50 protein-coding genes and 1 pseudogene (1 of these 51 only partly in view) are annotated in these 57,444 nt (G+C 62.4%); 22 read left to right on the forward strand and 29 right to left on the reverse strand.

From position 1 onward, the window contains the following. Positions 1–135: 135 nt before the first annotated feature. The 3 genes from NCR40_RS28440 to NCR40_RS28450 are packed head-to-tail and all read left to right on the forward strand — an operon-like array spanning position 136 to position 5,143. On the forward strand, positions 136–393 hold the full coding sequence (locus tag NCR40_RS28440; protein ID WP_284503508.1) for a PAAR domain-containing protein: 258 nt from the start codon (positions 136–138) through the stop codon (positions 391–393). A 2-nt stretch (positions 394–395) separates the two neighbouring features. Continuing rightward, positions 396–1,667, forward strand: coding sequence for a KPHS_23130 family T6SS system protein (locus tag NCR40_RS28445; RefSeq protein ID WP_250511423.1), 1,272 nt, complete (start codon positions 396–398; stop codon positions 1,665–1,667). Further along, entirely contained in the window at positions 1,664–5,143 is a 3,480-nt protein-coding gene (locus NCR40_RS28450) for an ImcF-related family protein (RefSeq protein WP_250511424.1), read from the forward strand. The genes NCR40_RS28445 and NCR40_RS28450 overlap by 4 nt, the downstream gene beginning before the upstream one ends. 64 nt (positions 5,144–5,207) lie before the next feature. Here NCR40_RS28450 and NCR40_RS28455 read toward each other — a convergent pair whose 3' ends face one another. From NCR40_RS28455 to NCR40_RS28465, 3 genes are all read right to left on the reverse strand, one after another. Beyond that, positions 5,208–5,660 (reverse strand): DUF4174 domain-containing protein, encoded by a 453-nt coding sequence (locus tag NCR40_RS28455; RefSeq protein WP_250511425.1) that lies wholly within the window; start codon positions 5,658–5,660, stop codon positions 5,208–5,210. Between the two features lie 94 nt (positions 5,661–5,754). Further along, on the reverse strand, positions 5,755–6,627 hold the full coding sequence (yghU, locus tag NCR40_RS28460) for a glutathione-dependent disulfide-bond oxidoreductase (RefSeq protein WP_250511426.1): 873 nt from the start codon (positions 6,625–6,627) through the stop codon (positions 5,755–5,757). A 90-nt stretch (positions 6,628–6,717) separates the two neighbouring features. Beyond that, the gene (locus tag NCR40_RS28465; RefSeq protein WP_244831823.1) at positions 6,718–7,227 is read right to left on the reverse strand and encodes a DUF6622 family protein; all 510 of its coding nucleotides are present in this window, start codon (positions 7,225–7,227) and stop codon (positions 6,718–6,720) included. Between the two features lie 150 nt (positions 7,228–7,377). On the opposite strand from NCR40_RS28465, the gene NCR40_RS28470 reads away from it, so the two are divergent. The 4 genes from NCR40_RS28470 to NCR40_RS28485 all read left to right on the forward strand — a co-directional run bounded on the left by NCR40_RS28470 (position 7,378) and on the right by NCR40_RS28485 (position 12,028). Continuing rightward, entirely contained in the window at positions 7,378–9,087 is a 1,710-nt protein-coding gene (locus tag NCR40_RS28470; RefSeq protein WP_250511427.1) for a dihydroxyacetone kinase family protein, read from the forward strand. 221 nt (positions 9,088–9,308) lie between these two features. Further along, positions 9,309–10,067: a flagellar brake protein gene (locus tag NCR40_RS28475; protein WP_250511428.1), complete on the forward strand. Its 759-nt coding sequence runs from the start codon at positions 9,309–9,311 to the stop codon at positions 10,065–10,067. 202 nt (positions 10,068–10,269) lie between these two features. Then, positions 10,270–10,713 (forward strand): DUF2231 domain-containing protein, encoded by a 444-nt coding sequence (locus NCR40_RS28480; protein WP_250511429.1) that lies wholly within the window; start codon positions 10,270–10,272, stop codon positions 10,711–10,713. Then, positions 10,709–12,028 (forward strand): PQQ-dependent sugar dehydrogenase, encoded by a 1,320-nt coding sequence (locus NCR40_RS28485; RefSeq protein ID WP_244831961.1) that lies wholly within the window; start codon positions 10,709–10,711, stop codon positions 12,026–12,028. The genes NCR40_RS28480 and NCR40_RS28485 overlap by 5 nt, the downstream gene beginning before the upstream one ends. On the opposite strand, the gene NCR40_RS28490 is transcribed toward NCR40_RS28485, so the two are convergent. Together NCR40_RS28490 and NCR40_RS31665 are read right to left on the reverse strand one after the other, a co-directional pair. Next, positions 12,025–13,353 carry a type II toxin-antitoxin system HipA family toxin gene (locus NCR40_RS28490; RefSeq protein WP_250511430.1) on the reverse strand — a complete coding sequence of 443 codons (1,329 nt, stop codon included), beginning with the start codon at positions 13,351–13,353 and terminating at the stop codon, positions 12,025–12,027. The two genes, NCR40_RS28485 and NCR40_RS28490, sit on opposite strands and share 4 nt — an antisense overlap. A gap of 121 nt (positions 13,354–13,474) precedes the next feature. Beyond that, a pseudogene (locus NCR40_RS31665) lies at positions 13,475–13,664 on the reverse strand (helix-turn-helix transcriptional regulator); the annotation flags it as partial. Positions 13,665–13,896: 232 nt separating this feature from the next. Here NCR40_RS31665 and panS point away from each other — a divergent pair. Then, positions 13,897–14,865 (forward strand): ketopantoate/pantoate/pantothenate transporter PanS, encoded by a 969-nt coding sequence (gene panS, locus NCR40_RS28500; RefSeq protein ID WP_250511431.1) that lies wholly within the window; start codon positions 13,897–13,899, stop codon positions 14,863–14,865. Between the two features lie 32 nt (positions 14,866–14,897). Here the strand turns inward: panS and NCR40_RS28505 are convergent, their stop codons facing one another. Continuing rightward, positions 14,898–15,830 (reverse strand): DMT family transporter, encoded by a 933-nt coding sequence (locus tag NCR40_RS28505; protein ID WP_250511432.1) that lies wholly within the window; start codon positions 15,828–15,830, stop codon positions 14,898–14,900. A 253-nt stretch (positions 15,831–16,083) separates the two neighbouring features. Between NCR40_RS28505 and NCR40_RS28510 the strand changes: the two genes are divergently transcribed. Beyond that, entirely contained in the window at positions 16,084–17,238 is a 1,155-nt protein-coding gene (locus NCR40_RS28510) for an alpha/beta hydrolase (RefSeq protein ID WP_250511433.1), read from the forward strand. Between the two features lie 75 nt (positions 17,239–17,313). Here the strand turns inward: NCR40_RS28510 and NCR40_RS28515 are convergent, their stop codons facing one another. Beyond that, positions 17,314–18,555: an MFS transporter gene (locus NCR40_RS28515; protein WP_250511434.1), complete on the reverse strand. Its 1,242-nt coding sequence runs from the start codon at positions 18,553–18,555 to the stop codon at positions 17,314–17,316. Between the two features lie 214 nt (positions 18,556–18,769). Between NCR40_RS28515 and NCR40_RS28520 the strand changes: the two genes are divergently transcribed. Next, positions 18,770–20,482, forward strand: coding sequence for an ABC transporter ATP-binding protein (locus NCR40_RS28520; RefSeq protein ID WP_250511465.1), 1,713 nt, complete (start codon positions 18,770–18,772; stop codon positions 20,480–20,482). 12 nt (positions 20,483–20,494) lie between these two features. Here NCR40_RS28520 and NCR40_RS28525 read toward each other — a convergent pair whose 3' ends face one another. From NCR40_RS28525 to NCR40_RS28535, 3 genes are read right to left on the reverse strand one after another with little or no spacing between them, the layout of a single operon-like run. Next, complete coding sequence (locus NCR40_RS28525) at positions 20,495–21,358, reverse strand: ABC transporter permease (protein ID WP_250511435.1); 864 nt, start codon at positions 21,356–21,358, stop codon at positions 20,495–20,497. Positions 21,359–21,368: 10 nt separating this feature from the next. Further along, a complete protein-coding gene (locus tag NCR40_RS28530) occupies positions 21,369–22,373 on the reverse strand; it encodes an ABC transporter permease (protein WP_250511436.1) in 1,005 nt (334 codons plus the stop codon). Beyond that, a complete protein-coding gene (locus NCR40_RS28535) occupies positions 22,366–23,988 on the reverse strand; it encodes an ABC transporter substrate-binding protein (RefSeq protein ID WP_250511437.1) in 1,623 nt (540 codons plus the stop codon). Before NCR40_RS28535 ends, NCR40_RS28530 begins: the two co-directional genes overlap by 8 nt. Before the next feature lie 262 nt (positions 23,989–24,250). Between NCR40_RS28535 and NCR40_RS28540 the strand changes: the two genes are divergently transcribed. Continuing rightward, on the forward strand, positions 24,251–24,847 hold the full coding sequence (locus tag NCR40_RS28540) for a carboxymuconolactone decarboxylase family protein (RefSeq protein WP_250494903.1): 597 nt from the start codon (positions 24,251–24,253) through the stop codon (positions 24,845–24,847). Positions 24,848–25,030: 183 nt separating this feature from the next. Then, positions 25,031–26,350, forward strand: a complete 1,320-nt coding sequence (locus NCR40_RS28545) for a chloride channel protein (RefSeq protein ID WP_244831808.1) — start codon at positions 25,031–25,033, stop codon at positions 26,348–26,350. Positions 26,351–26,407: 57 nt separating this feature from the next. On the opposite strand, the gene ilvD is transcribed toward NCR40_RS28545, so the two are convergent. The 4 genes from ilvD to NCR40_RS28565 form a co-directional block, all read right to left on the reverse strand. Further along, positions 26,408–28,267: a dihydroxy-acid dehydratase gene (gene ilvD / locus NCR40_RS28550; protein ID WP_250469867.1), complete on the reverse strand. Its 1,860-nt coding sequence runs from the start codon at positions 28,265–28,267 to the stop codon at positions 26,408–26,410. Between the two features lie 152 nt (positions 28,268–28,419). Further along, the gene (locus NCR40_RS28555) at positions 28,420–28,824 is read right to left on the reverse strand and encodes a hypothetical protein (protein WP_250511438.1); all 405 of its coding nucleotides are present in this window, start codon (positions 28,822–28,824) and stop codon (positions 28,420–28,422) included. An 11-nt stretch (positions 28,825–28,835) separates the two neighbouring features. Further along, positions 28,836–29,108 (reverse strand): RNA chaperone Hfq, encoded by a 273-nt coding sequence (gene hfq, locus NCR40_RS28560; RefSeq protein WP_244831805.1) that lies wholly within the window; start codon positions 29,106–29,108, stop codon positions 28,836–28,838. Positions 29,109–29,192: 84 nt separating this feature from the next. Continuing rightward, complete coding sequence (locus tag NCR40_RS28565; protein ID WP_250511439.1) at positions 29,193–31,370, reverse strand: hybrid sensor histidine kinase/response regulator family protein; 2,178 nt, start codon at positions 31,368–31,370, stop codon at positions 29,193–29,195. Between the two features lie 389 nt (positions 31,371–31,759). On the opposite strand from NCR40_RS28565, the gene NCR40_RS28570 reads away from it, so the two are divergent. Then, on the forward strand, positions 31,760–32,299 hold the full coding sequence (locus NCR40_RS28570) for a DUF429 domain-containing protein (RefSeq protein ID WP_250511440.1): 540 nt from the start codon (positions 31,760–31,762) through the stop codon (positions 32,297–32,299). Here NCR40_RS28570 and NCR40_RS28575 read toward each other — a convergent pair. Both NCR40_RS28575 and NCR40_RS28580 read right to left on the reverse strand, forming a co-directional pair. Continuing rightward, entirely contained in the window at positions 32,296–33,447 is a 1,152-nt protein-coding gene (locus NCR40_RS28575) for a Gfo/Idh/MocA family protein (RefSeq protein WP_250511441.1), read from the reverse strand. The two genes, NCR40_RS28570 and NCR40_RS28575, sit on opposite strands and share 4 nt — an antisense overlap. Positions 33,448–33,467: 20 nt before the next feature. After that, positions 33,468–34,646 (reverse strand): phytanoyl-CoA dioxygenase family protein, encoded by a 1,179-nt coding sequence (locus tag NCR40_RS28580; RefSeq protein ID WP_250511442.1) that lies wholly within the window; start codon positions 34,644–34,646, stop codon positions 33,468–33,470. Positions 34,647–34,745: 99 nt separating this feature from the next. On the opposite strand from NCR40_RS28580, the gene NCR40_RS28585 reads away from it, so the two are divergent. Then, the gene (locus NCR40_RS28585) at positions 34,746–35,813 is read left to right on the forward strand and encodes a LacI family DNA-binding transcriptional regulator (protein WP_250469861.1); all 1,068 of its coding nucleotides are present in this window, start codon (positions 34,746–34,748) and stop codon (positions 35,811–35,813) included. Here the strand turns inward: NCR40_RS28585 and NCR40_RS28590 are convergent. Then, positions 35,803–36,675: a cytochrome c oxidase assembly protein gene (locus NCR40_RS28590; protein WP_250511443.1), complete on the reverse strand. Its 873-nt coding sequence runs from the start codon at positions 36,673–36,675 to the stop codon at positions 35,803–35,805. The genes NCR40_RS28585 and NCR40_RS28590 overlap by 11 nt on opposite strands. Positions 36,676–36,968: 293 nt before the next feature. Here NCR40_RS28590 and NCR40_RS28595 point away from each other — a divergent pair, with 293 nt between their 5' ends. Then, a complete protein-coding gene (locus tag NCR40_RS28595) occupies positions 36,969–38,624 on the forward strand; it encodes a hybrid sensor histidine kinase/response regulator (RefSeq protein WP_250511444.1) in 1,656 nt (551 codons plus the stop codon). Beyond that, positions 38,625–38,939, forward strand: a complete 315-nt coding sequence (locus tag NCR40_RS28600) for a response regulator (protein WP_350029332.1) — start codon at positions 38,625–38,627, stop codon at positions 38,937–38,939. Between the two features lie 240 nt (positions 38,940–39,179). Here NCR40_RS28600 and NCR40_RS28605 read toward each other — a convergent pair whose 3' ends face one another. Further along, positions 39,180–40,154, reverse strand: a complete 975-nt coding sequence (locus tag NCR40_RS28605) for a ferritin-like domain-containing protein (RefSeq protein ID WP_250511446.1) — start codon at positions 40,152–40,154, stop codon at positions 39,180–39,182. A 442-nt stretch (positions 40,155–40,596) separates the two neighbouring features. On the opposite strand from NCR40_RS28605, the gene NCR40_RS28610 reads away from it, so the two are divergent. Next, positions 40,597–41,418 carry an alpha/beta hydrolase gene (locus NCR40_RS28610; protein WP_244831795.1) on the forward strand — a complete coding sequence of 274 codons (822 nt, stop codon included), beginning with the start codon at positions 40,597–40,599 and terminating at the stop codon, positions 41,416–41,418. A gap of 14 nt (positions 41,419–41,432) precedes the next feature. Here the strand turns inward: NCR40_RS28610 and NCR40_RS28615 are convergent, their stop codons facing one another. From NCR40_RS28615 to NCR40_RS28655, 9 genes are all read right to left on the reverse strand, one after another. After that, entirely contained in the window at positions 41,433–42,908 is a 1,476-nt protein-coding gene (locus NCR40_RS28615) for a PepSY-associated TM helix domain-containing protein (protein ID WP_250511447.1), read from the reverse strand. A gap of 110 nt (positions 42,909–43,018) precedes the next feature. Continuing rightward, complete coding sequence (locus tag NCR40_RS28620) at positions 43,019–43,420, reverse strand: DUF2946 domain-containing protein (RefSeq protein WP_250511448.1); 402 nt, start codon at positions 43,418–43,420, stop codon at positions 43,019–43,021. 10 nt (positions 43,421–43,430) lie between these two features. Further along, on the reverse strand, positions 43,431–45,527 hold the full coding sequence (locus NCR40_RS28625; RefSeq protein WP_244831792.1) for a TonB-dependent receptor family protein: 2,097 nt from the start codon (positions 45,525–45,527) through the stop codon (positions 43,431–43,433). A 204-nt stretch (positions 45,528–45,731) separates the two neighbouring features. Next, positions 45,732–46,115: a DUF2946 domain-containing protein gene (locus NCR40_RS28630; RefSeq protein WP_284507892.1), complete on the reverse strand. Its 384-nt coding sequence runs from the start codon at positions 46,113–46,115 to the stop codon at positions 45,732–45,734. A 128-nt stretch (positions 46,116–46,243) separates the two neighbouring features. Beyond that, the gene (locus NCR40_RS28635; protein ID WP_250511449.1) at positions 46,244–46,462 is read right to left on the reverse strand and encodes a hypothetical protein; all 219 of its coding nucleotides are present in this window, start codon (positions 46,460–46,462) and stop codon (positions 46,244–46,246) included. A 224-nt stretch (positions 46,463–46,686) separates the two neighbouring features. Further along, positions 46,687–46,890, reverse strand: coding sequence for a cold-shock protein (locus tag NCR40_RS28640; protein WP_244831789.1), 204 nt, complete (start codon positions 46,888–46,890; stop codon positions 46,687–46,689). A gap of 237 nt (positions 46,891–47,127) precedes the next feature. After that, complete coding sequence (locus tag NCR40_RS28645) at positions 47,128–48,339, reverse strand: DUF2252 domain-containing protein (protein WP_244831788.1); 1,212 nt, start codon at positions 48,337–48,339, stop codon at positions 47,128–47,130. Between the two features lie 131 nt (positions 48,340–48,470). Further along, complete coding sequence (locus NCR40_RS28650) at positions 48,471–48,758, reverse strand: DUF6723 family protein (RefSeq protein ID WP_250469853.1); 288 nt, start codon at positions 48,756–48,758, stop codon at positions 48,471–48,473. 329 nt (positions 48,759–49,087) lie between these two features. Continuing rightward, positions 49,088–50,482 (reverse strand): aminotransferase-like domain-containing protein, encoded by a 1,395-nt coding sequence (locus NCR40_RS28655; protein ID WP_250469852.1) that lies wholly within the window; start codon positions 50,480–50,482, stop codon positions 49,088–49,090. On the opposite strand from NCR40_RS28655, the gene NCR40_RS28660 reads away from it, so the two are divergent. Genes NCR40_RS28660 through NCR40_RS28680 form a run of 5 tightly spaced genes read left to right on the forward strand, consistent with a single transcriptional unit; the run spans position 50,474 to position 56,347 of the window. Beyond that, entirely contained in the window at positions 50,474–51,943 is a 1,470-nt protein-coding gene (locus NCR40_RS28660) for a hydroxymethylglutaryl-CoA reductase, degradative (protein ID WP_284507893.1), read from the forward strand. The two genes, NCR40_RS28655 and NCR40_RS28660, sit on opposite strands and share 9 nt — an antisense overlap. Then, on the forward strand, positions 51,936–52,877 hold the full coding sequence (locus NCR40_RS28665) for a hydroxymethylglutaryl-CoA lyase (RefSeq protein WP_250511451.1): 942 nt from the start codon (positions 51,936–51,938) through the stop codon (positions 52,875–52,877). The genes NCR40_RS28660 and NCR40_RS28665 overlap by 8 nt, the downstream gene beginning before the upstream one ends. Positions 52,878–52,920: 43 nt before the next feature. Beyond that, complete coding sequence (locus tag NCR40_RS28670) at positions 52,921–53,403, forward strand: hypothetical protein (protein WP_244831783.1); 483 nt, start codon at positions 52,921–52,923, stop codon at positions 53,401–53,403. After that, entirely contained in the window at positions 53,403–54,788 is a 1,386-nt protein-coding gene (locus NCR40_RS28675; protein ID WP_250511452.1) for a tripartite tricarboxylate transporter permease, read from the forward strand. Before NCR40_RS28670 ends, NCR40_RS28675 begins: the two co-directional genes overlap by 1 nt. A gap of 47 nt (positions 54,789–54,835) precedes the next feature. After that, positions 54,836–56,347, forward strand: a complete 1,512-nt coding sequence (locus NCR40_RS28680) for an MFS transporter (protein ID WP_502801041.1) — start codon at positions 54,836–54,838, stop codon at positions 56,345–56,347. On the opposite strand, the gene NCR40_RS28685 is transcribed toward NCR40_RS28680, so the two are convergent. Next, on the reverse strand, positions 56,344–57,261 hold the full coding sequence (locus tag NCR40_RS28685) for a LysR family transcriptional regulator (protein ID WP_250511453.1): 918 nt from the start codon (positions 57,259–57,261) through the stop codon (positions 56,344–56,346). The two genes, NCR40_RS28680 and NCR40_RS28685, sit on opposite strands and share 4 nt — an antisense overlap. Positions 57,262–57,349: 88 nt before the next feature. Next, positions 57,350–57,444: the 3' portion of an SDR family NAD(P)-dependent oxidoreductase gene (locus tag NCR40_RS28690; RefSeq protein WP_250511454.1), read on the reverse strand. 652 nt of this gene lie beyond the right edge of the window; 95 of the gene's 747 nt are visible here — the last part of the coding sequence; its start codon lies off the right edge, out of view; it ends in the stop codon at positions 57,350–57,352.

A 57,444-nucleotide genomic window follows, 5' to 3' on the forward strand; every position in this document is an offset into this window, starting at 1 on the left:
ACGCAAGCCGCGCGTCGCAGATCAACCGTGGCATGAACCCCGCGCCGCGACCTCCCGCCCGTGTTTGAACGTGGCGGTCATGGCCATGTGTTGCGTAAGCCATGACCGCTTGATTATTTCCTCCTCGGACCAGACATGCCAGGAATTATTCGCATAGGCGACCGCCATACCGGCGACGGCGCCGTCACGCAAGGTTCAGCAACCTGCGTTTTCATGGGACGCGCGGTTGCGCGCCTGCACGATCGTGTCACGTGTCCCCGCCACGGTGACAACCGTATTGCTTCGGCAACCTCAGGGGCTTTCGATAACGGTTTGGAGATCGCGCAACACAACGACCGCTGCGAATGCGGTTGTCGTCTGATCTCGTCACTTCCAAATAGCGGCAAAAGCTAAGCATGGCGCTGGACCTGGATAACCTTCCACCGGAACGCGCCGAACCTGACGAGCCGCCATCGAGGTTAGTCTGGACGGTGGTCTTCTTCGTCCTGGCTATCGCCGGAATCTTTGGCGTGATGGCGTTGTGGCCGCGCGCAGAACCAATGCAGACGCCCTTGTTCTGGACTTGCCTTGTGCTGTATCCAACGGGCCTCGCCGCGTTTGTCGTTTCACGTCGGTTCAGCATTCACGAGAGGCAGTGTCTCGATGCGCGGGACTGGAATGAGGCACGAAAGCGGTACAACGAGAAGTTGTTCGCACGCGAAAGCATTCCGATGGCCGTGCTCGCCACGGCCATCCGCGTAACGGATGACGAGACAGCGAAACTCGTGACAAAGATAGAAGAAAACGCGTTGACACTCGAGGCTCAGGCATCGGAGCTCATGGAGGACGCATCGGTAACGGCGCGGTGGCTCCAACCAGACGACGCGCTCTTTGCCGTCGACGACAAGGAGCGCCACGGCCTGCTGCTGTCCTGGCTCTTCGACCAACTTATCGGCGAACTTGCGGACCGTCTCGGGTCGCTTCCGGATGATTTTCCGCTGCGCGTCTTTCTCGATATCGGGGGCTATATCGGAGAGGCAGACGCAAAAACAACCTGGGAAGGCATATGGGCGCGTCATGAGTTGCGTCAGGCGGAAACGACGTACACGCCAGTGCCCGTTGATTTGATGACGGTCGATCAATGGCTCGACGATACGAGTGGCGCCTTGCATCTCTACGCGGTCCTGCTGATTTCGGTATCGCTTCAGAGCATGTTGGATGGAGCGCCCAACGCAGGCGAGGCCGAGGCGGGCGTCGCGCTTCTCGTGGCCTCGCATGGATTAGCGGCCGAGCATCGACTCATGCCCGTCGCGCACATGCATCGCCCGTTGAATTCGGCGCGGACCCATCTCGACAGCGCGCTCACACATGCGCTGCAATGGGCAAAAGCCGACGCGCCGTCGTTGGAGTCGGTCTGGATGACCGGATTCGACGGCGAATCGGTCGGGCCTTTGCACTCATCCCTGAGCCACGTTGGCGTGCGTGAGGCAGGCGAAGATCCGCTGACGGAATTCAATCTCGACGGCACGGTGGGACGAGCGGGGAGATCGGCCGACTGGCTCGCCGTAGCGTGCGGGGCGAACAGAGCGGACCGGTTGAGCGCGCCGCAACTCGTCGCCCGTAGCGCCGGCGAACACTTTCATATGGCTGTGGTGCAAAACAGCCGTAATAAGCAGAAAGACGAATGACTCGTAAATTCAAGCTAGACTTTTTAGCCACGCTATCCCTCGTGATCTTGCCCGGCATGCTGGTCTGGGTACGGCCTCAGTGGGTCGGGATCTCAGCTGACAGTCGTGGAGCTGTCATAGCAGCACTGTGCGCTATTTTCATCGTGCTATGGCTCGTGCTCAGTTATAGCGAAGCGTCGCGTGCGGCCGTGGCTTATCGCGCGGTGAAAGACTGGATGCTCAAACACGGCGGTGCGTCCGATGACGCCGCGCAGGGGACCACGAAGCCAGGCGTTGGTGATTTCAGCGATCTCAGGCAATGGCTAGTCGAGCAGCACGGCTGGCGCTGGCGTTGGCGCGAGCGTTGGATCCTGGTTGTCGGCGACGGGGAAGTAGTTCGGCGCGTGGCGCCTACGCTCTTCAAGTTCGGGTATGCCAGCGCGGGAGGCGCGGTTCTTCTTTACGCGAAGCAGACAGACAGTGCCCCGGATGTGCAGCATCTCGCCGCGTTGCGCCGATTGCGCCGCCGCCGTCCAGTGGACGCGGTCGTTGCACTGACCGTCGCCCGTGCGACGGGCCACGATATGTTCGATGTTCAAAGCGTCTCGCAAGCGCTGGCACGTGTCGCGCGCGTGCTTCGCTGGTCTGCTCCGGTGTATTTGCTGAATGCGGAGCCATTGCAGGCGAGTCCGTCTCATACAGATGAGCCGCCGGTCGGGCTTACCTGGTCGCACTCGCGTATGGTTTCCGATTTCGTCGGCTCGGCACTACATGACCTCACCGGCGAATTGGCAAACGCCGGGGTGATGCGTCTGTCGAAGAACCCTGCAGATCGATATCTGGCGGAATTGTCGCAGCACATAAGCACAGCACGGGAATCGCTGAAGCATCTCGTGACAGGCGCTTCACGGTCGCACGATGCTATTCGCGGGCTTTTCTTCACACCGCTGGACATACCCGCGGGACCGACAGAGTATCCGCGCGAGGCCGCGCGCCACCACGCCGGTGTGCCCGAAGCGTCGAATCGAACGCTATGGCAAACCATCGCGAACCACAGTCGCAAAGCTTACGGCAGGCGCGTGGGCCTCTCGTCGTCGAGTGTGGCCGCATATCTCGTCAGCGCTGTCGCCGTACTATGGTTTATCGGCTCGATAATTTCCGGCATGTCGAACCGCGCAACCATGCGGGACGTTGCGTCGACGTTGAGCAAGGTTTCTTCGCCGCGCGACCAGACGCAAGCCTTGCTCGCCCTGGATGCTCTTGACAAACAACTCGACACACTTGAAATACACCGCCAGCTGGGCGCTCCGTGGCTCGCTCGTTTTGGTCTGAACCGTGACGCCGCTCTTTATGAAGCGCTTTCCCCGGTTTATCAAAGCGTCGCCTCGCGCGTACTGATCGATCCGATCAAGGCAAGACTCGAATCTCGCCTTCAGCAACTCGCTTCCCTGTCCGATGCCGAAATCGCCAGCGGTGGCAACACACAGGTCCAGGCCGCGTACGACACGCTCAAGGCGTATTTGATGCTCGCCCATCCCGAGCATGCCGACGCGTCGTTTATCGCCACACAGTTGCTGACGACGAATGCGCCAGCGCGTCCGCAGAATGCGTCAGTGACGGCGGGCACTTGGGAAGACTTGCGCCAACAGGCCGTCTGGTTTTACGCGAGGCACCTTAAGCGCGGATCGGCGTCAGCCATCGCGCCTGACATCACGCTTGTCGCGGCGACGCGGCAGACGATCATCGGCGTGCGCGGCATCCAGAATTCGACAGACGCGATCTATCAGCAGATCATCGACGAGACGAAACCGAAATATCCGCCGATGACGTTGGCAACCTTGCTCGGCGATCACCCAAGCCGAGGCTTGTTCAACACGAGCGCGACTGTTCCGGGCGTTTTTACGCGTGCCGCGTGGGACGAACGCATCCCAAAGGCGATCGATGAGGCGAGCGAACAGCGCGCGGTGACGGGCGACTGGGTGCTGTCTGACGCGAAACTTGATAACACCGCGCCGTCAACGCTCAAAACCGAACTCCGTCAACGTTACTTCGATGACTACGCGCGCGCGTGGCAGCAGTTTTTGAACAGCATTCGCTGGCAAAACGCTTCGTCGTTATCTGGCACGGTCGATCAATTGACGCTGCTCGGCGACCCGCAACGCTCGCCGCTGGTCGCACTGATGAACGCTCTCGTTTTTCAGGCAAGTGCGGACGCATCGACGCAATCAATATCGGACGCTCTGATTTCGAAGGCGCAACATCTTGTAGGCAAGGACGAAAAGGACCCGTCCAAGCAGATGCAGCCATCACTTTTGCCGCTGGCAAGCGCGTTCGGTCCTATTCTGCGTCTGACTGGCAGCGAGTTCGCAAGCAACGCACCCGCCAATGCCAGAACCACGCTGCAACTCGTGAGCGATCTGAGCTTGGCTCGCTATCTTGAGCGTGTCACCGCAATGCGTCTGAAGACGCAACAAATGATGGCCAGTCCCGACCCCGACGGCATGTCGCGCGTCGCCGCTCAAGCCGTGCTACAGGGTAGAACGTCCGATATCGCCGATAGTCGCGATTATGCGAGCCGTCTCTCTGCGAGCTTGGGCGAACAATGGTCGGGTTTCGGCCGGCTTTTCGAAGCCCCGCTTGACCAGACGTGGCAAGTGGTCGTGCAACCGGCATCGTCCAGTCTGAACGAAGTCTGGCGCACATCCATCCTTGCTGACTGGAATCACAGCTTCGGCGGCCGCTATCCGTTTGCGGACTCCGACAACGATGCATCGCTGCCCGATATGGCGCACTTCATGCGCATGGACAACGGCGTGATAGCGCAGTTCGTCACGACGCAGCTTGCGGGCGTGATCGAACGTCAGGGCGACCACTGGGTCGCCACGCAAGGCGTGAATCAAGGCACGCTCATGCTTGATCCGGCGTTTCTCGTCGCGCTCAACAAGCTCTCGCGCGTAGCAAGGGTCGTGTTTCCCTCTGGCGATGCGCGGGCGCGGTATGAACTACGCGGCGTGCCGACGCCGGGCATCACTGATTTGACGCTGGTGACATCGGGTCAACAGTTGCACTACTTCAATCAGATGGAGCAATGGGAGCCGTTCGAATGGCCGGGGCAAGCCCTGGACAACACCGCACAACTTCAATGGCAAACCGAGGCAGGCGGTTTGCGCTCGACCATGTACGCACAAGGGCGTTTCGCGCTGATTCGTCTGCTCGAACGTGCGAAGGTCTCGCAACAAGATAACGCGCGTTATCTGCTCTCGTGGACGCCGGATCAGAGTCTTACGCCGCCGCTGTCGGTTCAACTTCGCGCGGAGACGGGCGCTGGACCGCTGGATGTGCTTGTGCTACGGCACTTCGCCCTGCCTGAGCGCATCTTCATGTCAGGCGCGGCGAAGCAAGCATCTGTATCGCCGGGGCGGACGCCACCACCGTTGCCGCCCGGCGCGCTTGCCGCCGCGCAGAAGATCGGCGTCGCGTTGCCGGACAAAGAATGACGACTTCGCTGGGATCAGGTCACGAAGCGTAAGAAGACTTCAGCATGCATGGATCACACGGCGATCACGACTTCGGCGCGTTACCCGCTGCCTCTTGCTTACGCATCGGCATGCCGTCGATGGTCGTGAATAATTCGCGCGATGCAATCGGCTCGCGCGATTCGAGCTTCACGCCGCCGTCCTTGCCAACGAGCACCGCGCGAAACGCGCCGGGTTTGACGCCGTATCGTCGACGCAATGCATCGGCGGAATCGCTTGCGCCTTGCACGTCGTTGCCGATTACTTCGATCACTTGCAGGTCGCGTTGCGTGTAGCCATCGCTCGCATCCTGAACCGATGCGCGTTGCTTCGCGAATGCGGCGGAACTGACGTCATCGGCGAAGACGACGAGCAGACGCTTATGCCATGTGTACTGTTCGATGGAAGATATTGCAGCGCTTCCGGCTGCTTGCGAGGTATTGATCACGCCCAAGAGCAGGCTTGCAGCTACGGTTGCGGGAATGAGATAGCGGTTCATTGGCGGCTTCCTGTGCGGTTTGTTTCCGTGCACGCAGGAAGCGCGCCAACGACGTTACAGCCTTTCAAGCGTGCGCAAGCACTTGACCAAAAATCTACTTAACCGCGAGCTTGTCTTGCGTCTTCGTTTCAAAGTCGCCAGCATCATGCCGCTCATGCAACTGGCTCGAAAGCTCGCCGAAGGTCCGGTTTACCATGCGGCCGCGTTGCACGGCGGGACGCGCGCCGATCGCATCGGCCCAACGTCGCACATGCTCGTATTCATGCACGGCGAGAAACTCGGCGGCACTGTAAATCCAGCCATTCACGAGACCGCCGTACCACGGAAAGATGGCGATATCAGCGATGGTGTATTCGTCGCCCGCAATGTACCGGCTCTCCGCAAGCCTCCGGTCGAGCACGTCGAGCTGACGCTTCACCTCCATGGCGAAGCGGTTGATCGGATACTCCATCTTGCTCGGAGCATAAGCATAGAAGTGACCGAAGCCGCCCCCAAGATACGGCGCGCTGCCCATCTGCCAGAAAAGCCACGAGAAACACTCGGCGCGTTCCGCCGCGCTGGTCGGCACGAATGCGCCAAACTTGTCCGCGAGATACAGGAGGATGGCGCCGGATTCGAACACGCGCACGGGCTTGGGGCCGCTGTGGTCGATCAGCGCGGGTATCTTCGAATTGGGATTGGCTTGGACGAAGCCGCTGCCGAACTGGTCGCCGTCGCCGATCTTGATGAGCCAGGCATCGTATTCCGCGCCACTGTGACCCGCGGCGAGCAGTTCTTCCAGCATCGCCGTGACCTTGACGCCGTTGGGCGTGGCAAGCGAATAAAGCTGCAGCGGATGCTTGCCGACCGGTAGATCCTTGTCATGCGTCGGCCCCGCGATTGGACGGTTGATGCTTGCAAACTGCCCGCCGCTTTCCTTGTCCCAGGTCCAGACCTTGGGCGGTACGTATTCGGGTGAATCGCTCATGCTGCAGCCTCCTTCGCGTCAGGTTTTCAATGTCGCCCGAGGTTAGCAGGTCGGGTAAAAACCTGCTCGACACGAAGGAGGCTCGGCCGTTCAAGCGTGCAAGAAGCGGTGCGCCTGCAGCGCTTTCCAGTACGTGATGAAGCGTCCCGCGAACATCCCGGCGACGACGCCAGACACGAGTGCGTCGATGGACGCATAGGTTCCGAGGAGCGCCGCATCCGTCACCGTTGCCATCTCGAAGCCGAGCCAGAACTTGGCGGCGAAGATGGCGAGGATCAGCAAGAGCGGCACGACCGAACCCGGCAGCGTGACGGTGCGCGCCACCATATCGACGGAAAAGCGCGTGCGCGTCGCGTTGAACACGCCCGCCGCGATGCCCGCAAAAATCCCGACGATCCATGCGCTCACCGCAAAGAGGCTCGCGTGCGGATTGTGAGCCAAATGCACGAGGCCGAAGCCCGCGAAGATCAGCGGGATGATCGCCAGCTTGGACAGCGGCGTGGTACCGCCTTTCATTGCCTTCACGCCGCGCGAAATCAGATAAGCCAGCAGCAGCCAGACCCAGACCGGCGTGCCATGAACGATCATTTGCAGTGTCATTTTCGTTTCTCCTTCAGTCGGATGATTCGTTGTCGAGCAGATGAAGGCATCGTAGAGCGGCTGAATTAGAGAAGAATGAGAGCGCGCGAGCGTTCGCGGCGCGGTCGTTTAACATGGTCGCCATCGCTCGAACGCGTCAAGGAGACTGCCATGAAGAAGCTCATCAACGATCCCGCCGATGTCGTGCGCGAGATGCTCGAAGGCGTCGCGCGGCAGTCGCCGCACTTAGCCATCCTCGGCAATGAAAACGTGATCGTGCAGCGTGCGCAGCACGAAGCGAAGGACCGGCAGGTCGCCGTCATCTCGGGCGGAGGCAGCGGTCACGAACCCGCACACGGCGGCTATGTCGGCGCGGGCATGCTGAGCGCGGCGGTATGCGGTGAAGTCTTCACCTCGCCGCCCACGGATGCCGTGCTCGCCGCGATCCGCGCTTGTGCCGGTCCGCGCGGCGCGGTGCTGATCGTGAAGAACTACACGGGCGACCGCCTTAACTTCGGTCTCGCGGCGGAACTGGCGCGCGCGGAAGGCATTCCGGTCGAAGTGGTCATCGTGGCCGACGACGTCTCGCTGCGCAAACAGGCCGCGCGCAATCAGCGGCGCGGTATCGCGGGAACCGTGCTCGTCCACAAGGTCACAGGCGCGGCCGCCTCGCGCGGATCGTCGCTCGAAGAGGTCGCGGCGATCGCGCGCCATGCGGCGGCCAATCTCGGCACCATGGGCGTCGCGCTCGATGGCTGCACGCTGCCGGGTGTCGAAAAGTCCAGCTTCACGCTCGCCGACGACGAGATCGAACTTGGTCTCGGCATCCACGGAGAAAAGGGCGTGGAGCGCACCGCGCCGCTGCCCGCCGACCAACTGACCGACGTTCTGCTCACGAATATCATCGACGATCTCGCGCTCGAAAGCGGCGAGCGCGTCGCACTGCTCGTGAACGGCCTTGGCGCGACGCCGCAAATGGAACTGGATGTCGTGTTGCGCGCCGCCTTCGACAATCTGTCGCGGCGCGAGATTCACGTCGAGCGCGCATGGTCGGGCACGCTGCTGTCGGCGCTCAATATGCCGGGCTGCTCCGTTTCGCTGTTGCGTGTCGATGACGCGACGCTCGGTCTGATCGATGCCGCGACCGAAGCGCGCGCGTGGCCGGGCGGCGGCGCGGTCGGACGGGAAATCCGTATCGCCATGGCAGCGGATACCGTCGCGGAGCGGCCCGGAATCGCGCAGGAAAGCGACGGCGGCTGGGCGCGGGTCATCGAGCCGGCGCTTCAGTCGGTGGCGCGTGCGCTGATCGACAACGAACCGCGCCTGACCGAACTCGATTCCCTCGCCGGCGACGGCGATCTCGGTGCGAGCATGAAACGCGCGGCGGACGCGATCCTCGGCGTGCCGGGATCGGCGCTCGGCACGCCGGACGGCGCGCTTGCCGCGCTCGGGGCGTCCTTGCGCCGGGCGATAGCGGGAAGCTCCGGCCCGTTCTACGCGACGGCGCTCTTGCGCGCGTCGCGCCATCTCGCGGGAGTCGCGCAACCGAAGCCGGCCGATTGGGCCGCCGCGTTCAGGGAAGCGGTGCAGGCCATCAGCGACCTGGGCGGCGCGAAGGCGGGCGACCGCACCATGCTCGACGCGCTGTTCCCCGCATCGGCGACATTCGAAGCGGTATTGAACGAAGGAAAGTCCGCGCGAGACGCCTGGGAAGCGGCTTTATCGGCCGCTGAAGAGGGCGCGCAGGCCACGGCGAGCATGACGCCTCGGGCGGGTCGCGCAAGCTATCTGGGCGAGCGCGCCGTGGGTTCGCCCGATGGCGGCGCGGTCGCGGTGACGTACTGGCTCCACGCGCTCGCGGCGCATATCGGCGTGCGGTGATCCGCCGCGCGCGGCCGTAACGCGAGGTCCGCGTAACGTAGCAAGCGCCCATCGCTTTGGTTTCCTCATGCCGCCCGAGCGTTGCCCGGCGCGGCTTGCAGGCGATCGGCGGCCCGTGCGCCGCAATTGGCATGGTCTCTGCATTGTCTGGTGTGCACCGTAGCGCTAGCAACCTGAGAGGCTTGGCGCTAATAAAAACCAGACAACGCACGGATAACAAGATGATTGCCGCCACCCTCCCGAGTCTCGACGCCGACCGTACCGCGACCCTTATCGACGAATGCTATGCGCAGCGCCATCCGTTGCAGATTGCGCTTTGCCTGCGCAGCCTTCTGTCGCGCGGCGACTTTCTCACCGTGGAATTCGAAGGCGGGCAGATCGTGACGCAGGTCCTTGACGTCGATTCGCGCAGCGCGCGCTTTGTCTTCGATCTCGGCTGCTCGGATTCCAGCAATGCCGCGCTTGCCCGCGCGGACGCCCTGACGTTGCGCAGCCAGCCATCGGGCATCCAGACGGAATTCACGACCGGGCCGGCCGTAAAAGTGCTTTTCGATGGCCGTCCCGCGTTCGAAGCGCCGATGCCCACGCTGCTGTATTACGTGCAGCGGCGGCAGTATTACCGGGTCGAGACGCCACTCGTTAATCCGTTCGTCGCGCACGGGCGTGACGAAGCCGGCGATGTCTTCCACTTCGACGTAAAGAACCTTTCGCTCGGCGGCGTGGCCTTGCGTGTCTCCGATGACCGCTTCGAAACCGCCGAACGTGGCGGAGTCTGGCGAGGCGTCACCCTGCGGATGGGCCCATTCGGCGAAGTGAGCGTCGACCTCGAGATCGCCGCGCCGCGTTACAAACTCATGCAGACCGGCGAGCGCCGCGCGATTCTCGGTTGCCGCTTCATCGACCTGAGCGGCTGCGCTGAACGCGCCTTGCAGCGAACCATTACGCAGCTCGAACTGAAGCATCTCGGGCGCGGCTTCTGAATCCGTGACACACCGATAGCCGACTGTCACCTGACGGCACGCTTGCAAAGTGGCGAGCGTGCACGTTGTCTAATCGATCATGTAAGCGTTCCCCAAAATCGGGCATGTGATGTGCTGTTCATACGGAGTCAGAAGGCAATGCACGCCGCCTTCCGCAACCGATGCACGGCCCACTGCCTAATCTTTTTTGGGGTACTCACTCATGAGCACGACCAGCCTGAGATATCGATCGCGGACGGCGACAGCCCTCTTCGATTTACTCAATCCCATTCCCTACGGACTCTTCGTCGGGACGCTGATTTTCGACATCATCTTCGTCATCACCGCCAACGTTTTTTGGGCGAAGGGCGCCGCGTGGCTCGTCACAACGGGGCTCATCCTCGCGATCATTCCGCGCTTCATCAATCTCGGGCATGTGTGGTTCGGCTCACGCCACGTCGTCACGCGCACCGAGAAGCTCGACTTCTGGCTCAACCTGCTCGGCATCATCGCGGCGGTCGTCAACGCGTTCGTGCATAGCCGCGACGGTTATGGAATCGTGCCGCTCGGCGTGGTTCTTTCGGTTATCACCGTGGTGCTGTTGAGCGTTGGACATATAGCGCTTGCCTTCGACAAATTCGGCTTCCAGGAGGCGGCTCGTGATTAAGCAAACCACTTTGACGAGCGTGATCGCGCTCTCTATTGCAGCACTCTTTGCGGGATGCAACGAGCACGCCGAATACGACAGCGCGCATCAGGCTGGCGCGAATCCGCCACTGCCTACCGCCAAGAGCTTCTTTACTCCGCCGATGCAAGTCCCGAAGTTCGCGGGCTGGAAAGACAACGAAACGCCCAAGGTCGCGGACGGACTGAAGATCGAGAAGATCGCGTCCGGCCTCGAGCATCCGCGGCAGGTGTATGCGCTTCCGAATGGCGACATTCTCGTGGCCGAATCGGGCAGCCCGAACGCGGAGCCGGTCACCACGCCGAAGCAGTTGATCGCGGGCATGGTCCAGAGCCGCTCAGGCAAGGAATCGAAGGGCGCGAACCGCATCACGTTGCTCAGAAAGCGTGGCGATGGCAGCGGGGAATGGGAAAAGCACGTGTTCATCGACCATCTGCATTCGCCCTTCGGCATGCAGTTGATAGGCGACACGCTCTATGTCGCCGATACGGACGCGCTGCTCAAGTTCCCCTACAAGACGGGCGAAACGAGCATCTCGGCGGAAGGCGTCGAGCTCGCCGATCTGCCTGATCGCGTGAACCATCACTGGACCAAGGCGCTGCTCGCAAGCCGCGATGGCAAGAAACTTTATGTGGGCGTCGGGTCGAACAGCAACGTCGGCGAGAACGGACTCGACGTGGAGTATCGGCGCGCGAACGTGCTCGAAGTGGATGTCGCGACCGGCGCGAGCCGTATCTTTGCGGCAGGCATTCGCAACCCGACCGGCTTGCAATGGGAACCGAAGACGGGGCAACTCTGGACCGTGGCCAACGAACGCGATGAGATTGGCGCGGACCTCGTGCCGGACTATCTGACTTCGGTAAAGGATGGCGCTTTCTATGGCTGGCCTTATAGCTACTACGGCCAGCATGTCGATACGCGCGTCAAGGAGCAGCGTCCGGATCTCGTCGCAAAGGCTATTCCGCCGGATTACGCAATCGGTTCGCACGTCGCGCCGCTCGGGCTGATGTTCTATACGGGCAGCAATTTGCCGGCGCAGTATCGCGGCGGCGTGTTTATCGGCGAGCATGGCAGTTGGGATCGCTCGCCGCTGTCGGGGTATGCGGTGACGTATATCGCGTTCGAGAACGGCAAGCCTGTAGGCACGCCCAAGCCCGTGGTAACAGGCTTCGTTTCCGATGATGAGAAGGAACTGCGCGGCGCGCCTGTCGGCCTGACTCAGGACAAGGACGGCGGACTCGTCTTTGCGGACGATGCCGGCAATACCGTGTGGCGCGTGACGGGCGCGGGCGGCTAGCCTGCGAGCTTGTTGCAGAGACGCCGCATGCCGTTGAAAATCGCTTCGGCAATGTCCATCGGGAAGTCGCGGGGCAGCACGCTCGCGACTTCATCGACGACTTGTTCGGTGCGCGCCGTGACTTCGGCGATCAGCGCTTCGACTTCCGGCGCGGCGAGTCCGACTGTGCGCCCTTGCGCGATCCAGTGACGCGGCAAAATCTCGGCGATGACGTAATGAATGTTCTTGCCATGCACGGCCATGGCGAGTTTCGCGCGCTGCGCGGCAAGCTGATTGCGTCCCCGTCCGATGATCGGATGCGCGGACAGCACGTCATAAAGCGGCGTCGATTCATAACGATTGCCGGGCAGATGCGCGATGCTGAAGTTCTTCGCGTGACCATCGGTGGCGGCGAGCAGCCAGAAAACCAACTGCGCCATGAAGAAGTCGCGCCGGTCGTTGGCCGCGCGCCCCGAGCCCGACAGCACTTCCATGACATGGCCGATTCCCGGTCCGCCATCCGCTTCGTACTTTTGTAGCGCGGGCGTGCCGGTGGCCTGACACATATCCTCTTGCGGGAGCCGCAAAATCCAGCGCTTGTCGCTCGACAGACGGCGATCGAACCGTTCGACGACGAGCACTTTCTGATCTTCGAAGACTTCGATCTCGCACCGCGCGATAGCCAGCCCGAATGCCGCGACGATCTTCGAGCAAAGCCATTCGTTCTCCACCGATGTCCGCATGTCCGCTCGCATGTTGCCGACGAGCCCAAGCGGCAATTTAAAGATGTGCGTGGTCGGCGTGCTGCCCTCGGGCAGTAGCCACTGCTTGCCGCGCCGAAGCAGGGCGGTCTTTTCTTGCGCGCCTGCTATCGAGAGACGCAGGTCATCGAGCGGTTCGTGTTGCCCGAGTTGCGGCGTGGCGGTCGTCTCGCGCAGCAGCCGGGCGATCTGCGATTCGCTCATCGCGCGTCCCGTTATGCTTTCGAGATCGACCGGCGTCTCTCTGGGCGGCAGCATTTGAAGGGCGCCGACGCAGTCGCGACCCAACTGTGCGAGCAGCTGAAACGGCGCCGTGCCGCCCGTTCGATAACGCATGGCAATGCGACGGCGGATTGGCTCGCTGTCGGGCAGAAGGTTGTCGAAAAAGTTCGCGACCACTTGCCCGCGATACGGCTGATTGCCCGGCGTGAACGGCAGCGACAGCGAGAGAGGACGGCCTTGCGGGTCGGCAATCCACTCATCGCGATAGACGAGGCGCTCGCCACCGGTGCTGGATTCCCAGTGGCCGACGGGCAATCCGTTCATCCAGAGATCGAGCCGGTTCGGGTCGGTGCGGCGCGCCATGCTTACCAGTTCTCCCGCTTTTTCGCGGCTCTGGCCCGCGCCGACGTTGCCTTCGCCGCGATTTTCTTCGTGATGGGCGGGGCTTCGTCCGCTATGACGCCATCCGTCAGCATCATCTCGACGCCCAGCACGCGCAAGACTTTGAACATGCGCTCCATGCTTGCCGCAGCGGGATTGGCTTCCAGTTGCGCATAGGTCTGCTGCGTCACGCCCAATTGCGCGGCCATGCTTGCCTGAGTCAGCCCGGCGGCTTTGCGAAATCCTTTGAGGATGGGCCGCAATTGGCTGAGCGTCTTTACCGGATAGTCCACGAAGATCCCTACAGTCTTAAGACTGTTAAGCGGTTATACAGTTTATGACCTGTTAAAGCAAAAAACAAGTTTTAGACTGTAAATAGTAAAAACAGCCTAAAACCTGTTTTTCGAAAAAGTCTGACCCAATTAAGCATTTTCAGAAAACCTTAGCCCGTGCCGGTTAAAATTCGACGTTTTTCGCCCGCATCGACAGACCACGACACGCCACGACATTCAAGGACCGCCTTTCATGCTTGCCCGCATCACCCGCCTGTTTCCGCTCTGGGCCGTTCTGGTCTCCGTTGCCGCCTACTATTCGCCTTCGTCCGTCACGGGCATTGCGCCGCATGTCACCACGCTCCTGACCATCATCATGCTGTCGATGGGCGTAACGCTCTCCGTCGACGACTTCCGGCGCGTCTTCACGCGCCCCGCGCCGGTAATCGCGGGCATCGTGCTGCATTACCTCGTCATGCCGCTTGCCGCATGGGTTATCGCGAAGGCGTTGCACATGCCGCCCGATCTGACGGCGGGCATGGTGCTGGTTGGCAGCGTGGCGAGCGGCACGGCGTCCAACGTCATGATTTATCTGGCGCGCGGCGACGTCGCCTTGTCGGTGACCATCAGCGCGCTCTCGACACTCGTCGGCGTGTTCGCGACGCCGCTGCTCACGCGCCTTTATGTCGATGCATCGATCTCCGTCGATGTCCACGGCATGTTGATGAGCATCCTGCAGATCGTCGCGCTGCCTATCGTGGTCGGACTTATCGTGAATCATCTGTTCGAGAAATTCGTGCGCAAGATCGAATGGCTGCTGCCGCTCGTGTCGATGGTGTCTATTCTGCTCATCATTGCCGCCGTGGTCGGCGGGACGCAGAAGAGTATTGCGTCGGTCGGACTCGTGGTCGCATTCGGCGTGGTGATGCATAACGGCATCGGGCTCCTGAGCGGCTATTGGGGCGGCCGCTTGCTCGGCTTCGACGAGGCCGTGTGCCGCACGCTCGCTATCGAAGTGGGCATGCAGAATTCGGGGCTCGCGGCTACGCTCGGCAAGCTTTATTTCACGCCGATAGCGGCCTTGCCCGGCGCCCTGTTCTCCGTGTGGCACAACCTCTCGGGCTCGATGCTCGCGGGTTATTGGGCCGGCCGTCCGGCGAAGGGTTCGACACGCGATACGGATACGGATACGGCCGCGGTCGTCGCTGCAAAACGAAACTGACTTGCACGATGCGTGGTGCGCTTCGAGGCGCGCTAGTTTTTGGCGCCCCGACCTTTCCACGTCGCTATGGCCACACCGAGAACGGCGACGCCCATCGCCCACCAGGCCATTGTCGGCAACACTTCGCCGAGAATGAAGTACGACATGATTGCCGCGCCGGGCGGCACGAAGAAGAACAGCGCCGCTACTTGCGACACCTTTCCGGCGCGTGTCAATGCGAGCAGCAGCGTGATCGCGATCAGCGAGTTGCCGATCACGAGATAAGCGAGCGTGACGGCGAGCGTCGGGTTCCACTGCACTTCCGTGCGCTCGAAGAAGAACGCCATCGGCGCACAGCACGCGAAGCCCACTGCATATTGAACGAGGTTCGACGTGAGCGGGTCCTGTGCCGTGCCCGCGCGTTTCTCGTACAACATCGCGGCCGTGATGCCGATTAGCGCGCCCACCGCGAGCAATACCGGCCCGAGTGCCGATGCGTGCAGCGTGCCGCGCGACAGGATCACGCCGGCCGAGCCGCCAAGCGCGAGTATCAAGCCCAGCCATTGCCGCACGCCAATACGCTCACCGGTCAGCGATGGCGCAAGCACGCTCACGAGTATCGGCTGCAACGAAACGATCAGCGCAAGCCATGACGTTGCAATGCCCGCTGTCATCGACAGATAGCTGAGGCCGAAGTACATCACCTGCACGAGCAGGCCCATGACGACCAGGTAACGCCAGCTTCGCATGTCGCTTGGCCAGAGCGGCCGTCTGAACACGCACACGCCGATGAGCACCGCAATGCTGAGCGCAAAGCGTATCGAGAGAAACGTGAGCGGCGAGGCGTAGTGCAGGCCGGTCTTGGCGACGGGAAAGCCCGCGGACCACAAAAGCAAAAAGACGATCGGACCGCCGATGGCAAGCCAGCGTCCGCCATCTTGCGCTGCTTCCTGCGTGACGCGATGCGCGTTCGGCCCCTGTGCCATGTCTCGCTTCCCCTTAGGTTTTGATCGTCCTGCGACCGGAGCAAACGCGCGTTCGACAAGACGTGGACGGTTTAAAGCCTTCCACGCATGGCTTTGCCGGGAACAACGTCTGCTCTTGCTTACGAGCTAAGGCACTGTTGAAAGCCTTCGCATGACGAGCACTTTCTCTCACAAAAATAGCATTAGCCGCGTCTTGCACATTCGCGAAGACATTCTCGCGAACCCACGCGCGGACTGCCTACGGAGCCCACCTATGCGTGACCTCGACCTCGATCATAACGTCCGACCCGCCCTTCGAACGCCCGCCCCGAAACTCATGCGTCGTGCCGCATTCGGTGTGGCTGCTTGCTTGTCGTTCTCTCTTGCAGCATGCAACAGCGCACCGGACAAGCCGTCACCCGTGGCGAACGCGGTCGCCAATGCAACCGCGGCCGTGCGCGCGGACGACGACATGAAGACCGTGCTCGACGCTTATGCGGCACTCGATCCGAAGGCCATCGAGAAGGTCGATGTGCCGACGGCGCGCGCTCAACCTACTATCGCCGATGCCGTCAACTCCGTGCTGAAGACGCAGGGTCGCAGCACTTCGCCGCAAGCGTTGGTGCCGGGCGTCACGAGCCGCGACATTACCGTGCAGGGCGCGGCCGGCAGCTTGCCCGCGACGGTGTACAAGCCCGCAGGCAATGGCCCGTTTCCCGTCGTGACGTATTTTCATGGGGGCGGCTGGGTGATCGCGGACCGCAAGGTCTATGACGGCGGCGCGCGTGGGCTTGCGAAGGCGGCCAATGCAATCGTCGTATCGGTCGATTACCGGCGTGCGCCCGAGGCGCGCTTTCCCGCCGCGTGGGATGACGCCTTCGCGTCGTACAAGTGGGTGGCAAGCCACGCCGCTTCGCTTGGCGGCGACCCGAAGAAGCTAGCGCTCGCGGGCGAAAGCGCGGGTGGCAATCTCGCGGTCGCGACGGCCATCGCCGCACGCGATGCGAATGCGCCGAAGCCGCTTGCCGTGATCGCCGTGTATCCGGTGGCGCAAACGGGCAGCATGAACACGGAGTCGTATATCGAGAACGCAGTGGCCAAGCCGCTCAACAAGCCGATGATCGCGTGGTTCCTCGACAAGCTCTTGCGCACGCCGGCCGACAAGCAGGACACGCGTCTCGACCTGGTTCACGCCAATCTCGCGGGCTTGCCGCCGGTCACCATCATCAACGCGCGTATCGATCCTTTGCGTGACGATGGCGCGCAGTTGCAGAAGGCGATTGCAGCGGTGAACGGGCCGGTCGATCGTCGCGTCTATGACGGCGTGACGCACGAGTTCTTCGGCACGGCGGCTGTGGTGCAGAAGGCGAAAGATGCGCAGCAGTATGCGGGGACGCGCTTGCAGCAGTCTTTTGGCACAGGTCAGTAAGCGCGGGTGATGTGATTCGCACGCGGGACGGCTTCGATGTTTCCCGCGTGCGCCTCGTGGCTCATGGGTTGAATGTCATTCCTCGCACGGCACGTTGCAAGCCGCGGCAACAGGCCGTGCCTCCGCGCCAATGCCTGCAAGCGTCGCAAGTCCCAGCAACGCCAGCGCACCGCCCACCATGAAGTCCGTCGGAATGCTCGCGCGATCGACGACCGCGCCGCCGACGAACGAACCCATCGCAATCGCCACTTGGATGATGCTCACGAAAAGCGCCGATCCGGCCTCCGGATGCTCGGGCGTCGCGCGCTGAATCCACATGCTGAAGCACAGCGGCAGCGCGCCGAATGCAATACCCCACGCCAGCACAACCGCGCCGACCGCGAGCGACGAATGCCGCAGGATCGGCATTAGCAGCAGCGCGAACATGAGGAGCGACACCATCGTGAGAAGCGTGCCCTTGAGATTGCGCTGCACGGCGGACGACGCCGCGAAATTCGAGAAGAACCCGATGATGCCGAAGCCGAGCAGAAGCCACGTGACCGTCGCCATGTCGAGGTGTGCATCGCCGAGCAAGAAGGGCGTTACATACGTGTAGGAAGAAAAGTGCGCGCCGAAGACGAGCGCCACCATCAAAAGACTTCTGCGCGGATGCGAGTGCTTGAGAAGCGCCGTGAGATCGCCGAAGCGCAAAGCCGCAGCCGATGGCAACGAAGGCACGAGCAACCACTGCGCGACGAGCGCGACGGCAACGAGCCCTCCCGTCGCCAGAAACGACACGCGCCAAGACGCCACGCTCGCGATGAACGTACCGAGCGGCACGCCAATGACCGTCGCGCACGTCACGCCGGTGAGAATGGCGGCCATTGCGCGTGCACTGTCTTTCGCCTCGACGAGCCTTCCCGCCGCCGATGTCGCGAGCGTCCAGAAGCCGCCGAGCGCGGCGCCCAGAAGCGCGCGGCCAAGCAGCATGACAACGAGATTCGGTGCGAACGCCGACAGCAGGTTCGAGCACAAGAGCAACGCGGTGAGCAACAGGAACACATGCCGCCGGTCCATGCGTCCCGCGCCGAGCATCAAAGCGGGTGCGGAAATGGCCGCGACGATGCCGGGAATGGTCACCATCAATCCCGCCACGCCGGGGAGAATGTTCAAGTCGTGCGCGACGTGAGGAAGCAATCCAACGGGTAAAAATTCAGTGGTGACGAACGCGAACGCGCCAATCGTCACGGCGGCGACCGCGAGCCACTGACGCAGCGACGAGTTTTTGTCGTCGGTCAGGGGCGTGGCGCGTTCGAGCGTCGAGTCTTCCATCAGCATGGCGTTTTTCGATCCGGGTAAGGAGTGAGTGCGGGCTTATCTTCGAGCATCTTTGCCGGCAACATAACACTGCCTTTCATCTTCTGCACAAGTGACCCAACCGCGGCTTATGGGGCCGGGTTAGCAATGCCATGCATGTTCTTAGCAGAAGTGCTTGGTTCTATTTTTGGCGGCGCTGCGCTACTTTCGAGGCTTTGGCTTTTATCCGCGTCTCATGCCCAGCAACTCCACTTCTCCGCTTCTTCAAGTGCGTCACCTCGATGTCGACTACGGCGCGCATCGCGCGGTGCGCAAGCTGTCGTTCGACATCGCGGCGGGGCAGGCGGTGGCGCTCGTCGGCGAATCGGGCTGCGGCAAGTCCACTACGGCGATGTCGCTCATGCGCCTTCTGCCGAAGCATGCGAAGACCGGCGGCGCGGCGCTCTTCGATGGCATCGATCTTTTGTCGGCGCCGGAACGCAAGCTCGCGGACCTGCGTGGCCGCCGCATGTCGATGATCTTTCAGGAGCCGATGACTTCGCTCAATCCCGTGCTGACTATTGGTGCACAAGTCGCCGAGGCGCTGATTCTTCATACATCGATGTCGCGTGCCGCTGCGCGCAAGCGTGCCGTCGAACTGCTCGATCTTGTGCGCATTCCCGAACCCGCGCGTCGGGCGGACGACTATCCGCATCATCTTTCCGGCGGACAACGCCAGCGCGCGATGATCGCCGCAGCCATCGCTTGCGAGCCCGCGCTTCTTATCGCCGATGAACCCACCACCGCGCTCGATGTCACCGTGCAGGCCGGCATCCTGCGTCTGCTCGATAACTTGCGGCGCGATCTTTCGATGGCATTGCTGCTCATCACGCACGATCTGGGTATCGTGTCCGACTGGGCGGATCGCGTAGTCGTGATGCATGGCGGTGAGGCGCTCGAACAGGGTTCGGCGCGCGACGTGCTCGATCATCCGCGTCATGCCTATTCACGTGGATTGCGCGGCGCGGCGCTGCATCTCTCGGCCGACAAGCATTATCGCGAGGCGCGCTTGCCGGAGATTCGCGCGCTCGCTTCGGCCACGGGCATGACCGATTTCACGCTACATGTGCCGACGCGCGCGGCGCATTCGGCACGGCCCATCGACCACGATGCAAGACCGCTGCTCTCGCTCGACAAGGTCGACACGGCTTACGCGACAGCGCGTGGCACGCGTCATGTGCTGCACGATATTTCCTTCGATATCGCGCGTGGCGAGACGGTGGGTCTGGTCGGCGAATCGGGTTGCGGCAAGTCCACGCTCTCGCGCACCATCATGCGGCTTTTGACGCCGGATGCCGGACGCATCGTGCTCGATGGCGTCGATATCGCGCGGCTGACGCGGCGTGAGCTGGCGCCGCATCGGCACAAGATGCAGATGGTGTTTCAGGACCCTTATGCATCGTTGAATCCGCGCAAGACGGTAGGGCAGATTCTGCATTTCGCGCTCGATGTTCAGGGCACCGTTCCTACCCGCGATCGCGACGCCAGGATCGTGAAGATGCTCGATGCAGTCGGTTTGCCTTCGGGCGCGGCGCGTCGTTATGCGCACGAGTTTTCGGGCGGGCAGCGGCAACGCATCGGCATTGCGCGGGCGTTGATACTCGAACCGGCGCTTCTGATCTGCGACGAGCCGGTATCCGCGCTCGATGTCTCTATTCAGGCGCAGATACTGAATTTGCTCAGCGATCTGAAGGATGAATTCGGTCTGTCGATGCTCTTCATCTCGCACGATCTCGCTGTCGTTCGCTACATGGCGGATCGCGTGCTGGTGATGAAAGATGGACGCATCGTCGAAAGCGGCGGGCACGACGAGATCTGGGACGCGCCCCAGCACGCTTACACGCGCACGCTCATTGCATCGGTGGCGGGGCAGCGACAGCGTGCGGGCAGCGATTTCATCGCCGCATAAGCAGTTGAGCGCTCAACGCTCCGCATGCAAGCCGAACAAGGAAGCAAGACCATCGCCGAGCAGATTGAGCGCAAGCACCGTAGCGACGATAGCAAGACCCGGCAAGGTCGCGATATACCAGTCCGTGCGCAGCACTTCGCGGCCCGCGCCGACCATGTTGCCCCAGCTCGCCACGTTTGGGTCGCCAAGCCCGAGAAACGCCAGCGCGGACTCCGTGAGAATGGCGGTGGCAACCAGCAATGTCGATGACACGAGCACGGGCGTCATCGTATTGGGCAAGACATCCGACACGATAATGCGCAGGTCGCTCGCCCCAAGCGCGATGCTTGCCTGCACCATCTCGCCGTGCCGCAGCTTTTGCGTTTCCGCGCGCACCAGCCGCGCGAGGTTCGGCCACGAAGTCACGCCGATAGCGAGCGCAATCGTCATCACCGAAGGCTGCACGATGGCGACGATGGCGAGCGCGAACAGAAACGGCGGCACCGTCTGAAAGAACACGGTGACGCGATTGATTTCACGATCGAGCCAGCCGCCGAAGTACCCAGCGAAAAGGCCCGCCACCACGCCGATGACGACGCTGATGAACGTCGAAGCCGCGGCGATCACGAGCGAGGCGCGTGCGCCATACAACAATCCCGAGAGGATATCGCGGCCCAGCATGTCGGTGCCGAGCGGAAACGCCGCATCTTGCCCCGGACGCAGAAATGGTTCGGCGACGAGTTCTAGTGGATCTCCGGGACGCAGCCACTGCGCACAGAGCGCGACCGCGATGATCGCCACGAGCAGCACGCCGCCGATCAACGCGGAAGGCGCGCGCAGAAAGCGCAGAGCGGCATGCCAGCGGCGAGGCTTTTGCAGCGCGGAGAGTTGGGACATGGTGCGGTTCTCAGGAAATGCGCGGGTCGAGCCAGCGGTTGATGGCGTCGGTGGCCCAGTTGACGAGGACGACGAGAATCGAGCTGCACAGCAGCACGCCGAGCAGCACGCTGAGATCGCGCCGCACGAGCGCATCGAAAGCGAGCCGCCCGAGCCCCGGCCACGAAAACACCGTTTCGACTACCACCGCGCCGCCGATCACCGAGCCGATCTGCATGCCGAGCATCGTCACGAACGGAATGAGCGCATTGCGCAGCACGTGCACGCGAAAGAGCCGCAACGGCCGCACGCCGCGCGCAATAGCCGTGCGCACATAATCTTCGCGACGTACTTCGATGACGGTCGCGCGAATCAAACGCGCATACGTGGCGACGTAGAAAAGCGCGAGCGTGACAGCGGGAAGAATAAGATGATGTGCGACATCCAGCACATGCGCCCAGCCTGTGAGCCCGGAGGAAATGGTCTGCATACCCCCGACCGGCAGCCAGTCGAGCCACACCGAGAACACGACCACCAGCATGAGCCCGGTCCAGAAAAGCGGCGTGGCGAAACAAAGCAGCGAAAGCGTGGAGATGACGACATCGACGAAACGTCCCGCGTACCATGCAGCGAGCGCGCCGAGCAGCAGTCCGACGATGGCCGCGATCAGCACTGCGCTGCCCATCAGCAAAAGCGTGGCGGGCACGCGGTTCCAGATGAGCTGCGCGACGGGCATGCCTTCGCGGAACGAGTAGCCGAGATCGAAGCGCGCGAGATGTCCGAGGTACTTTGCAAACTGCACCCAGAGCGGTTGATCGAGCCCGAACTGCTGACGCAACGCGGCGACGTATTGCGCCGACGCGCCGCCGGATTCGCCCGCGATGACCTGCACGGCATCGCCGGGGGCGAGCCGAAGCAGGAAGAAGTTGACGACCGCAATGCCGAGCACGACGCCCACGAGTTGCCCGAGCCGATGCAACGCGATGGAGAGCCATCGCGCGGTGCGCTTCGTATCGGTCGCGATGATCTCACTCATGCTTCGAAGGGTCGGTGTACCACACGTTCTTGAACGAGCCATAGACCTGATCGACGCCGCTTACCGTATCGTTGAGGTCGGCCGATTGCACCGTGAAGAAGTGCAGTTCGAGCAGCGGCAGCGACGGCAGATCGGTCTGCACCTGACGCTGGAACGCTTTGAAAAGCGTTACGCGTTCGGCTTGATCGCCGGAGGCTTGCGCATCGCGAATCAGTTGATCGACCTTGGCGTTGCGATAGCCCGAACCATTCGTGAACGGAATGTTCTTGCCGATACTGTTCGACTGATACTCGCGCGTCACGCCCACTTGCGGGTCCGAGAAGCCTGCGTACCACTGGATCGTCACGTCGAAATCGCGGTCGCCGTAAATGCGGCGCGTGTAGGTCGGCGTGTCCTGATTGCGGATATCCGCGTCGATACCGATTTTCTTGAACGCTTGCTTGATGAACTCCGCGCTGCGAAGAAACTCGTCACCGTACGGCAGATAATCGATAGTCAGCTTGAAGCGTGTACCGTTGGGGCCTGCCTTGTAACCGGCCGTATCGAGCAGCGAGTTGGCCTTTGCAATGTCGTAGGGATACTGCGGCACGTCGGGCTCGAAGAACTCCTTGAGCGTCGATACGACAGGGCTCACCGCTGGTTTGCCGAAGCCTGACCACACCACGCGGTTATACGCGTTGCGATCGATGGCCAGATAAAGCGCCTGCCGCACGCGCGCATCCTTCAACTGAGGACGATCGTTGTTGATGTCGAGAAAGAGCCACGGCGAGAGCCATTCATAACCCTTCGTTTCCACCTTGAGGTTCGGCAGTTTCGCGAGACGTTGCGCGTCGCGAGCGGGTACGGGGCTCAGCGGCGCGTATTGCACTTCGCCCTTTTCGAGCGCGGCGGTGCGTGCGCCGCCATCGGGAATCACACGATAGATCACCTTGTCGAGATACGGCTTGCCCTTGTCCCAGTAGTCCGGATTGCGTTCGAGCAGAATGTAGTCGCCTTTCACCCATTTGCGGAAAATGAACGGACCCGTGCCCACTGGCTTGTTGTTGTACGGATTGTTGAGGATGTCCGTGCCTTCATACAGATGCTTCGGCAACACTTGCGCGCCGTTGCTGTTGAGCGAACTCAGCACGGCAAGCGATGGCTTCGAAAAATGGATGATGACGGTGTAATCGTCCGGCGTATCCACGCGGTCCGCGTTGGCGAACAGAGCCTGATTGCGCGGATGATATTTCTTCCACACGTTTTCGAGCGTCCACTTCACGTCGGCGGAAGTGAAGGGTTTGCCGTCGTGCCACTTCACGCCCTGACGCAGATTCAACGTGAGCGTCTTGCCGTCGGTCGAAAGCGCCCACTTGACCGCGAGTCCCGGCTTGAGATGAAAGTCGTTGTCGTATTCGATGAGGCCGTCGAAGACATTGGTGCTGAAGGTTCCCGTCGGCGACGACGTGCTCAGTGCTGCCGTCAGAATGACAGGCTCGGGCTGCGAGATGACGGTGAGCGTGCCGCCGCGTTTGGGCGTCTCTGCGTGAGCCAGGCTCGATCCCGCGATGAGCGCCACGAATGCGAGCGGGCGCGCCCAACGCTGCCAGAGCCTGAGTGTTGTGCTGGTCGACACGTGCGATTCCTCTTGTTGTGATGTTGCGCGATATTTGCGTAGTGTTGATTCGATGTTGCGGTAGATGGCCGCTGCAAGACAGGGCGAGCACCTTGCGGGATCGCGAACGATAGCAACGACTCGCCACGTGAGGAACCAATAAAAAGTGCTGTGCATATGACGTAGCATGCTTCGCATCGGTGCGGCGGATGAGCGCTGCGCGGCCACGAAGAATGGTGTACGTTTCGTGTCTCGCCTGGCTTTCATATCGAACGGATCGCACATGACTCATCAAGCCGATGTCCGCGCGCTCGCCGCGCTCGAATCACGTAACGCGCATGCTGGGGCGTTTCGCCGTCTCTCGCAGGCGCATTGGAGCGACGGTCGTCTGTCGAGCCGCGACAAACATTTGGTCGCTGTGGCGGTGGGACAGGTGACGCGCTGCGAGTACTGTATCGAGCATCACGCGGAGATCGCGAAGCGCCTGGGTGCGTCGCTCGATGAGTTGCTTGCCGCTTCGTATATCGCTGCGGCGCTAGAGACTTTCGGGCGCGGGGAAGTAAAGATCGATGCCGCCTTCACGTTCGAACAACGCGAGTCGGTGATCAACGGCACGGCTATCGGCGCGGGCCGCGATACGTTCGCAAGCACCGTCTTTCGCGACGATACCTTGCCGCGTGAATTACGCCTCGTGACCGCCGCCGCTGTCGCGCAAGCGCAAAATCACGAGCCGTTGCGGCGGTCGCTGCACGCGCTTGCCATCGAAGCAGGCGTCACATCCGAGGCGCTCGAAGAAGCCTACGCGGTCGCGATCATTCTGCGTGCGGGCGCGGTCTACGCGCATACCTTGCCTATCGCGAGATTGTTCGAAGCGAAGTGATGCAAGCCGGGTCCATTCATCGTGGCCCGGCTTTTCTTTATCTCGAAAGAGCTACTAACGGTCTTTCGCCAACACGTCAGTGAATCGCGCAAAGCCGTGCGAATAGAAAAGCAACGCGCTTGGTTCGGAGAGCCTGCAAGTCAGGCGCGATACTCTATGGTTTTTGCGCTCAACGTGACCGAGATGACACCGACTTCGCCTGGCAACGGCTTGGCTTCGGCCAGCAGGTTTATCGTCGTGACCGTGCTCGTGGGTGTCGGCGCGGGCATCGGCGGCATGTTGCTCGCGTTGTTGCTGCACGCCATCCAGCACATCGCGTTCGGCTATAGCCTCGATGCGGTCATCAGCCGGGAGAGCTTTCTCGAAGGCGTGACGGCCGCGCCACCCGAGCGCCGGCTCGTCGTGCTTACGTTGTGCGGTCTCGTGGCGGGTATCGGCTGGTGGTGCGTGTATCGCTTCGGCAAGCCGCTCGTGAGTATCCGCAAGGCCGTCAAATCGGACGATCCGCGTATGCCGGTGATCAGCACGCTCGCGCATACGGTGTTGCAGATCGTCACGGTAGCCATGGGTTCGCCGCTCGGCCGTGAAGTCGCGCCGCGCGAGATCGGTTCGCTATGGGCGGGATGGCTCGCGCATTACGCGGGACTCACGCCCGCGCAGTCGCGCATCATGGTGGCGTGCGGCGCGGGTGCGGGGCTCGCGGCGGTCTATAACGTGCCGCTCGGCGGCGCGGTGTTCGTGCTCGAAGTGCTGCTCGGCACCTTCGAATGGTCCATCGTCGCGGCGGCGTTCGCGACCTCGGCAATCGGCGCGCTGGTAGCGTGGGTCGGTCTCGGCGATGAACATCAGTATCGGTTGCCCGCGCTCGCCTTCAATGCGCAGATCGTCGTGTGGGCCGTGGTCACGGGGCCGCTTTTCGGCGTCGCTGCCTGGGTGTTCGTGCGGCTGACATCGGCGGCGCGCAATGCCGCACCGCGCGGCAATGCATTGCCGGTGCTTGCACTCATCAACTTCGCGATGATCGGTGCGCTCGCCATGTATTTCCCGCAGCTCGTCGGCAACGGCAAGGGGCCGGCGGGCCTGTCGTTCGACAATCAGATGACGCTCGGGCTCGCCGCCGTGCTGCTCGTGCTCAAGGTGATGGTCGAAGTGAGTACGTTGCGCGCGGGCGCGGAGGGCGGGCTGCTCACGCCGGGGCTTACGAATGGCGCGCTGCTGGCCGTGATTCTCGGTAGCGTGTGGAATGTGCTCTGGCCGGGAACGTCGCTTGGCGCGTTCGCTGTGGTGGGGGCGGCGGCGTTCCTGGGGGCATCGATGCAGATGCCGTTGACGGCCATCGTGCTGATGATCGAATTCACGCGTTTCAGCCAGGACTTTCTGATTCCGGCTGCGCTCGGCATTGCGGGTTCGACGGTGGCGTACCGGGCGGTCGAATCCTACGCGGCCCGCGCGGTCGCACGGCCGGAGCAACCGGCCAATGGCGTCGACGGGATCACGCCTTGATACATCGCGGGCTTCGCGCGGCAGCACCGCACGCGGCCGCCGAAGCCCGCGACGACCTCAATCGTCCAGCAGCGAAGCGTCCCGCACCGCGCCCTTATCCGCCGACATCACGAGCTTGGCGTAAGCCTTGAGCGCGGTCGATACCTTGCGCGGACGCGGCGCGGCCGGCTTCCAGCCTCGGGCGTTCTGCTCTTCGCGGCGGCGCGCGAGCTCGTCATCCGACAGCAGCACGTCGATAGTGCGATTCGGAATGTCGATGCGAATCTTGTCGCCATTGCGCACGAGGCCGATAGCGCCGCCCGCCGCCGCTTCGGGCGAGCAATGACCGATTGACAGCCCCGACGTGCCGCCCGAAAAACGCCCGTCCGTGAGAAGCGCGCACGACTTGCCGAGCCCCTTGGACTTGATGTAGCTCGTCGGATAAAGCATCTCCTGCATGCCGGGTCCGCCCTTCGGACCTTCGTAGCGCACGATCACCACGTCGCCCGCCTTGACCTTGTCGTTCAGAATGTTTTCGACCGCCTCGTCCTGCGATTCGGTGACATGAGCCGTGCCTTCGAACACCAGAATGCTCTCGTCCACGCCAGCCGTTTTCACCACGCAGCCGTCCAGCGCGATATTGCCCGTGAGCACCGCCAGTCCGCCTTCGCGCGAGAACGCGTGTTCATACGAGCGGATGCAGCCTTCGGCGCGATCCGTATCGAGACTCGGCCAACGCGTGTTCTGGCTGAACGCCACTTGCGTCGGCACGCCTGCGGGACCGGCCATGTAGAAGGTCTTCACGGCATCGTCGGGATTGCGCTTGATGTCCCACTCGTCGAGCGCGTCCTTGAGCGTGTGCGCGTGGACCGTCGGCACGTCGGTATGCAGCTTGCCCGCGCGATCCAGTTCGCCGAGGATAGCCATGATGCCGCCCGCGCGATGCACGTCCTCGATGTGATACTTGTTCGTGTTCGGCGCGACCTTGCACAGTTGCGGCACGACGCGCGAAAGGCGGTCGATGTCCGTCATGGTGAAGTCGATTTCCGCCTCGCGCGCAATGGCCAGCAAGTGCAGGATCGTGTTGGTCGAGCCGCCCATGGCGATGTCGAGCGTCATCGCGTTTTCGAACGCCTTGAAGCCGACCGAGCGTGGCAGCACGCGGTCTTCCTCGTGCTCGTAATACTGCCGCGCCAGACCGACGATACGGCGCCCCGCGCGCTTGAAAAGCTGCTCGCGATCCGCGTGCGTGGCGACCACCGTGCCGTTGCCCGGCAGCGACAGACCGAGCGCTTCGGTCAGGCAGTTCATCGAGTTGGCCGTGAACATGCCCGAGCACGAACCGCACGTCGGGCACGCGGAGCGTTCGACCTCGGCGACATCGGCGTCGGAGTAGGAGGCGTCGGCGGCGATCACCATGGCATCGACCAGATCGAGCTTCTTGAACTCGATTGCCTTGGTCTTCGGATTGGCAAGATGCGTCTTGCCGGCTTCCATCGGTCCGCCGGACACGAAGACAACCGGAATGTTGAGGCGCATGGCGGCCATCAACATGCCCGGCGTGATCTTGTCGCAATTGGAAATGCAGACCATGGCGTCGGCGCAGTGCGCGTTGACCATGTACTCGACCGAATCCGCGATGATCTCGCGGCTCGGCAGCGAATACAGCATGCCGTCGTGACCCATGGCGATGCCGTCATCGACCGCAATGGTGTTGAATTCCTTGGCGACGCCGCCCGCTGCCTCGATCTCGCGCGCGACGAGCTGACCGAGATCTTTCAGGTGGACATGTCCGGGAACGAACTGCGTGAACGAATTGACGACGGCGATGATCGGCTTCGAAAAGTCTTCGTCTTTCATGCCGGTGGCGCGCCACAGCGAGCGCGCTCCCGCCATGTTGCGGCCGGCGGTGGAGGTTTTGGAACGGTATGCGGGCATTGTGATTTCGAGGAGTCGCGGGGAAGAATGCGGGCCAGGGGATGAGCGGCCGGACATGCGCCCGTGCGAACGACCTTTTGAGCTTCGCCGCGGGCAATCCCAATATTATCCCACAGGCCCTGAAACGACCGCTGGATGCGGCTTTGGCGGTTTTATCGCGATACGGGCGGCTGGGGTGGCCGGGGTGGCGTTACCCACATGGCGCTCGGCACGATGAAATACTGCGGCGCATTGCGCGTGGAGAGCGTGCCAGTGACGGCGATAGGAACCCGCACCGGAGGCGGCGGCACGCCAATGAGCTGTATGCGCGGGACCATGAGCCGTCCCAGCGCGTCCTGCGAAAACCGCCTGTCCACGACGCACAGGGGCGGGTCCATTGCGAGCATCCAGGCGGTCCTGACGGAGCCATCGCTCGATTCCACGTCTTCACGCACGGCGGTGCCGAAAAGCGTGATTGCCGTGCCGACGGGATAGCACGCCACGTCGGCCCGGACCGCGCCGGCCCACAACCACAGTGCAACAAACAGGGAGCCGGTCTTCACGGATAAAGTGCGCAACGCGTTGTTCGTTACGCGCGTCGCGGACGCTGCACGCGCGCCATCGGCGTACGTTCGTCCGTCCTTCTCGGCGGCAGCGTATGCGGCTCGCACACCGTGGAGATCGCGTTCTTGTAGATGGCCTGCGAGCCTACCGGCGACTGCACGGCAATGACGTACTGATCGAAAGACTCGATGACGCCGGTGAGTTTTATACCGTTCACGAGAAAAACCCAGACGGTTTTTCGTTCGGCTATCAGGGCATCCAGGAATGCGGATTGAATTTCATGTTCGACTTGTGACATAGCGGCCATCCTCGACTTGCGTTATTCGCCTAAAAATTGTTATCACAGGGGCGTATCTGTGTAGTAAAGCATATGTGCCGGCGCTCATTCCGGGTAAGTCATCGGTACTCCGGTAAGGAGCGCCCTGAGGTCGTCGGTATTAAACGGTTTCGCCAGAACGGTTACACCCAGGCGACGCGCCTCGGCGAGATGATCAGCGTAACCTGTCATAAGCACGACCGCTTGCCGGGGCAAATGTTTTCTTATCCATTCGGCCAGGCAAATTCCGTCGCAGCCCGGCATCTGAATGTCGGACAGTACCAGAGTGAATCGGTTTCCCTCCTTTAATACGCGCATGGCCGCGTCTCCGTCCGACTCGTGGCGCGCGTGCCAGCCGAGCACGTCCAGCACCGCGACGAGTCCCGCAGCCACTTCCTCGTTGTCCTCGACCAGCAGCACGGACGTCTCATTGTCGATCAAAGGCACGCTGACCGGTTCCGCTTCGTCTGCTTCGAGCGGCGCGGCGCCCGTCCAGCGTGGAAGGTAGATGAAAACGGTCGTGCCTTTTCCCCATGTCGTCTCCAGTCGCGCCGTGCCTCCGGCTTGCTCGGCCATGGCCAGTACCTGAGCGAGTCCGAGGCCCGTGCCCGCGCCCGCTGCCTTCGTGGTGAAGAGCGGCTCGAAAGCCTGGTGCGCCACTTCGTCGCTCATGCCGGTTCCGGTGTCGCGGCTTTCGATCACCACGTAATCGCCGGGCGGAACGCTGTAGCGCCGGCTGCTGAACGAGGTATTGCGCGCGGTGACGATGAAATGGCCGCCGCCACGCATCGCGTCTTTCGCATTGACGGCAAGATTGACGAGCGCGGACGTGAGCTCGACAGGATCGACCTTGACCATCCAGAGCGCGTCCGGCGCATTGATTTGCACCGTGATCTTGCTGCTCATGGCCGAATGGAGCAGCGGCTCCGCCTGTTCGAGCCAGCGGTTCAGATTGAGCACGCGCTGTTGCAACGGCTGCTTGCGTGCGACGCTCATCAGCCGGCGAGCCAAGACTCGCGCATTGATGGACGCGCGCTCGACCGCGTTCACCTCGTTCCTGACGCCGATATAGTTCTTGCGCCGCACGAGCTCCATGTTGGCCGTGACGACCATCAGCAGGTTGTTGAAGTCGTGTGCCACGCTCGCCACGAGATTACCGAGCGCGCCCATGCGTTGCAGATGCCGCGTCGCGTCTTCGGCGCGCTGGCGCATCGCCAGTTCGCGGCGCCAGTTGAGCCAAGCCGCTTCTTCCGCCTTGAGGCGGCGCAGCGAAAATACGACGAGAAACCACAGGCAGACGCATGGCACGAGCGCAAGTCCGGCCACCAGCATGTCGTCGTGCCACCAGTCGTGTATCACGTCGCTCATCGCATAACTCGCCGATACATAGACCGGGTAATTCGATGCCTCGCGAAACGCCATCATGCTCTGGCCGCCATCGAGCGGTGAGTCGCCTCGCAGGGAGCCGATGGACACCTTGCGCGCGAACGCGTTGGCGAGCGGCACATGATGCGTCGGCGCATTCATGAGCTTCGGCGCCGGCAGACGCACGAGAATGCCGCCGTCCAGTCGATACAGACCGAGCGTAAGTCCAGGATTGTCCACGAGAAGCTGGCGATAGAAGTCGAGCAAATAATTACGGTCGAGCGAAACGACCACCGCGCCGATAAAGCGCCCGTCGCTCGCGGTCCGCGCAACGAGTTCGTTCACGATATCAAGGCCTGCCATCCGGCCGCGCACCGGCATCGACACATACAGCGGTGCGTGAGCGGCGCGCGTGGCCAGAAAGTCGTCCCGGTCGCCTATCGATACGGCAGGCGCGGGCGTCTGCTTACTTGTCGCGAGTATCTGGCCGGTTCGTCCCACCACGGAAAGCGCCGCCACGTGCGGCAGCTTGGTGACGAGCGCACTCAGCGTGTCGTGCAACTGCACCTGTTGGGTGCGCAGCGTGGCCTCGTCGGTCGAGCCGATTGCCTCTCCGACACGTGCAAAAAGTTCGCGATTCAGATCGAGAAGGTTGACGAGCTTGCACTCGGCGATCCACGCAAGACGGTCGAGCGCAATCTGCTTTTCGTGAATGGCGCGATCGTACGTAACGTAGCCGTACAATGCCGCGCACAGCAGGGGAACCGTGACGGAGGTGACGAGCGCGGCCATGAGTCGCCGGCGCGCGGTCTGGAAGTCGGGGGTATGTCTCGAAACTTCGTCGGATGCGTCTTTGGAGGACGTGGCGGCGCCGGTCATTGAAGACCTCCGGACGAGCGCACCCGATTAGCCATGTCGGATGGCGGGCCGATATTGGTACGCATGTCACTGTCCTCGGAATAGGCGAAAACTTCGCATTTCAATGCGGCTTTCGCTCTTTGTCTGACATCCCGAGCCGGTCTCTCAGGTCGGCTCTTGAGCTTCGCCTTTATTTCGCGGCGAGGCTTATTCGTAATCCGTAGCAATCGTCATACCGCGCAAACAGGCACCAGCAGGTCGCATTTGCGCACGCGGCAGTACTTCCTGATAAGAGTAGAGGAACAAGTTGAGCGTTGTCGATCAAAAATTCGTGGCCGGTATCGATGTCGGCGGGACGAAGAAGGGGTTTCATCTGGTCATCGTGAGGGGGCCGCGGCATCGAATGCGTTTTGACCAGCACGCATCCGCTCGAATTACACGAGCAGTGCCTGCGCTTCGGCGTCGCTGTCGTCGCCATCGATGCCCCTTGTCGTTGGGGAGCGGAAGGCGTTGGGCGCACGGCCGAGCGGCAACTGGCGCGCGAACGCATCTCCTGTTTCTCGACGCCAACGCTCCAACGCGCAGAATCGAATCCGAGCGGGTTCTTCGACTGGATGATCAACGGCGCGCGTGTGTACGATGCATTCGCGAACACTCATCCCATTCTCGAAACGAATCGATACTCGGGCAAGGCAGTCGCCATCGAGACGTTTCCGCACGCGACGACATGTGCGCTCCTTGGGCGCGAAGTCGCGTCGGCGAAGCTGAAGCGCGTGCAGCGCCGACGCCTTCTCGAAGACCTGGGCTTTGAAACGACGCGGCTGAAATCGATCGACTTCGTGGATGCAGCGCTCTGCGCCGTCACGGCGCAGCGCTTTGTCGAAGGCAACACGCGCGCCTTCGGCGACGAGGCCGGAGGCTTTATCGTCGTGCCGGATAAGACGCTCTAGATGGCCACATCCGTCCAGCGTCCGGCGTTCGCGCTTTGCACCGCCGCCGCGACAAAAGCGAGGCCCTTCACGCCGTCGATGACACCCGGGTAGAGCGTCGCTTCGCCGGAGACATCGCGCCCGGCCAATCGGTTGGCGACGCGCTTCGCGAACTCGGTGTACAGATTCGCAAACGCCTCGAAGTAACCTTCGGGATGCCCTATCGCAATGCGTGTCGATTGCTGCGCGCCTTGGCTCGTGGCGGGCCCGAGTCTGCGCGTGATGATCTGTTCGAAGCCATCCTTGCGCCGATGGATCAACCGGTTCGGCTCTTCCTGATGCCATTCCAGGCCGCCCGCGTCGCCATGAATTCGAAAGCTCAGGCCATGCTCGGAACCCGCGGCCGCATTGGTCACGTATAACGAGCCACGCGCGCCGTTGCCGTAGTGCGTCAACGCGCCGACATAGTCGTCCACCTGGCGGCCGGGAATGGCCGAGCCGAGGTCCGCGCAGATTTGCGTGACGTCGAGTCCCGTGACGAAGCCGCCAAGATGAAACGCGTGCGTGCCGATATCCATGAGGACGAGCGACTCGCCACCGCGTTTGCCCTCGGTGCGCCATCCCGAGGGCAAGTCGTGGTGCGCGAAATAGCCCTGGATGTATTGCAGATGCACTTGCCGGATCTCGCCCAGTTCGCCCGCCGCGACCATGTCGCGCGCTTGTCGCACCATCGGGTAACCGGTATAGCAGTAGGTCACGCAGAATTCGGCGTGTGTCTCGGCGACCTTGCGCGCAATGTCCCGCGCGGCGGCGAGCCCGTGCGCGAGCGGCTTGTCGCAGATGATATGAAATCCGCGATCCAGCGCCTGCATGCAGATGTCGTAGTGCGAGTCGTTGGGCGTCATGACGGCGACCACGTCCATCCGGTCGGGACGTTGAGCTTCGGCTTGCAGCATCTCCTGCCACGAGCCATACGCGCGTTCTGCAACGATGCTAAGCGCAATGCCCGCCTCGCGCGAGCGCACGGCGTCCGAAGTCAGCGCACACGCGACAACCTCGTATTGACCATCGAGCCGCGCCGCGATCCTATGCGTCTCGCCGATTATCGAGCCCGGCCCGCCGCCTACGAGTCCAAGACGGATGCGCCGTCCGATGATGTCGATCGTCATTGTCGAGTCCCGTTGGAAGGTCAAGCGGTGCGCCCGAGCGACGCGTAGTGGGTGAGCGCGTCATCGAACCGTTGCGCGGACCAGGCTTCTTCGATTGCCTGGTTGAACAGATCCTGCTGTGTGGCCGGCGCAAGACCGTTGAGCGGCGGATTGATATCGAGGTTCGTCGGGAACGCGTAGCCTTCCGCGCAGGAAGCGATGATCGTCCGCGTTTCCGTATTCGTGATGCGTCCTTCGACACGCATCTCGCGCAGCACGGAATAAAGCGCGGCGCACATGCGGTTGCGGTCGAGCGACTCCATCGCACGTCCATACGCCGACGACACCTGTAGCAGATTCGCCATCCGCTGAACGTCCGTGGTCCGGTTCGAGCCGGCCGCATGAAATAGCGCGGGGCTGAAGAAGATTGCATCGCCCTTTTTCAGCGGCAACTGCACGAAGTTCGCTTCGAAGTAGTCGCGGAAGTCTTGCCGCCGCCACGCGACGTAGCCTTCGGCATAGCGCTGCGAACAGGGCAGCAGCTTGGTGGGACCGCTTTCAACCGGCATGTCGCCATGCGCGACCGCGCCTTGCAAAGTGAGAAACGGCGACATTGCGTGAACGTGCGCGGGAACGCGCTGCGCCTCGTCGACCGTGAGGAAACCGAGGTGGAAGTCGCGATGCGCCTGCTGCGCCGCACCGCCCGGCCGCACGACATTCACTTGCGATGTCATCTGATAACCCGGCCCCAGCCACGCTTCCGATGCAGCCGCGATGACGGGATTGGCGAAGTATCGGGCGAAGACGGCTGGCGCTTTCAGGCAGAGCTTTTCCTGCGCGTTCCAGATGCGGTCGTTCGCTCCGGCCTTGGCGAAGTGGTCCGCCTTGCCGCCGCCCGCAGCGCGTTCCTCGCGAATGATTGCCTCGAAGACTTCGGTAGCTTCGTCGATGGGCGCGGTATCCGCATACGCTTCCCGAAGCACGAAAACACCCGCGCCCTTCGACAGCACGTGCGCCCATTCCGCGAGCAAGGACTGGCGACGCGCGGCATCGCCGAGCACGTTCTCGAGTTCGGGGCACGCATAAACAGGGATGCGCTCGCGCACTTCGGCGCAGTACTCGAGCGCTTCAATGTCATCCGCGGCTTCGACCTGCGCCACGAAGTCGCTCACCGAACAATCCTCTTCCCGATACCAGCCCGACCGCTGCGCCGACGTCATGGTGTCTCCTCCACTCTGGCGACAAGCTTAGTCTTATCGACGCGGGCTGCGTTATCATCGAAACATCAAAAACACATCAAAACGCCGGGACGCGAAGCCATGTCTCACCCGTTTCTGATCAAGGAAATCGCGCTTCAGGCGGGTGTCGGCACCGCCACCGTGGACCGCGCGCTGAACGGGCGGGCGCACGTGCGCGAACATACGCGGCGGCGTATCGAACAGGCGATCAGGGAACTGGAACAGCAGCAATTCCAGCTGGCGACGACGGGCCGCAAGATCGTCGTCGATGTCGTCGTGGAAGCGCCGCGCCGATTCGCCGACGAGATTCGCGAGGCGCTGGAAGCCGAAGTGCCGGGCCTGCATCCGGCCGTGTTCCGTATGCGCTATCTCATGCGCGAAAGCATGGTTGCGTCCGAGGTGGTTCAGGCGCTGCGCGACATCGCGCGCCGGGGCAGTCACGGCGTCTTCCTGAAAGCGCGCGATGTGCCGGAGATTGCGAGCGCGATTGCCGAGCTTCAGTCGTGTGGCATTCCGGTGGTGACGGTTTTCACCGACATCCCGTCGTCTGGCCGAATCACCTACGCGGGCCTCGATAACCGCGCGGCAGGCGCCACGGCGGCGTATCTCATCGGACAGTGGCTGGGTCGGCGGCCGGGCAATGTGCTCGTCACGTTGAGCCACGAACGTTTTCGCGGCGAAGAGGAACGCGAACTGAGCTTCCGGCAGGCACTACGCGCGCGCAACCCGCGGCTCGCCTTGATCGATGCCAGCGGTGGCCACGGTCTCGACGCGGCGACGGAAGAACGCGTGAGGCAGGCTGTCGGCGGTGGCCAAAAAATCGCGGCGGTCTATTCGATCGGCGGCGGCAATGTCGCGATACTCCGAGCGCTCAAAGCATTGGGGCTTCGGCCGAAGTGTTTCGTCGCGCACGATCTGGACCGGGAGAACACGCATCTGCTGCGCGAGGGCGCGATCTCCGCTGTGCTGCACCACGATCTTCGGCAAGACATGCGTTCGGCCTGCCAGCACGTGATGCAGTTTCACAAGCTGCTTCCTGCTTCGGGCGTGGCGCTGTCGTCGTCGGTCGTGGTGGTCACGCCCGAAAACATCCCGGCCTTCGTGGCGTCGCGCTTTTCTGCAAACACGGGCACGCGGCCTAGCGTGTGACCGGGTGAACGCGGTCCTGTCGTGCCGACCTTCTCCTCGATGCCTGACGCGCCTTTTCGCGCGGCGAGTTCGACAGACGCATCATCAAGCGCAGCGCCATCATCGCGCCGACGGTTTCCAGTACGGCGGCTGGCACCCACATGATGAGTCCGCCGAGGCTCTGATCGAGCGCGGGCGGAACGGACGTGAACGCGCGACCGCAAACTTCGAACACTGGGTAGAGATCGCGCGAGCTGAAGGTGATCAACGCACCCGCCAGAATTTGCGGCGTCATGGTGATGACGGGCGACAGCACGCGCAAGCCAGGCCGCGCGCGGCTCGGCGGGCTCGGGCGATGATCGAGGATCATCCACCAGTACATGAGTCCGCTGATCGCGACGGACCAGTTCATGAAGCGATAAATGCGCCAGTCGAGCATCGACACGAATTGGATTGAAGGCAGCAGCCACACGAGCACCGACACGATGAACGCCATGCCGATGACCGTAGGATTCAGCAGTACCGCTCCGAGCAGACGCGCGCCGCGACTGCGTTGCCAGTTCCGTAGCAGGGGCCGCCAGGCGAACGGCAGGCCCGCACGCAGCGCGGCGCCCGGATACGAAGCCATGAGAACGAGCGGCGCCAGATGATGCAGCACGAGATGCTGCAAACGATGCACGAAGAACTGATGCTCGGCGTAGTAGTCCACTTTCGTGTGCAGCGCGACGTAGAAGAGGACGATTCCGGTCCAGAACGCGATGCGTCGCGCCACGCTCATGCGCGCCTTTCGCGCGCCGCGCGCAAACAGCCCGGCCACGACGATAAACACGGCAACCAGCGCGTACGACGGCTCCCACGGTTCGAGCAAACTGATGAGCGACATAAGAAGACAGGCGAGAGTGCGAGTGTGCAATGGCGTGCATGGTATCAACCGCGCCTTGAATTCTGCTGACCGCCGCCGCGTATTCGACGCGAACGCGCCGTATGACATCGATTGCATGCGACGGTAAGTCGCGCCACGCGCCGGCCGAATCCCGCGCGAAAACCCATATCCGCTTAAACTCGTCGGTTGCCGCGACGCACGCCTTCACGTTGCCGACAAAACGGTATTATCGTCGGCGAATCGCTTGCATTCGGCACGCAGAGTTTCCTTTGAAAGCCTTTAGCCTTTAGTCGATGACAGACGAATTTTCCTCGCATCAGGACGTTGCGGCGCTTCAGGCCGAAATCGAGTCCTTGCGTGCGCAACTGAATTCACGCGACAACGCGCACGAACAAGTGCTATGGCAACTCAGTCGCGATCTATTGGCCGTCGCCGACGAACAAGGCTCGCTCGCGAACGTCAATCCCGCGTGGACGCGCAATCTCGGCTGGTCGCTCGACGAAATCATCGGCCAGAATCTTGGCGAGTTCGTGCATGAGGAAGACCGCGAGGAAACGCTGGATGCACTGCAAAAGCTCGATCGCGACGGTTCCACCGCTGAATTCAAAAGTCGCATGCGCACGGCTTCGGGCAGTTATCGTCTGCTGGACGGTCGAGTGGATCGCATGCGCGGACGCATTTTCATCGTGGCGCGCGACATCACGGAACTGCGCGAGCGCGAGATCGCACTGAACGATTCTCGAGACTTCGCGCGGCTTGCGCTGTCGGCGGTCAGCGGCGTGGGCGCGTGGACGTATGAGGTCGCAAGCGACTGCTTTTTCTGCGATGCAGCCGTGTCGGAGCTCTACGGCATCGACGCCAAGGAAGCCGCGCGCGGCATCAGGCGCGAGGGATTTCTCGCGAATGTCCATCCGGACGACCGCGCCGCGTTGCAGTCCACGATGTCGGGCGGCCTCGTGCGCAGCGGCGATCTCGAACTCGAGTACCGCATTCTTCATCCCGACGGTTCTACCCGTTGGGTCTTGTCGCGCGGCAATACGCATTTCAACGACGCAGGCGTGCCGGTGCGGCGCACGGGCGTCGGCATCGACATGACTTCGCAGCGGGACCTCGAACAGCAGCTGCGCCAGAGTCAGAAAATGGAAGCGGTCGGGCATCTGACCGGCGGCATCGCGCACGACTTCAACAACATGCTGCAAGGCGTGATCGGACCGCTCGAACTCATCCGGCATCTCGTCACGAAAGGCAATACCGCTGGCCTCGATCGCTTCATCGAGATGGCGATCTCTTCGGCCAAGCGCGCGGCGGGGCTCACGCATCGTCTGCTGGCGTTTTCGCGCAGGCAGCCGCTCGCGCCGAAGTCGGTGGATATTCGCGAGCTCGTCGTATCGCTCGAAGACCTGATTCAGCAGATGGCGAAGGAGACCATCGCGCTTTCCGTCGTCGCGGATGCCGAGCCGTGCTTCGTGCTCTGCGATACGAACCAGCTCGAAAGCGCCTTGCTCAATCTCGCGATCAACGCGTGCGACGCCATGCCCGACGGCGGGTCGTTGTCCATCGAGACATCGCGCAAGACGATCAGCGAGAAAGAGGCACGCATGCACAAGGATGCGCGCCCCGGACAGTACGTTTGCATCGCGGTCACGGACACCGGCTCCGGCATGCCGCAATACGTCGTCAATCAGGCGTTCGAGCCATTCTTTACGACCAAGCCGCTCGGGCAGGGCACGGGGCTCGGATTGTCGATGGTCTATGGCTTCGTCGGCCAGTCCGGCGGCTTCGTGACCATCGATAGCAGCGTCGGCGTCGGCACCGTGGTGCGACTGTTTCTTCCTGAAGAGATGGAACAGGCTGACGCGGCACCGGACGCGTCGGTCCACCGCAAGGAAATCGGCACGGGCGCGGGCGAAACCATCCTCATCGTCGATGACGACGAAACCGTTCGCTAGGTGCTCCAGGATTTATTCGAGCGCCTGGGCTACAGGACGATGACCGCGCACGACGGTCCCTCGGGGCTCGCTGTCTTGCAGAGTAAGACGCCGGTCGACTTGCTGATTACGGACGTGGGCCTGCCTGGCCTAAACGGCAGACAGATGGCCGATGCCGCCCGTATGCATCATCCCGCGTTGCCGGTGTTGTTCATCACGGGCTATGCGCAAGCGGCGACCGCGAACAACTCGCTGGATACAGGCATGCAGATGCTCACCAAGCCGTTTTCGACGGAGGCGCTGCTTGATCGCGTACGCGCCATGCTCGGCGCCTGAACTTGCGAGAAGGCGCGCGAATCTGCTAAAAGCCGCCTCGCAACAAGTGCAGCGACGCCATGCATTGCAACAGCGCACCGCCAGCGAGAAAACACCCGACGACGCTGAGCCGCACGCGCATTCTCCAGTCTCCGACCGATGTGTCACCCATGATTCGGCGCTCCTTTGAGCGGTAAAAGCAATTCCGCGCGACTCCCATTCAAGCGAGCCGCGCGATGAACCTACCCGTGATGCGAAGACTTACACGAAGGCACTGCTCATATTCAGACTGCCGTTGACGCCTGCCGGGAAAAAGCCGCCTTTGTTCACTGCCGCCTTGCTCAGATAAACGATGTTGAGCACATCGTCATACGAGCGGCTGAACGCGATGCCGTTGCTATCGAGCGGGACGATGTTCGAGATTTGCGACGACGCGCCCGCAATACCCTGATCGACATCGCTGGATGAATCGAGCGAATCGCGCGCATCGGAAATGGCTTGCGTCGCGGTCACGAGGCTCGGTGTCTGAATACCCTTCGTATAGAGCACCGTGCGAACGAGACCCGCGTGATAGGCCTCGGCCGCGAGAATGCCCGCTGCCGCTTCCAGATAGGTCTTGTTCGTAATGAGCGGCGACGCGCCCTTATAAGCGGTCACGCCCACGTCCTCGAAAATATAGGCGCCGAGGAGGAAGTTGTTGTCGTTCAGATAAGGGTTGAACGCCGTGCCAGCCGGAGCCAGGCCCGCCGCTTGGGCCGCGAGCGAGAAGGCCCCGCTCGGATCGACACCGCCGACATCGAGCGCGGGCATCGCCACGGCGGATGCGCCTAACGCCGTGCGAAGGAACGCCACGTGCTCCAGTTCATCCTTGGCAATCTCGCGTGCATAAGCGGCGACGACGGGATCGGAGAACTGGACTTGTTGTCCGGCCACGACCTTTCCTGGCGTGCCCACGCCGCTCATGAGATTGGCGGGGAGTCCTGCGCCGGTCGTTGCGTAGGCATAGAACGTTGCTTCGAGATATTCGAGATTCAATGCGAAGTTGAGAATCTCGGCATCGGTTGGGCCGGTCGCGGCATTGGCGTTATCGCCCGAGCCGCCTCCGCAGGCGCCGAGAATCGTGCCGCCGACGAGCCCTAGTCCCAGGCCGCCAGCACTCCGAAAGAACTGGCGCCGCTTTTCACGTCGTTCCACTCGACGGTCGAGCACCGATGTCACCGCAATATCTTCGAGCATGTCAGTCTCCTTTATCTCAGGTAGATGGGCGTACATGTTTTCCGCACGGACGAAGGGGCATGCGCCGCGCTTCTCCAACGGACTGTTTCGATGGTGAGCAGACTCGACCGATACGTCTGGCAGCCACGTCGACGGATACGTTGAAGATCGTGCGAAGAGATTCGCGCTGTAACACATGCTTGCATCTATTCGGTGATTGACGAGTTCTTTACTCGATGCGGGACGAGCATCGGGAAACATGACGGTGCTCGAATAAAGATGTATTTGCATCCGCAAGACACGCACTTGCGTATAGCGTAAGTGGCGTCAATCGCTCTCTTCAACTTCTTCATCCGACATGCCGTATCTACAGTCTCGCCGCTTATCGCTCAAGCTCGTTTCCTGCTTTGCCGTGTTGTCGGCGCTGACCGCATGCAGTCCCGTCAGGCTCCTGAATGCACTCGTGCCAAGCAATGATTTCGACGTACAACGCGCCGTTCCTTATGCAGAAGGTGACAGGCACGAAGCCGATATCTATGTGCCGCGCGCATCCACGGATAACCCACGCGGCCGGCCGATGGTCGTGTTCTTCTATGGCGGAAGCTGGCAATCGGGAAGCCGTCGTGACTACCTCTTCGTGGGCGAGGCGCTGGCGTCGCGCGGCATCGTTACGGTCATTCCCGATTACCGCTTATATCCGTCCACCCTTTTTCCAGGTTTCGTCGAGGACGCGGCTGCCGCCGTTGCATGGGCGAAGGCGCATGCGAAAGACTACGGCGCAGACCCTGAGCGCATCTTCCTGATGGGACACTCGGCGGGCGCGCATATCGTCATGCTGCTCGTCACGGACAAGCACTATCTGGCCGCCGATGGCGTGGAGACGAGTTCGCTTGCTGGCGCGATAGGGTTGTCCGGTCCATATGATTTCCTGCCCTTGAAGGACGATGCGCTCAGGAGCATCTTTCCCGCGAGTCTCAGAGCGGCGAGCCAGCCGATCAATCATGTAAGCGGCCACGAGCCGCCGCTCTTTCTGGGCGTCGGTTTGTCGGATGTAACGGTCGATCCCGGCAACACGTTCCGGTTCGCGGCGCGTGCCAACGAAGCAGGCGACAGCGTCGAGGTGAAGCAGTACGCGGGCATCAATCACGCGATGATCGTCGGGAGCGTGGGGCGACCGGTGCGCGCGCTGTCGCCGCTCATCAAGGTTGCACCGGTGCTCGACGACGTCACCGCGTTCATCGATCAGACGTCACTCAACGCAAGCCGTGCAGCGTCGGCGAAGTGACGCGCGTCATGTCCTTATGATGCGATGCGGCGAAACGCGCGATCGAACATCAGCCGGTCCATCAGCCAGACGGCGAGCATGGTGAGTCCCATCAACGGGAATACGATGCCAAGCAGCGCGAGTCCGGTTTTCCATGCGCGCATGGGCGGCGCCAGTCGCTCACGCGCCGGTGCGCCGAGCGTGCGTTGCGGACGACGCTTCCACCACATGACGAAGCCGGTGACGGCCATTGCCGCGAGGCCGAGCGAAATCGACGCGCACGCAAGTTGATTCCAGAAGCCGAAGTATCGGCCCATGTGCAGCGACGTGCCGTACGAAACCGCCTGCGCAACTGCGCCATAGTCCCGATAGCGGATGTCCTTGAGCACCGCGCCGCTGTATTGATCCACGTAGAGGGTGCGTTCGAGTTTCGGATCGGCGGGGAACCAGGAGACGGTGTAGACGCCCGTTGCTGTCGATGGCACCACGATGTCATAGCCGCTTCCCACGCCAAGCGATGCCGCGATATCCATCACGCGCTGCAACGGCAGGCGTGCGCCTTCCGCCGCGTGCGACTCGGGAACAGCGGCGTTCGTGACGGCCCACGGTGTTTGCGTCAAGGGTAGATCGCTCATCACCATGCCGGGCATGGAATCGCCGTTGCCGGCGTCGTGATGATGTTCGCCGGCATTGTTCGAAGCGGTCGCGACGCTGGCCTTGCCCGGCACGGATGATTGCAGGGGCAAGCCGCCCCAAGCGCCCGCCGGCGTACCGATATTCGCGCTCGTCGCAAGCGCATTGAAGTTTTTGCCCCAGGAGCCCGACCACGGCAAACCCGTAGCCACGAAGAACAGCGCGCCGAGCGCAAGCCAAATGCCCATTACCGCATGCACGTTCTTCCACAAGGGCCGGCCTTTAAGCGAGAGCCGCGGCAGCAGCGCATCGCGCGCGGTGGTCTTCGTACGTGGCCACCATAACGCAACCCCGGTGCCGATCATCACGAGCGTCCAGCATGCGGCGAGTTCCATCAACAGCTCGCCAGCCTTGCCGAGCAACAGTTTGCGATGCACCATGCGATCGAGCTGGATGAACCGGTTCTCGACGCTTAGCGTGCCGAGCACCGCGCCGGTGTACGGATTGAGGTAGACACTTTTCTTTTCGCCGCTCCGCAGCTTGAAGACGAATTCGGCGCTGCGAGAAGGATCGTCGAGAACGTGCACCGTCGATGTGACCGCGCCATGCGGCACCGCCGCGCGTGCATCGTGCATCAGTTGATCGGGAGGCAAACGTGGCGTGGTTCGCGGTGCAACCACCATTTGTTGTCTGTATAACAACGGCTCGATTTGCGGCTGAAAACAATAGATCGTTCCCGTGATGGCGAGGACGATCAGAAAGGGCATCACGAAGAGCCCCGCGTAAAAGTGCCAGCGCCATAGCGTTCGATAACTGCCTTGGGATGCGCTGGCCGCCTGGGCCGCACTCGAGGCGGCGCTGCTGGTCTTCGCGTGCATTGTGTTTCTCCATGCCACTTTCGGTGGCGTACCGTGGGATCGGGACATCACGATGCGAGTGCGCGCGCATGCCTGCGCGACGTTCGGCATCGATCAAGCGGATATCGGCTTCAGGAGAAAGCGGGTGGGGCGCGCGCATGGCGCGAGGTGCGCGGCTCGATGCGTAACGTGCTGACAAAACGCGTGGCGACGAGTTGCGCGATGGCGCGAGCGGTGACCGCAAAGCTCACCGGCAAGCCCGGAATGAAGGGCACATGCGCAAGCAGGCTGCAATAACCGCATGCTTGTCCATCCGGCATCGTGGTGTGCGAGTGAGACGCGTGGTCCGCGTCGTCGCTCATCGATTGCATTCGTTCCATCGGGCAATCCGCGTCCATCGTCATGGCCGGCATGCGCGCGGCGACGACGAGTTGCGAAACCGTAGGCGCGAGCGTTGCCATGAGGATCGCAAGCAATCCAAGCAAGCTGCACCATGTCCGAAAGAAACGGCTCTGCATGTCGCGGTGGGTCAATGAAGATGCCTTAGAAAGCGTAGCGCATGCCCGCGAAAATGCTACGTCCTTCGCCCGGATAGAAGATTGCGTTCGAGGTCGTGCGAGCGTCGGCGACCGTGCTGATGTCGCTCACGTAACGCTTGTTCGTCAAGTTGCGCGCATCGACGAAAACCGAGAGACCATTGCGAAAATCCATTCCCGCCTGCACGCCGAGGAGCGTGTAACCGGGCACGCGCAAGGTGTTGGCGTCATCCGCCCATGCGCCCGCCGGAACCCAGTCCACCGATGCCGATATATGAAACCCGTTGGGCCGCGAATAGCCGAGCGCCGCGCGGATCACGTTCACCGGCACGCCTGCGATGCGGTTGGAGCCGTATTGCGGATCGTCCTTGAAACGGAAATCGCTCAGATTCCAGAGCCCGGACAACGTGATCTTGTCGCCCGCGCCGGCATGCGTGATGTCGCGCAGCACATCCACCGATACACCCGCCTCGATGCCTTGCAGCACGGTCTTGTTGGCGTTGAACGTGGAGGCGGGAATGTCGGGATCGGTCGTGTATTGAAGCAGCTGATCGCGCACGAGCGAGCGATATGCGGTCAGGTCCCAGCTCACGCGATCGCGCGTGCCGCGCGTGCCGATCTCGAGCGTCCATGCATGTTGCGATGCCAGCGGCGTGAAGCGCGTGGTGTTCGAGAAGGTCTGCGTGAGGTCGGTGAAGTCCGGAACATCCTGGCTGCGCGTGACATCCACGAATGCCTGAATGTCCTTGTTCGGTTGCCACAGCAGGCCGAGCTTCGGATTCACGCCGCTGAAATTCTCGCTCGCCGACTTGTAGTTCGGATCGGCGGCGAGACCGCCATGATCGACATATTTGCGCACGTCGCGCAGCGCCTTGAAGCCAGCCATCACGGCGAAGGTCGGCAGAAAGAAGAGCCGGTCTTCGACATACGCTTCGTAGTTATAGGCGCTTTGCGTCGAGTCGAGCGTTTGCGTGCCGCGCTCGCCCGACACGTTCACGTACTGCCGCGCCTGGGTGTTGCCGCCGAAGAAACGCGCGCCCGCGATCACATCGTTGCGCATGCCGCCCACGTCGATGGTCGCCGTATAACGCGGCGCGAAGCCGTAGGTCCAGCCATCCTGATCGATCACCTGGAAGATCGGGTGATAAAGGCTCTTGTGAATGGCCCACGTGACGAAATCGAGCTGTCCGACATCGAGCTTGACCGTCGTGCGATTGGCAATGCGCTCGGTGCGCGTGTCGCGCGCCTGATCGCCGGCAAGCGCGCTCGCGGAAGCCTTCGTGGGATTGTTCAGGGCATCGCTTAGCGACAGCGTGCCGGGCAGTTGCTGATCGATGATGTACGCGCCGAGATAGAAGCGCGTTTCGACATCGGGCGAAAATTTATAACCGATATTCGCGTTGAACTGCTCGTACTGGCCGCGATCGTGATCGCGATAACCGTCTGCATGATTCACCGAGAAAGTGCCGATGAAGTCCAGCGGCCCGACCACGCGCGAGAACTGCGCGCTGCCCCGGATGGTGCCGTAACTGCCGCCCTCCAGCCGCACGATGTTGGGCGCATCCGCCGTGTAGGCGGTGGGCGTGAGGAAATCGATGGCGCCGCCGAGCGTCGACGAGCCATACGCGAGACCGTTGCCGCCTTTATAGACTTCGGCGGATTGCAGCGCGAGCGGGTCGATCTGGTAGTAGTCGCCGCTGCCATCGGCGAGATTGGTGGGAATGCCGTCCTGAAGAATTTCGAGGCCGCGCGTGTGATAGCCGCGTGCGATGCCCGAGCCGCGAATCGACAAGCGCAACTCTTGTCCGTAGCGCGTCTGCACGAACACGCCGGGCACGTTCTTGAGCACGTCGCGCAACGTGAACGCGTAGGTGTCGCGGTAATCGGCGCTATCCACGAAGCCCACGGAGCCGACGGTCTGATCGAGCGTCTGCTTTTGCTTGACGACAGTTTGCGATGTCAGCGAGTTCGCGGACTGGCCCTGGACGATGACTGCGGGAAGCGTGGCGGTCGCGTCGTCTTGCGGCGTCTGCGCAATGGCGCGCGTCGCGAAGAGCGCCGTCATGCCTGTCATCAGCGCGCCCTTTCTGGCAAGTCGTCTCATGATCGCGTCCCCCGTGCGGAAGACGCGGAAGACGTCCCGGCGGGGACGTGCGTATGACGCGTGGACGGCAAAGCGCCGCCACGTTCGAATGTGGTGAACATGGTTCATCTCCGAGTTCGATTGATCGGGACTCGCACGAACAGATGAACGTGCGAGACCGCGCAACACCTCACGGCGGTGCGGCATTGCGTTGGCGGAACGAAGTCAGATCAGAACGGGAGGCGCGCGCGGTTGCGCGGTGGTGAACGGCTGTGCGGGACGCTCGATCTCGGTCCGTGCGACCGCGATACCGCGTGCTGCGGGAACATCGAGCGCGAAGCTCGCGCTTGCGCCCGGTACGACGGGTGTATGCGCGAAGAAGTGACAATAGCCACACGCTTTGCCGTCGAATTGCGAGAGCGCGTCGGGCGAGTGATGACCGGAAGCAGCATCGCTCGATGCCGCATGTGCCGAACACAATTCGGCGAGCGGGATGCCGTTATGCGTATTGGCGGCAATCAGCTGCGAGACCATCGGCGCGAACGTAATCAGCAGCATTGCAAGCAATGCCAGCAGAGAACCCGTTCGTTGATGAGTGCGGCTGCGCATGGAGGCCCAGGCGGGGAGGCAGATGAAAGTCAGCCGATTATGCCATCCGGCTAACTGTCTTTACACGCCGCTAGCGTGAAAAATTCCCGCTATAAGAAATGCTGCGTGGATCCATGTCGCAGGCTGGATCAGCCGCGCGCGTCGATCCAGTCGCGTGCCCAGATGCGTGAGTAATTCACGGCGTCGGCTTCTTTCGAAAAATAGCCGAGCGAATAAAAACGATACTGCGTGTCGATGGGATCTTCGTCGGAACGCTCGAGGAGGAGATTCGCGGAGAAGCTTTGATCGCGCAAACGATGCGCGGACGGATATACCGCATAACCGCGGTAGTTTTGAAAATGTGCCATTTTAATTTTAATGAAGAGGCCTTCCGGCAATAAACACGGAAAGTCAGCGGACTAATGCCGCAAAAACGAAAACTGAAGGATGTCAGGCGAATTAGCCTGTTTGATGAACTGCGCGGGAGAAAATCTGGACTGCGAGATTTGGACTGCGAGGCTCAACTAAAACCCAACTGATATAAAAAAGGACCCGGTTTCCCGGGTCCTCACGCTACGAAGCTACTTGGAGCTTACAGCGGCGTGATGTTCGAAGCTTGCATGCCCTTCGGGCCGCGCTTCGTTTCGAAGCTTACCTTCTGTGCTTCGACCAGGGTCTTGAAGCCTTCCGAACGGATTTCGGAAAAATGGGCGAAGAGGTCGTCGCCGCCGTTATCCGGGCTGATAAAGCCGAAGCCCTTGGTGTCGTTAAACCACTTGACGGTACCGGTATCCATGATATTCCTTGGAAAAAATTTGGATGAAAATTGCTTTGAAACAGCGAAGCTGCAAGGAGGGAATGGACAACGAATACCGCGGAAAACGCACTATTGATGAGCAGCAATCAACTTCTTGAACTTCAGAACGGATTATCACAATTCCACATATTTTAGTCAAGTATATATTTGTCACCGTGAATAAAAGGCGGACCGGAGGTCCAACAACCCGGCTCCGAACCCGCCCGCAACCCATGCTCAGGCTGCCGCAAGCGCGTAGCGCCGGCAATGTTCGAGATAGCCGGTTTCGTGACTGCCCACGAGTTCGACGATGCTGCTCCAAAGCCACAACGGCGCGTCGATCGATTTGGTCTTCGTGCGCCGTAGCTCCGAAAGCCAGCTGCGGCGGGTGTTCTTGTCCATTTGACGCGCGTGCGCCTGACCGACGACGAGCGCGAGATAACGCGCGACTTCCATCGCCTCCGTTTGTCCGATCTGCTCGATCTCCAGCTTCAAATCCTGCGGCAACAATTCGCGCAGGATTACCGGCCGTCCCTGCAGACTCGCGGCGCGCATGCGTTCGCCGAGATGAGGCGAGAGATGGCGCGCGCCTTCCACGACGCGTTCGGCGTGATCGCGCGGCATCGACGTGCCGGGATAGCGCGGCGCGGCGGCCTTGACGCCTTCCTTGATGTCCATGATGCACAGATCGTCGCCTTCGATCACGCCGCCGTCGACATCCAGCAGCACGGCGTAGCGCAGACGTCCGAGCGAGCTACAACCTTTCACCCAGTAGGCGGCGTCGAGCACCGTGACTTCGCCGGTATCCGGGCGTCCGCGCAGGCTCGTCGCGAGTTGCGTCACGCTGGCCTTTTCGAAGAGCGATACGATTTCGGCGCGCTCTTTCTTGCTGATCGGCCAGAAACGGTTGCCGAATGGAATGGTGGGCTGCACGTCGTCGAGCCGCTCGCGGGCAAGATGCTTCCACGAACGGCGTACCGCTTCGCGCATCACCACGCGCACGACTTCGGGCCTGCGCACGGAATTGGCGTCGCTATCCTTGTCGAAGGCTTCGGCGTAACCCGCGAACAGCGCTTCGATCATGTTGATGGTCGTAACGCCGGGCAGCGCCGATCCGCGCGCGGCCGTCGCGAGCGACAAGCCAAGCCGGATCAAATCGTGCGCGGGATTGCCGATAACCGTCTGGTCCAGATCGCGTATCTGGATTTCGATCTTCCCTTTCGCGTCCGCGATCGGGCCGAGATTGCCGGTATGACAATCGCCGCAAATCCAGATGGCCGGACCGTGCGGCAAACTGCGAATCTCGGCTTCTTCGAGCCAGTCGTAAAACTTGATCGTGTTACCGCGCACATAGGCGTGCGTCGAGCGCGCCATCTTGGCGTTGCGCTTGAGCTTCAGGATGTCCTGACGGCTTTCGGAATCAGGCACCTTGGTTTTAGGTTTGAGCATGTGGAGCAAGTAGTCGTGGGCAGAACGGGCGCATCGAGCGCGATTCGACGCTGGCTGCCGATCATCCGGCGCGCCATGTCGTTTTCGAAGCGATGCAATCGCACACCGTGTGCCTGAGCGGCAGACGCGGATTACATCTCCGGAATGCGGATATCCGCCTGGACGATTTCGCTGCCGCGCGCCGATGCGGCGTTGACGGCTTCGTCCTTCTTGCTATATGGACCAATGGTTTCGGCGCCATCGAACGGAAAGAGCAGACGGCCGTCGGTCTTTCTGACGACTTTGAGCGTGCCGAAAAACCCGGAGGTGGGCGAGCCGCGGTAAGACGCATAAATTTCGAAGTCGCCGGCGCTGACGCCAGGCGCGGGAACGGTATAGCGGGAGGGGGAAAGCACGAGCTTCGGTCTTCGTCCAGTCATGATCTTCATCGGTAGCGTACGAGGGCTCGCCGGGAAGCAGCCGGACACCGGGGCAACGGTTTGAGCATCGCGCCGCTCGGGTTTGTCGATCTTCCCGACGAGCGGTGCGAGTACTGACTACTCAGCACTAACCGTTCCAGTCATCGGCCGCCTTGTCGTGCCGGTTCCGACTGGATGAAAGAAAGCGGTATCCGCTCAACGCGACGCTTATGGCGCAAGCAACGGGTCGATAAGCTTGGTGGACCAGGGAAGGATGACGGGCGCGGTTATGGCCAAATGCTGCACGGACAAACGCGAATGCCACGTAACGTGCGACGCGGAACGTGCCGTTACTTCGCGTGGCCCGCAAACCGTTCCATCGCCTTTTCGAAGCGCGGATCGCCGAGATAGCCGACGTTGAAGCGGAACCACGGCGAGACGCTATTCGCGTGCGCCGAGAAAATGGTGCCGGGCGCGAGAATCACGTGCTTGTCGAGCATCTCGCGTGCGAAGGCGATGGAGTCGTCGCAACCGGGCAGCCTGGCCCACAGGTACAGACTCTGATCGCTCACCTTGTAAAGCGTCGCGCCGCAACGCGTGAGCACTTCGACGCCGTTGGCCGTCGCGCGCCGCAGCCGGTCTTGCAGGCGATTGGTATGCCGCAGGAAATGACCGTCGCTGACGATGGCGTCTAGCGTGCGTTCGCAGTATTCCGAGCTGCTGACGTGCGTGAGCATTTTCACGTCGGCCAGATCGCTTGCCAGATCCGCGCCGCACGCCAGAAAGCCGACCCGCAGTGCTGCCGATACCGACTTCGAAAAGCTGCCGACATAGATCGTGCGCCGCAATTGATCGAGCGCGCAGATGCGCGTGGCCGAGCGCGGCTTGAGATCGGCGAGGGCATCGTTCTCGACCACGATCAGATCGTGCGCTTCGGCAAGCCGCAAGATGCGATGGGCCTTGGCCGCGCTGATATCGGTCGCGGTCGGATTATGGCCGACCGATTGCGTGAAGAAGAGCTTCGGACGATGCGTCTTGAGCTGCTCTTCGAGCGCCACGATATCGGGCCCGTCCACACCGCGCGGCACGCCGACGATATTCGCGCCCGAGAGTTTGAGCTTGCCGAAGAGCGCGTAGTAACCGGGGTCATCGACGAGAACCGTGTCGCCCGCGCGCACGAAGTAACGCACGACCATGTCCATGGCCTGATTCGCGCCATGCGTGAGGACGATCTGCGGCGGCGCGGCCTCGATCTCGTATCCGGCCAGCTTTTGCTGCAAATGCTGGCGCAACGGCAGATAACCGAAGCGGCTGCCGTACCGAAAGAGCGACGCGACGCCCGTGCGCACCACGCGCTGATGAAAGTGATCGAGCCGCGTCTCTTCGAGCCACGCGACGGGCGGAAAGCCTTCGCCCACGTTGAGAAAGTCGGGCTTGCTCTGCAACTGTTCGCGCATGAGCCAGACAGAATCCATCGCGCGATCGAGTGTGGGCGCGTCTTCATCCGGTGGTTGCTGCCCGGCGACGCTCGCGACGAAAAAGCCCGCGCCGCGTCTCGGTTCGATCAGACCGCGCGCGGTCAACGCGTCGAACGCGCTGATGACGGTGTTTTTCGAGCAACCGTTCGCCTCAGCGTATTCCCTGATGGAAGGCAGTTTGTCGCCGGCGCGCAGGAGCCCGTCTTCGATCTGTCTGGCCAGATTGTCCGCCAGTGTTCCTGACAGGCTGGGCTTCTCATGGCGCATTGCATCTTCCTCTTATCGCATGTTCGCGTCTGTCATGGGTACAGTGCGCGCGCTGTCTTCTCGAATTGTACCTTTCCATTGGGTACAGCAAGCCTATTATTCGCCCAACCGCCGCACGCCCGCAAGCTTCGCGGGCGACGGATCGGACATCCATCGAAAGAGATAAGAGGAAGACACATGACAGATTCGCAATTGCCCAACTTTCGCGCGATGTCACCCGCGCAGCGCCTGAGCCATATTGCCCAGGCGACTGGCATGGACGACGCCGAGCACGCGCTACTGAAGACGCCCGGCGCGCTGTCGCTCGAAACGGCGGACGGCATGATCGAAAACGTGATCGGCACGTTCGAGTTGCCGATGGCCGTCGCAGGCTACTTTCAGATCAACGGTCGCGACGTGCTGGTGCCGATGGCGGTGGAAGAGCCGTCTATCGTCGCCGCAGCCTCTTATATGGCGAAGCTCGCGCGCGTGGAAGGCGGCTTTCGCACGTCGAGCACCGGTCCGCTGATGCGCGCGCAGGTGCAGGTGGTCGGCGTGTCGGACCCGTACGGCGCGCGTCTCGCTATCCTCAAGCATCGCGACGAGTTGATCGAGATGGCGAACGCACGCGACAAGGTGCTGATCGGTCTTGGCGGCGGTTGCCGCGATATCGAAGTACACGTGTTTCCGGAAACGCCGCGCGGCGCGATGGTCGTCGCGCATCTGATCGTCGATGTTCGCGACGCCATGGGCGCCAACACGGTCAACACGATGGCCGAAACGGTAGCCGGGCGTATCGAGGAAATCACGGGCGGCAAGGTGCGGTTGCGTATCCTCTCGAATCTCGCGGACTTGCGGCTTGCGCGCGCCTCCGTGCGCTACAGCGCCGCCACGCTGCAAACGAAGGAGTATTCGGGCGAAGACGTGATCGCCGGTGTGGTCGATGCATATCTCTTCGCCGCCATCGATCCGTATCGCGCCGCGACGCATAACAAGGGCATCATGAACGGTATCGATCCGGTGATCGTCGCGACCGGCAACGACTGGCGCGCGGTCGAAGCGGGCGCGCATGCCTACGCGAGCCGCGGCGGCCGCTATACGTCGCTGACCACGTGGGAGGTGGCGAACAACGGCGACCTCGTCGGCACCATTGAAATGCCGATGCCCGTGGGGCTCGTCGGGGGCGCGACCAAGACGCATCCGCTCGCGCGGCTCGCGTTGAAGATCATGCAAGTCGAATCGGCGCAGGATCTCGGCGAAATCGCCGTGGCCGTCGGCCTCGCACAGAACATGGGCGCGTTGCGCGCGCTTTCCACGGAAGGCATCCAGCGCGGCCACATGGCGCTGCACGCGCGCAATATTGCGCTGGCGGCGGGCGCGAGCGGCGCGGATATCGACTGGGTCGTGAAGAAGATGGTCGCCGCGCGCAACGTGAGCGTCGACTACGGCATGAGCCTGCTGCAGGGGCCGCGCGATGCATGAGCTTCCGAAGCGCGTGCGGATTGTCGAAGTCGGTCCGCGCGATGGCTTGCAAAACGAGCCGTCGCCCGTCTCGGCAACGGTGAAGGCCGAACTGATCGAGCGTCTGATCGATGCTGGCGTGCGCTATGTCGAAGCCGCGTCGTTCGTCTCGCCGAAATGGGTGCCGCAAATGGCCGATGGCGCGCAAGTGCTCGAGCGCGTGTTGCCGTCCGCGCGCCGCACGGGTACGACGCTCGCCGCGCTCGTGCCGAATCTCAAGGGACTCGAAGCCGCGCTCGCCGCACACGCGGATGAAGTCGCGGTGTTCGCGGCGGCGTCCGAGTCGTTCTCGCAGAAGAACATCAACTGCTCGATCGACGAAAGCATCGCGCGCTTCGAGCCGGTAATCGGCGCGGCGCGCAAGGCGGGCGTGCGCGTGCGCGGCTACGTGTCGTGCGTGCTCGGCTGCCCGTTCGAAGGCGAAATCGCGCCGGAAGCGGTCGCGCGCGTCGCCAAACGGCTTTACGATCTCGGCTGCTACGAGATCAGCCTGGGCGACACCATCGGTGCGGGCACGCCGCTCAAGACGCAAGCCATGCTCGACGCGTGCGCCGCGCAGGTTCCGCTGCAGGCGCTCGCCGGCCACTTTCACGACACGTGGGGCATGGGTGCGGCCAACGTGCTGGCGGCGCTGCAACGCGGCGTGGCGACCTTCGACAGCTCGGTATCCGGTATTGGCGGATGCCCTTATTCGCCGGGCGCGACGGGCAATGTCGCGACCGAGGACATCGTCTACCTGTGCGAAGGCATGGGCATGACGACGGGCATCGACCTCGACAAACTTGCGGATGCGGGCGCGTTCATTTCGGCAGCGCTCGGACGCGCAACATCGTCGCGCGTGGCGCGTGCACTGGAGGGCAAACGCCAGCGGGAAAGCGCGGCGCGCAAGGTTTGACGCACGACATCAATACGATACGAACTCCGTATAAGGAGGAGACATGGAACAACAACTCGCCGCGCCTCAGCGCGGTCATCGGGCAACGACGAACGCGGCCGAGGCCGACTACAAGCTCGTCGAAATCTGGGGCGATACCGTCGATACGCGGCATCTCGCTTGGTCGGTCGTGCTCGGCATCGCGATCAGCTATGGCGCGTTCGCGGCGGCCAATCGCGTGCTCGCGGCCTATGTACCCGACCCGGCGATGGCGCGCGCCTACGCAATGCTCGTCGGTCTCGCGGGATGCCTGATTGCGGGCGCGGTCTGCGCGAAGCTGTTCCGCCCGAAGCGCGAAGTGATCGAGGAAGCGCATGGCGCGGCCGGCCGCGAGGAAGTGCTCGCGCAACTTGCGAGCGAAGCGGGTGGGCTCGGACGCGTCGCGGATCTGCCGCCCGCGGTGGCGGCGGAAATGAAGGAACTCGGCCTCTACGAGCTCTTTGCCGATTACGAAAAGCGCGCCGATGTGCGCGAAGGAGCGCGCTGATGGAACCGCTCGTTCAACAACTGCTCGTCGCGCTGTCGATGGGTCTCATCGGCGCGGTCGTCTTTGCGGGCATCGGCCTCATCTCGGGCACGGACGAAACCACCACGCTCGCGCCGCTCACGCTGCTCGTCGTGTTGCTGGGTGTGCCGCCTGTCGGCGTATTCTCGTTCTTCATGGCGGGCGCGGTCTCCAAGCACATGACACACGCGATACCCACCGCGCTGCTCGGCATTCCCGGCGACACGCTCGCCACGCCGCTTCTGCAACAAGCGACGATGCTGCGCAATCTCGGCGTGCCGCACATTGCGCTGCGCAAGATGATCTCGGGCGCGATCATCGCGGCATTCGTCGCGGTCCCGCTCGCGGTGCTGTTCGCCGTGCTGCTCGCACCGTTCGGGCCGGTCATCACGAAGGCCGCGCCGTGGGTGTTTCTGGCGGCGGCCATTGCCATTGCATACTCTTCGTCGGGACGCTGGGCTTCGGTGCTGCTGCTCGTGCCGTTCGTGCTTTTGATCATCGGCTTGCAGGCGCTCACGGGCAAATACGGCGTCAAGCTCTCGGTCAGCTACTTTCTCGGCATCGCCATCGGGCCGCTTATCGCCGATCTCTTTTCAATACTTTCGCCCGTGGGCCGCGCACATATGCGGCGCGATCGTCCGCGCACGTTTTCGCTCGCGCCCGATGTAAAGGACTGGAGCGGTTACTTCCCGAATCCGCTGAAGGTGCTCGATGGCCAGCAACGCGGCTGGGTCGTCGCGACCGCCGCCATCTCCAGCGCGACCTTCGTGTTCAGCCCGGTCGCCATGACGGTCGTGCTCGGCGAACTCGTCGGCTCGCGCGTGAAGCATGCGTATCACCGGCTCACGACCGTGATTTCGGCGCGTAACGGTGTGACCGAGGCCACGTATATCGCCGAGGCGCTGATTCCGCTCATCGCCTTCGGTCTGCCGCTGAGTCCGGTCGCGGCGGGACCGGCCGCGCCGCTCTTCAACGCGCCGCCGCGCTTTACCGTGGATACCGCGACGGGTCACATCAACAATCTTCACACGATGATGACGACCTGGCAGTTCCTCGGCTTCGGCTTGCTTGCAGTGGTGCTGGCGGCGCTCGTGGCCTATCCACTGTCGATGAACTACGCGCATCGCGCGGCGTCGTTCGTCGCACGCAAGCTGAGTCACGAGGCGATCATCGCGACCTTCGTCGGCTTGATCGTGGTGATCAGCGTGTGGGAAGGGCAACTGCTCGGGCTGCTCGTGATCCTGACCGTGGGGCTGATCGGCGGACTGTTGTCGCGCTTGTTCGGCTTCAACACCGGCGTGCAGTTCATGGGCTACTACACGGCGGTCCTGAGCGTGCCGGCTATCACGAAGCTCTTCGGCGGCTAGCCGCGCGCGGACGTATCCTTGATGGTTCACGCCATCGAGGAGCGAATGTGACGAGTCAGGACTTGAAAGAGCGCGCGGTGTCGCCTTCCGTGGTGCGGCACGCCGCGCCGCAAGGTCCGTGCGATGAACTGATCATTCGCACGCAGCCTGAAGCGACCGATCGACCCTGCCGGCGCAAACGGCTCGCGCTGGCGGCGACGATCCTCGGTTCCAGCATGGCCTTCATCGACGGCTCGGTCGTCAACGTCGCGCTCTCGTCCATTCAAAGCCAGCTTGGCGCGAGCGTCGCGGCCATGCAGTGGGTCGTGAACGCGTATCTGCTTTCGCTCGGCTCGCTCGTGCTGGTCGGCGGGTCGATGGGCGACAAGCTCGGCCGTCGCACCGTGTTCATCGCGGGCATCGCCATCTTCATGCTAGCTTCGGCGGTATGCGGCTTCGCGCCCGATACCGCGTGGCTCATCGGCGCGCGGGCGGTGCAGGGCATCGGCGCGGCGCTCCTCGTGCCGAGCAGTCTCGCGATCATCGGCGCCGTGTTCGAGGGCGAAGCGCGCGGACGCGCCATCGGCACATGGGCGGGCGTGGGCGCAATTACGTCGGCGCTCGGTCCGGCGGCGGGCGGCTGGCTCGTCGATGCCTACTCATGGCGCGCGATCTTCTTCCTCAATGTGCCGCTGGCCGCCGCGACCATCGCGCTCGCCATGCTGGCCGTTCCCGACAGCCACAAGCCCGACGCGACACAGCGCCTCGACTGGCCCGGCGCGGCGTGCGCGGCGGCGGGACTCGCGGCGCTGACCTATGGACTCACGGAAGCATCGGCACGCGGTTTCGTGAATTCGCTCGTGCTGTGCGCGCTGGTCGTCGGCGTGCTCGTGCTTGCCGTGTTCGTCGCGATAGAAGCGAAAAGCGCGGCGCCGATGATGCCGCTCGATGTCTTCCGCTCGCGCGACTTCAGCGGCGCGAACGTCGTCACGTTGCTGCTGTACTTTGGCTTGGGCGGCGTGTTGTTCTTCCTGCCGTTCACGCTGATTCGCGCCTATGGCTATACGGCGACGCAAGCGGGCGCCGCGCTCTTGCCGATGCCGCTCATCATCGGACTGCTGTCGCGCGTGACGGGGGGCGTGACGGGGCGCTTCGGCGCGCGCGCATTGTTGACCGTGGGGCCGTGCGTCGCGGGCTTCGGCTTCGGCATGCTCGCGCTGCCTTTCGTGAGCGGCAGCTACTGGACGAGCTTTCTTCCCGCGCTCGTCGTGCTCGGCATCGGCCTCACGATCACGGTCGCGCCGCTCACGTCGGTCGTCATGGCGTCGGTCGAAAGCGAACGCGTGGGCGTGGCATCGGGGATCAACAATGCGGTTGCACGCGTGGCGAGCCTGCTTGCGATTGCGCTGCTCGGCATTGTGTTCGTGTGGTCGCACGACGCCGCGATGGCTTCCAAGGCAGCATCTGTCAGCGATGCCAGCGCGGTCGCCGGCGCATTGCGCGCCGTCGCGTTGCTGTCCGCGCTATGCGCGTTCGCAGCGGGAGGCGTCGCGGTCGCGACGATTCGCTCCGCCCGTTAAGTGTTGTTTATGTTCATTCGACGCTCGGCGGCGTGACGCGCGATGAGCTCGTCGAGCCGCGATAGAAAGAGGCGCAAGGTCGGCGACTGATTCGACTTGCTATAGCCGACAGCCAGGTCGATAGTCGGTGCATCGCCTGCCAAGGGACGGCTGACGACGGACCACGGCATCAGGTTCTGAACGTACGATGGAATCAGCACGAGACCGCGCGTCGATGCCACGAGCGACATGACCATCGCCGGGTTATCCACGCTCTGCGAAGGCAAGATATGCACGCCCGAGCGTTCGAGATAATCGTCGACGACGGAACGCAGCACCTTCGCCTTGCCCGCCATGGCAATGAACGGTTCGCCCACGAGGTCTTGCGGCGCAATCTCGGCGCGTTCGGTCAACGCGTGATCGCTCGGCATCAACACGACGAGCGGTTCTTTATCGACGATGTAATACGCCAGATCGAAGTCCGGCTCCGCGCGCATGAAGGCGAGGTCGAGCTTGCCGCGCGCGACACCTTCCGCGAGTTCGGTCGAATAATCGCTCGATACCGTGACATCGACGTTGAGCAATTCGTCGCGAAGAATATGCATGGCGCCCGGAAGCCAGTTCATCTCCTGGCCCGTGAGAAAGCCGAGCGCGAAACGTTGCTTGCTTGGCGTCGCGGCACGGCGCGCGGCTTCGACGGCGGCATCGACCTGATTCAAGGCGATTTTCGCGTGCTCCATGAAGGCCTTGCCAGCGGGCGTCAGATCCACGCCGCGCGCGCTACGCTCGAAGAGGCGCGTGCCGACCTGATCTTCCAGATCACGGATCTGTCTGCTGAGCGAAGGCTGCGACGTGAACAGCCGCTGTTCCGCCGCTTCGGTCAGACTGCCGGTTTCCGCCACTGCAATGAAGTACCGCAGATGCCGCAGTTCCATGGGCTTCCCGTGCGAGTCGTTGAACGTATCACCCGGAGATTATCCGGGCAATCGTCCAACTGCACGAGTCGTCATGCGCGTTCAACGGTCAAAGCTTCGAGCCGCCGTCCACGTGTAGCGTCTCGCCCGTGACCCAGCGTGCGGCATTCGAAGCAAGAAAGGCCACGGCGTCGCCAATATCGT

Source organism: Caballeronia sp. GACF4, assembly GCF_023631025.1.
Lineage (GTDB): Bacteria > Pseudomonadota > Gammaproteobacteria > Burkholderiales > Burkholderiaceae > Caballeronia.

Coding starts and splice junctions, on each gene's coding strand:
- NCR40_RS28440 (WP_284503508.1), top strand. CDS start 136: ATGCCAGGAATTATTCGCATAGGCGACCGCCATACCGGCGACGGCGCC.
- NCR40_RS28685 (WP_250511453.1), bottom strand. CDS start 57,261: ATGGAACTGCGGCATCTGCGGTACTTCATTGCAGTGGCGGAAACCGGC.
- NCR40_RS28650 (WP_250469853.1), bottom strand. CDS start 48,758: ATGACTGGACGAAGACCGAAGCTCGTGCTTTCCCCCTCCCGCTATACC.
- NCR40_RS28615 (WP_250511447.1), bottom strand. CDS start 42,908: ATGCACGCGAAGACCAGCAGCGCCGCCTCGAGTGCGGCCCAGGCGGCC.
- ilvD (WP_250469867.1), bottom strand. CDS start 28,267: ATGCCCGCATACCGTTCCAAAACCTCCACCGCCGGCCGCAACATGGCG.
- NCR40_RS28580 (WP_250511442.1), bottom strand. CDS start 34,646: ATGACGTCGGCGCAGCGGTCGGGCTGGTATCGGGAAGAGGATTGTTCG.
- NCR40_RS28670 (WP_244831783.1), top strand. CDS start 52,921: ATGGAACAACAACTCGCCGCGCCTCAGCGCGGTCATCGGGCAACGACG.
- NCR40_RS28510 (WP_250511433.1), top strand. CDS start 16,084: ATGCGTGACCTCGACCTCGATCATAACGTCCGACCCGCCCTTCGAACG.
- NCR40_RS28465 (WP_244831823.1), bottom strand. CDS start 7,227: ATGACACTGCAAATGATCGTTCATGGCACGCCGGTCTGGGTCTGGCTG.
- NCR40_RS28505 (WP_250511432.1), bottom strand. CDS start 15,830: ATGGCACAGGGGCCGAACGCGCATCGCGTCACGCAGGAAGCAGCGCAA.
- hfq (WP_244831805.1), bottom strand. CDS start 29,108: ATGTCACAAGTCGAACATGAAATTCAATCCGCATTCCTGGATGCCCTG.
- NCR40_RS28630 (WP_284507892.1), bottom strand. CDS start 46,115: ATGCGCAGCCGCACTCATCAACGAACGGGTTCTCTGCTGGCATTGCTT.
- NCR40_RS28480 (WP_250511429.1), top strand. CDS start 10,270: ATGAGCACGACCAGCCTGAGATATCGATCGCGGACGGCGACAGCCCTC.
- NCR40_RS28530 (WP_250511436.1), bottom strand. CDS start 22,373: ATGAGTGAGATCATCGCGACCGATACGAAGCGCACCGCGCGATGGCTC.
- NCR40_RS28540 (WP_250494903.1), top strand. CDS start 24,251: ATGACTCATCAAGCCGATGTCCGCGCGCTCGCCGCGCTCGAATCACGT.
- NCR40_RS28605 (WP_250511446.1), bottom strand. CDS start 40,154: ATGCTCGAAGATATTGCGGTGACATCGGTGCTCGACCGTCGAGTGGAA.
- panS (WP_250511431.1), top strand. CDS start 13,897: ATGCTTGCCCGCATCACCCGCCTGTTTCCGCTCTGGGCCGTTCTGGTC.
- NCR40_RS28445 (WP_250511423.1), top strand. CDS start 396: ATGGCGCTGGACCTGGATAACCTTCCACCGGAACGCGCCGAACCTGAC.
- NCR40_RS28595 (WP_250511444.1), top strand. CDS start 36,969: ATGACAGACGAATTTTCCTCGCATCAGGACGTTGCGGCGCTTCAGGCC.
- NCR40_RS28470 (WP_250511427.1), top strand. CDS start 7,378: ATGAAGAAGCTCATCAACGATCCCGCCGATGTCGTGCGCGAGATGCTC.
- NCR40_RS28625 (WP_244831792.1), bottom strand. CDS start 45,527: ATGAGACGACTTGCCAGAAAGGGCGCGCTGATGACAGGCATGACGGCG.
- NCR40_RS28450 (WP_250511424.1), top strand. CDS start 1,664: ATGACTCGTAAATTCAAGCTAGACTTTTTAGCCACGCTATCCCTCGTG.
- NCR40_RS28675 (WP_250511452.1), top strand. CDS start 53,403: ATGGAACCGCTCGTTCAACAACTGCTCGTCGCGCTGTCGATGGGTCTC.
- NCR40_RS28665 (WP_250511451.1), top strand. CDS start 51,936: ATGCATGAGCTTCCGAAGCGCGTGCGGATTGTCGAAGTCGGTCCGCGC.
- NCR40_RS28585 (WP_250469861.1), top strand. CDS start 34,746: ATGTCTCACCCGTTTCTGATCAAGGAAATCGCGCTTCAGGCGGGTGTC.
- NCR40_RS28575 (WP_250511441.1), bottom strand. CDS start 33,447: ATGACGATCGACATCATCGGACGGCGCATCCGTCTTGGACTCGTAGGC.
- NCR40_RS28490 (WP_250511430.1), bottom strand. CDS start 13,353: ATGGCGCGCCGCACCGACCCGAACCGGCTCGATCTCTGGATGAACGGA.
- NCR40_RS28515 (WP_250511434.1), bottom strand. CDS start 18,555: ATGCTGATGGAAGACTCGACGCTCGAACGCGCCACGCCCCTGACCGAC.
- NCR40_RS28635 (WP_250511449.1), bottom strand. CDS start 46,462: ATGGCACATTTTCAAAACTACCGCGGTTATGCGGTATATCCGTCCGCG.
- NCR40_RS28455 (WP_250511425.1), bottom strand. CDS start 5,660: ATGAACCGCTATCTCATTCCCGCAACCGTAGCTGCAAGCCTGCTCTTG.
- NCR40_RS28655 (WP_250469852.1), bottom strand. CDS start 50,482: ATGCGCCATGAGAAGCCCAGCCTGTCAGGAACACTGGCGGACAATCTG.
- NCR40_RS28640 (WP_244831789.1), bottom strand. CDS start 46,890: ATGGATACCGGTACCGTCAAGTGGTTTAACGACACCAAGGGCTTCGGC.
- NCR40_RS28565 (WP_250511439.1), bottom strand. CDS start 31,370: ATGACCGGCGCCGCCACGTCCTCCAAAGACGCATCCGACGAAGTTTCG.
- NCR40_RS28520 (WP_250511465.1), top strand. CDS start 18,770: ATGCCCAGCAACTCCACTTCTCCGCTTCTTCAAGTGCGTCACCTCGAT.
- NCR40_RS28590 (WP_250511443.1), bottom strand. CDS start 36,675: ATGTCGCTCATCAGTTTGCTCGAACCGTGGGAGCCGTCGTACGCGCTG.
- NCR40_RS28645 (WP_244831788.1), bottom strand. CDS start 48,339: ATGCTCAAACCTAAAACCAAGGTGCCTGATTCCGAAAGCCGTCAGGAC.
- NCR40_RS28525 (WP_250511435.1), bottom strand. CDS start 21,358: ATGTCCCAACTCTCCGCGCTGCAAAAGCCTCGCCGCTGGCATGCCGCT.
- NCR40_RS28545 (WP_244831808.1), top strand. CDS start 25,031: ATGACACCGACTTCGCCTGGCAACGGCTTGGCTTCGGCCAGCAGGTTT.
- yghU (WP_250511426.1), bottom strand. CDS start 6,627: ATGAGCGATTCACCCGAATACGTACCGCCCAAGGTCTGGACCTGGGAC.
- NCR40_RS28475 (WP_250511428.1), top strand. CDS start 9,309: ATGATTGCCGCCACCCTCCCGAGTCTCGACGCCGACCGTACCGCGACC.
- NCR40_RS28660 (WP_284507893.1), top strand. CDS start 50,474: ATGGCGCATTGCATCTTCCTCTTATCGCATGTTCGCGTCTGTCATGGG.